Annotated in this window: 48 protein-coding genes, 1 tRNA gene and 1 riboswitch (1 of these 50 running past the window's edge); of the genes, 25 read left to right on the top strand and 24 right to left on the bottom strand. The window is 72.5% G+C overall.

Annotated features, from left to right (window positions below):
* Positions 1-1,574 precede the first annotated feature (1,574 nt).
* Entirely contained in the window at positions 1,575-2,411 is an 837-nt protein-coding gene (locus ACIBQZ_RS16645) for a winged helix-turn-helix transcriptional regulator (protein WP_396089505.1), read from the bottom strand.
* Between the two features lie 55 nt (positions 2,412-2,466).
* Here ACIBQZ_RS16645 and ACIBQZ_RS16650 point away from each other — a divergent pair, with 55 nt between their 5' ends.
* A complete protein-coding gene (locus tag ACIBQZ_RS16650; protein WP_396089506.1) occupies positions 2,467-3,699 on the top strand; it encodes an MFS transporter in 1,233 nt (410 codons plus the stop codon).
* An 11-nt stretch (positions 3,700-3,710) separates the two neighbouring features.
* Positions 3,711-4,709, top strand: a complete 999-nt coding sequence (locus tag ACIBQZ_RS16655) for a GNAT family N-acetyltransferase (RefSeq protein ID WP_396089507.1) — start codon at positions 3,711-3,713, stop codon at positions 4,707-4,709.
* A gap of 63 nt (positions 4,710-4,772) precedes the next feature.
* On the opposite strand, the gene groL is transcribed toward ACIBQZ_RS16655, so the two are convergent.
* A complete protein-coding gene (gene groL, locus ACIBQZ_RS16660; RefSeq protein ID WP_396089508.1) occupies positions 4,773-6,398 on the bottom strand; it encodes a chaperonin GroEL in 1,626 nt (541 codons plus the stop codon).
* 339 nt (positions 6,399-6,737) lie between these two features.
* Between groL and ACIBQZ_RS16665 the strand changes: the two genes are divergently transcribed.
* Positions 6,738-7,256: a GNAT family N-acetyltransferase gene (locus ACIBQZ_RS16665; RefSeq protein WP_396089509.1), complete on the top strand. Its 519-nt coding sequence runs from the start codon at positions 6,738-6,740 to the stop codon at positions 7,254-7,256.
* A gap of 19 nt (positions 7,257-7,275) precedes the next feature.
* Positions 7,276-7,749: a hypothetical protein gene (locus ACIBQZ_RS16670; protein WP_396089510.1), complete on the top strand. Its 474-nt coding sequence runs from the start codon at positions 7,276-7,278 to the stop codon at positions 7,747-7,749.
* On the opposite strand, the gene ACIBQZ_RS16675 is transcribed toward ACIBQZ_RS16670, so the two are convergent.
* Together ACIBQZ_RS16675 and thrC are read right to left on the bottom strand one after the other, a co-directional pair.
* Positions 7,688-8,626, bottom strand: coding sequence for a GNAT family N-acetyltransferase (locus ACIBQZ_RS16675; protein ID WP_396089511.1), 939 nt, complete (start codon positions 8,624-8,626; stop codon positions 7,688-7,690). The two genes, ACIBQZ_RS16670 and ACIBQZ_RS16675, sit on opposite strands and share 62 nt — an antisense overlap.
* Before the next feature lie 238 nt (positions 8,627-8,864).
* Complete coding sequence (thrC, locus tag ACIBQZ_RS16680; RefSeq protein WP_396089512.1) at positions 8,865-10,145, bottom strand: threonine synthase; 1,281 nt, start codon at positions 10,143-10,145, stop codon at positions 8,865-8,867.
* 11 nt (positions 10,146-10,156) lie between these two features.
* Positions 10,157-10,296: riboswitch (SAM riboswitch) on the bottom strand.
* Positions 10,297-10,525: 229 nt separating this feature from the next.
* On the opposite strand from thrC, the gene ACIBQZ_RS16685 reads away from it, so the two are divergent.
* The 3 genes from ACIBQZ_RS16685 to ACIBQZ_RS16695 are packed head-to-tail and all read left to right on the top strand — an operon-like array spanning position 10,526 to position 12,939.
* Entirely contained in the window at positions 10,526-11,521 is a 996-nt protein-coding gene (locus ACIBQZ_RS16685; RefSeq protein ID WP_396089513.1) for an ATP-binding cassette domain-containing protein, read from the top strand.
* Positions 11,518-12,528 (top strand): ABC transporter permease subunit, encoded by a 1,011-nt coding sequence (locus tag ACIBQZ_RS16690; RefSeq protein ID WP_396089514.1) that lies wholly within the window; start codon positions 11,518-11,520, stop codon positions 12,526-12,528. Before ACIBQZ_RS16685 ends, ACIBQZ_RS16690 begins: the two co-directional genes overlap by 4 nt.
* Before the next feature lie 39 nt (positions 12,529-12,567).
* Positions 12,568-12,939 (top strand): DUF3263 domain-containing protein, encoded by a 372-nt coding sequence (locus ACIBQZ_RS16695; RefSeq protein ID WP_396089807.1) that lies wholly within the window; start codon positions 12,568-12,570, stop codon positions 12,937-12,939.
* Here the strand turns inward: ACIBQZ_RS16695 and ACIBQZ_RS16700 are convergent.
* Positions 12,936-15,194, bottom strand: coding sequence for an AAA family ATPase (locus ACIBQZ_RS16700; protein WP_396089515.1), 2,259 nt, complete (start codon positions 15,192-15,194; stop codon positions 12,936-12,938). The two genes, ACIBQZ_RS16695 and ACIBQZ_RS16700, sit on opposite strands and share 4 nt — an antisense overlap.
* A gap of 78 nt (positions 15,195-15,272) precedes the next feature.
* Here ACIBQZ_RS16700 and ACIBQZ_RS16705 point away from each other — a divergent pair, with 78 nt between their 5' ends.
* The 3 genes from ACIBQZ_RS16705 to ACIBQZ_RS16715 are packed head-to-tail and all read left to right on the top strand — an operon-like array spanning position 15,273 to position 19,203.
* Entirely contained in the window at positions 15,273-15,539 is a 267-nt protein-coding gene (locus ACIBQZ_RS16705; RefSeq protein WP_396089517.1) for a hypothetical protein, read from the top strand.
* Between the two features lie 47 nt (positions 15,540-15,586).
* On the top strand, positions 15,587-18,349 hold the full coding sequence (locus tag ACIBQZ_RS16710) for an alpha/beta fold hydrolase (RefSeq protein WP_396089518.1): 2,763 nt from the start codon (positions 15,587-15,589) through the stop codon (positions 18,347-18,349).
* A complete protein-coding gene (locus tag ACIBQZ_RS16715) occupies positions 18,346-19,203 on the top strand; it encodes an ABC transporter permease (RefSeq protein WP_396089519.1) in 858 nt (285 codons plus the stop codon). The genes ACIBQZ_RS16710 and ACIBQZ_RS16715 overlap by 4 nt, the downstream gene beginning before the upstream one ends.
* A gap of 974 nt (positions 19,204-20,177) precedes the next feature.
* Here the strand turns inward: ACIBQZ_RS16715 and ACIBQZ_RS16720 are convergent.
* The 4 genes from ACIBQZ_RS16720 to ACIBQZ_RS16735 form a co-directional block, all read right to left on the bottom strand.
* Positions 20,178-20,720 (bottom strand): DUF305 domain-containing protein, encoded by a 543-nt coding sequence (locus ACIBQZ_RS16720; protein ID WP_396089808.1) that lies wholly within the window; start codon positions 20,718-20,720, stop codon positions 20,178-20,180.
* Between the two features lie 41 nt (positions 20,721-20,761).
* The gene (locus tag ACIBQZ_RS16725) at positions 20,762-21,535 is read right to left on the bottom strand and encodes a lytic polysaccharide monooxygenase (RefSeq protein WP_396089520.1); all 774 of its coding nucleotides are present in this window, start codon (positions 21,533-21,535) and stop codon (positions 20,762-20,764) included.
* A 91-nt stretch (positions 21,536-21,626) separates the two neighbouring features.
* The gene (locus ACIBQZ_RS16730) at positions 21,627-22,958 is read right to left on the bottom strand and encodes a sensor histidine kinase (protein ID WP_396089522.1); all 1,332 of its coding nucleotides are present in this window, start codon (positions 22,956-22,958) and stop codon (positions 21,627-21,629) included.
* Positions 22,955-23,641 (bottom strand): response regulator transcription factor, encoded by a 687-nt coding sequence (locus ACIBQZ_RS16735; RefSeq protein ID WP_396089523.1) that lies wholly within the window; start codon positions 23,639-23,641, stop codon positions 22,955-22,957. The genes ACIBQZ_RS16730 and ACIBQZ_RS16735 overlap by 4 nt, the downstream gene beginning before the upstream one ends.
* 35 nt (positions 23,642-23,676) lie before the next feature.
* Here ACIBQZ_RS16735 and ACIBQZ_RS16740 point away from each other — a divergent pair, with 35 nt between their 5' ends.
* The 3 genes from ACIBQZ_RS16740 to ACIBQZ_RS16750 all read left to right on the top strand — a co-directional run bounded on the left by ACIBQZ_RS16740 (position 23,677) and on the right by ACIBQZ_RS16750 (position 26,437).
* Positions 23,677-24,285, top strand: a complete 609-nt coding sequence (locus ACIBQZ_RS16740) for a DNA mismatch repair protein MutL (RefSeq protein WP_396089524.1) — start codon at positions 23,677-23,679, stop codon at positions 24,283-24,285.
* 75 nt (positions 24,286-24,360) lie between these two features.
* On the top strand, positions 24,361-25,305 hold the full coding sequence (locus tag ACIBQZ_RS16745; RefSeq protein WP_396089525.1) for a glycosyltransferase family 2 protein: 945 nt from the start codon (positions 24,361-24,363) through the stop codon (positions 25,303-25,305).
* The gene (locus tag ACIBQZ_RS16750; RefSeq protein ID WP_396089526.1) at positions 25,298-26,437 is read left to right on the top strand and encodes a glycosyltransferase; all 1,140 of its coding nucleotides are present in this window, start codon (positions 25,298-25,300) and stop codon (positions 26,435-26,437) included. Before ACIBQZ_RS16745 ends, ACIBQZ_RS16750 begins: the two co-directional genes overlap by 8 nt.
* Here ACIBQZ_RS16750 and ACIBQZ_RS16755 read toward each other — a convergent pair.
* The 3 genes from ACIBQZ_RS16755 to ACIBQZ_RS16765 are packed head-to-tail and all read right to left on the bottom strand — an operon-like array spanning position 26,385 to position 29,399.
* Positions 26,385-27,740 carry a hypothetical protein gene (locus ACIBQZ_RS16755; protein ID WP_396089527.1) on the bottom strand — a complete coding sequence of 452 codons (1,356 nt, stop codon included), beginning with the start codon at positions 27,738-27,740 and terminating at the stop codon, positions 26,385-26,387. The genes ACIBQZ_RS16750 and ACIBQZ_RS16755 overlap by 53 nt on opposite strands.
* On the bottom strand, positions 27,737-28,555 hold the full coding sequence (locus tag ACIBQZ_RS16760) for a hypothetical protein (RefSeq protein ID WP_396089529.1): 819 nt from the start codon (positions 28,553-28,555) through the stop codon (positions 27,737-27,739). The genes ACIBQZ_RS16755 and ACIBQZ_RS16760 overlap by 4 nt, the downstream gene beginning before the upstream one ends.
* 58 nt (positions 28,556-28,613) lie before the next feature.
* On the bottom strand, positions 28,614-29,399 hold the full coding sequence (locus tag ACIBQZ_RS16765; RefSeq protein WP_396089530.1) for a DeoR/GlpR family DNA-binding transcription regulator: 786 nt from the start codon (positions 29,397-29,399) through the stop codon (positions 28,614-28,616).
* 188 nt (positions 29,400-29,587) lie between these two features.
* Here ACIBQZ_RS16765 and ACIBQZ_RS16770 point away from each other — a divergent pair, with 188 nt between their 5' ends.
* The 8 genes from ACIBQZ_RS16770 to ACIBQZ_RS16805 are packed head-to-tail and all read left to right on the top strand — an operon-like array spanning position 29,588 to position 35,104.
* Positions 29,588-30,511, top strand: a complete 924-nt coding sequence (locus ACIBQZ_RS16770) for an SIS domain-containing protein (RefSeq protein WP_396089532.1) — start codon at positions 29,588-29,590, stop codon at positions 30,509-30,511.
* Between the two features lie 31 nt (positions 30,512-30,542).
* Positions 30,543-31,469, top strand: coding sequence for an ROK family protein (locus ACIBQZ_RS16775; RefSeq protein WP_396089533.1), 927 nt, complete (start codon positions 30,543-30,545; stop codon positions 31,467-31,469).
* Positions 31,466-32,560: an N-acetylglucosamine-6-phosphate deacetylase gene (gene nagA / locus ACIBQZ_RS16780; RefSeq protein ID WP_396089534.1), complete on the top strand. Its 1,095-nt coding sequence runs from the start codon at positions 31,466-31,468 to the stop codon at positions 32,558-32,560. Before ACIBQZ_RS16775 ends, nagA begins: the two co-directional genes overlap by 4 nt.
* A 40-nt stretch (positions 32,561-32,600) precedes the next feature.
* Complete coding sequence (locus ACIBQZ_RS16785) at positions 32,601-32,954, top strand: hypothetical protein (protein WP_396089535.1); 354 nt, start codon at positions 32,601-32,603, stop codon at positions 32,952-32,954.
* Between the two features lie 39 nt (positions 32,955-32,993).
* Complete coding sequence (locus ACIBQZ_RS16790; protein WP_396089536.1) at positions 32,994-33,233, top strand: hypothetical protein; 240 nt, start codon at positions 32,994-32,996, stop codon at positions 33,231-33,233.
* A 32-nt stretch (positions 33,234-33,265) separates the two neighbouring features.
* The gene (locus ACIBQZ_RS16795) at positions 33,266-33,610 is read left to right on the top strand and encodes a helix-turn-helix domain-containing protein (protein ID WP_396089537.1); all 345 of its coding nucleotides are present in this window, start codon (positions 33,266-33,268) and stop codon (positions 33,608-33,610) included.
* 16 nt (positions 33,611-33,626) lie between these two features.
* Positions 33,627-34,484, top strand: a complete 858-nt coding sequence (locus tag ACIBQZ_RS16800) for an ImmA/IrrE family metallo-endopeptidase (RefSeq protein WP_396089538.1) — start codon at positions 33,627-33,629, stop codon at positions 34,482-34,484.
* A complete protein-coding gene (locus tag ACIBQZ_RS16805; protein WP_396089539.1) occupies positions 34,481-35,104 on the top strand; it encodes a hypothetical protein in 624 nt (207 codons plus the stop codon). Before ACIBQZ_RS16800 ends, ACIBQZ_RS16805 begins: the two co-directional genes overlap by 4 nt.
* Before the next feature lie 139 nt (positions 35,105-35,243).
* On the opposite strand, the gene ACIBQZ_RS16810 is transcribed toward ACIBQZ_RS16805, so the two are convergent.
* Positions 35,244-36,011 carry a phosphatase PAP2 family protein gene (locus ACIBQZ_RS16810; protein ID WP_396089540.1) on the bottom strand — a complete coding sequence of 256 codons (768 nt, stop codon included), beginning with the start codon at positions 36,009-36,011 and terminating at the stop codon, positions 35,244-35,246.
* A 15-nt stretch (positions 36,012-36,026) separates the two neighbouring features.
* Positions 36,027-37,433 (bottom strand): trypsin-like serine peptidase, encoded by a 1,407-nt coding sequence (locus ACIBQZ_RS16815; protein WP_396089541.1) that lies wholly within the window; start codon positions 37,431-37,433, stop codon positions 36,027-36,029.
* A 112-nt stretch (positions 37,434-37,545) separates the two neighbouring features.
* On the opposite strand from ACIBQZ_RS16815, the gene ACIBQZ_RS16820 reads away from it, so the two are divergent.
* Positions 37,546-38,751, top strand: a complete 1,206-nt coding sequence (locus ACIBQZ_RS16820) for a DUF4032 domain-containing protein (RefSeq protein WP_396089542.1) — start codon at positions 37,546-37,548, stop codon at positions 38,749-38,751.
* On the opposite strand, the gene ACIBQZ_RS16825 is transcribed toward ACIBQZ_RS16820, so the two are convergent.
* Complete coding sequence (locus tag ACIBQZ_RS16825; protein WP_396089543.1) at positions 38,748-40,529, bottom strand: potassium channel family protein; 1,782 nt, start codon at positions 40,527-40,529, stop codon at positions 38,748-38,750. The two genes, ACIBQZ_RS16820 and ACIBQZ_RS16825, sit on opposite strands and share 4 nt — an antisense overlap.
* A gap of 118 nt (positions 40,530-40,647) precedes the next feature.
* On the opposite strand from ACIBQZ_RS16825, the gene ACIBQZ_RS16830 reads away from it, so the two are divergent.
* Positions 40,648-41,631 (top strand): hypothetical protein, encoded by a 984-nt coding sequence (locus ACIBQZ_RS16830; protein WP_396089544.1) that lies wholly within the window; start codon positions 40,648-40,650, stop codon positions 41,629-41,631.
* Positions 41,632-41,722: 91 nt separating this feature from the next.
* On the opposite strand, the gene ACIBQZ_RS16835 is transcribed toward ACIBQZ_RS16830, so the two are convergent.
* From ACIBQZ_RS16835 to ACIBQZ_RS16845, 3 genes are all read right to left on the bottom strand, one after another.
* On the bottom strand, positions 41,723-42,919 hold the full coding sequence (locus ACIBQZ_RS16835; protein WP_396089545.1) for a low temperature requirement protein A: 1,197 nt from the start codon (positions 42,917-42,919) through the stop codon (positions 41,723-41,725).
* On the bottom strand, positions 42,916-43,344 hold the full coding sequence (locus tag ACIBQZ_RS16840) for a GNAT family N-acetyltransferase (RefSeq protein ID WP_396089546.1): 429 nt from the start codon (positions 43,342-43,344) through the stop codon (positions 42,916-42,918). The genes ACIBQZ_RS16835 and ACIBQZ_RS16840 overlap by 4 nt, the downstream gene beginning before the upstream one ends.
* Before the next feature lie 27 nt (positions 43,345-43,371).
* Positions 43,372-43,448: transfer RNA gene (locus tag ACIBQZ_RS16845), tRNA-Thr, on the bottom strand.
* A 174-nt stretch (positions 43,449-43,622) separates the two neighbouring features.
* On the opposite strand from ACIBQZ_RS16845, the gene ACIBQZ_RS16850 reads away from it, so the two are divergent.
* Positions 43,623-44,705 carry an ABC transporter ATP-binding protein gene (locus ACIBQZ_RS16850; RefSeq protein WP_396089547.1) on the top strand — a complete coding sequence of 361 codons (1,083 nt, stop codon included), beginning with the start codon at positions 43,623-43,625 and terminating at the stop codon, positions 44,703-44,705.
* Between the two features lie 60 nt (positions 44,706-44,765).
* Here the strand turns inward: ACIBQZ_RS16850 and ACIBQZ_RS16855 are convergent, their stop codons facing one another.
* From ACIBQZ_RS16855 to ACIBQZ_RS16875, 5 genes are all read right to left on the bottom strand, one after another.
* Positions 44,766-48,092: an Hsp70 family protein gene (locus ACIBQZ_RS16855; protein ID WP_396089548.1), complete on the bottom strand. Its 3,327-nt coding sequence runs from the start codon at positions 48,090-48,092 to the stop codon at positions 44,766-44,768.
* Between the two features lie 146 nt (positions 48,093-48,238).
* On the bottom strand, positions 48,239-49,366 hold the full coding sequence (rlmB, locus tag ACIBQZ_RS16860) for a 23S rRNA (guanosine(2251)-2'-O)-methyltransferase RlmB (RefSeq protein WP_396089549.1): 1,128 nt from the start codon (positions 49,364-49,366) through the stop codon (positions 48,239-48,241).
* Entirely contained in the window at positions 49,366-50,781 is a 1,416-nt protein-coding gene (gene cysS, locus ACIBQZ_RS16865) for a cysteine--tRNA ligase (RefSeq protein WP_396089550.1), read from the bottom strand. The genes rlmB and cysS overlap by 1 nt, the downstream gene beginning before the upstream one ends.
* Positions 50,782-50,873: 92 nt before the next feature.
* A complete protein-coding gene (locus tag ACIBQZ_RS16870) occupies positions 50,874-52,514 on the bottom strand; it encodes a S8 family serine peptidase (RefSeq protein WP_396089551.1) in 1,641 nt (546 codons plus the stop codon).
* A gap of 63 nt (positions 52,515-52,577) precedes the next feature.
* Entirely contained in the window at positions 52,578-53,978 is a 1,401-nt protein-coding gene (locus ACIBQZ_RS16875) for a class II fumarate hydratase (RefSeq protein WP_396089552.1), read from the bottom strand.
* 147 nt (positions 53,979-54,125) lie between these two features.
* Here ACIBQZ_RS16875 and ACIBQZ_RS16880 point away from each other — a divergent pair, with 147 nt between their 5' ends.
* Positions 54,126-54,647 carry a hypothetical protein gene (locus tag ACIBQZ_RS16880; RefSeq protein WP_396089553.1) on the top strand — a complete coding sequence of 174 codons (522 nt, stop codon included), beginning with the start codon at positions 54,126-54,128 and terminating at the stop codon, positions 54,645-54,647.
* Between the two features lie 1,449 nt (positions 54,648-56,096).
* Here ACIBQZ_RS16880 and ACIBQZ_RS16885 read toward each other — a convergent pair.
* Positions 56,097-57,050, bottom strand: the 3' portion of a protein-coding gene (locus ACIBQZ_RS16885; protein WP_396089554.1) for a fumarate hydratase. 705 nt of this gene lie beyond the right edge of the window; only the last 954 of its 1,659 coding nucleotides appear in the window; its start codon lies beyond the right edge, outside the window; it ends in the stop codon at positions 56,097-56,099.

The raw sequence follows: 57,050 nt of genomic DNA on the forward strand, positions 1-57,050 counted from the left end.
CCACTCCGGGCGGTCAGGCTTGGTCCCTGCGTGGGTCATCCCCGCCCCCAAGCCCGTTGTGGTCACCCTTTTCCCCTTCCCCGCCTGCCCGGCTGCGGGCTCCTCGCGCGATCTTGTAGCGCTGCGGTGCGGAGCTGACCATTAGTCCACAACATCCACGGATTCGCCGTCCCCAGTCCGCCCACCAGCACAAACCGCCACCACCCGGTCACCGCCCGCCACTCCGCACACCACATCGCCCGCGCCGCACCACCACCTCGCCCCGCACCACCGCCTCGCACCGCACCACCGCCCGCACGCGCCGCCACCCTGCACCGCCACCCCGCGCCACCCCGCGCCGCACCGCCCTGCACCGCGCCGCCCAGCACCGCGCCGCGCCGCGCCGCGCTGGACCGCACCGCCCTGCACCGCACCGCACCGCGCCACCCCGCACCGCGCCGCACCGCCCTGCACCGCGCCGCACCGCCCTGCACCGCCCTGCACCGCCCTGCCCTGCACCGCCCTGCCCTGCACCGCCCGCGCGCCACCCCGCACCGCCTCGAACCGCCTGGCACGCCCGGCACCGCCTCGAACCGCCTGGCACGCCCGGCACCGCCTCGAACCGCCTGGCACGCCCGGCGCCGCCCGCACCCACCCCGAGCCCCCCGAACCGCCTCGATCACCTTGTGTCGACCGCCTGACCCTCCACCGCCCCGCACCGCCCACCGAGCCCTGCCGAACCGCACCGCCTCACCCGACACCGCATCGCCAGGCACCGCACAGCCTCGCCCAGCTCCCTGCCGAACCGCACCGCCTCACCCGGCACCGCACAGCCTCGCCCAGCCGTCTGCCGAACCGCACCAGCGGGCCCGGCACGGCGCCGCGACGACTCGCGGCAGCGCGCTGCCGCAAGATCCACTCAGAGCGACCGTCTCCGGATCGCCGACTGCGTGCGGGCGTCAGCGCCCCGCCAGGATGTTGTGGAGTGGGGGCGCCGAGCGAACCACGGCTCTACAAGGTCCACCGGACCACCCACCAGCGCACCCCGGTCACCCGCCCAGCCCAGCCATTGCCTCCCGCGCCACCACGCCACCCGCACCACATGCGCCACCGTGCCGCCTGCGCCACCCGCACCACATGCGCCACCGTGCCGCCTGCGCCACCCACACCACCGTGCCACCCGCACAACCGCGCCACCGCCCGCGCCACCACGCCACCGCGCCACTCGCACCACCGCGCCGCCTGCGCCACCGCGCCACTCGCACCACCTGCGCCACCTGCGCCACCTGCGCCACCTGCGCCACCGTGCCGCCCGCACAACCGCGCCGCCGAGCAGGTCCGCCGCCCGCCGGTACGGCGCCACCCGCGTCACCACGCCGCCGCCCGCGCCATCACGCCACCCGCGCACCACGCCATCACGCCACCCGTGCCGACCGCGCCGCCGCGCACGCCTATCGGGGCAAACGCCCGTCGCGGGCGAGGCCTCGCTCGGGTCTTTGTGGCGTCGGGCGGTGGAGAGCCGCTGCGCCGCCTGCTGGGCCCGGGCAGCCCGTCGGGGGTGGGCACCTCGCCACGGAGGCAGGGAGGCGCCCTGGTCAGGGGCGGGCCTGGAGCTCTGTGAGCAGTTCCATGACCGAGGCGGCTGGGTCGGTTATGGGGAATTGGACTGTTCTGATTGTGGCGGTTTGGTCGGTCAGGAGAGTTAGGCGCTTGAAGCGGTCCGCGCCCGCCGTTCGGAAGGTTGGCAGGCGCAGGGCTGCCGCCAGCTTGCCGTCCTGGTCCGAGAGCAGGGGGAACGGCAGCTTTGCGTATGCCGCGAAAGCCTCCAGCTGGTCCGGGCGCTGCGTGCTCACGCCCCGGATCTCCACGCCCGCCGCCGCGAATTCGGCTGCTCTGGCCGCGTACGTCATGGACTCGAGGGTGCAGCCGGCCGCGCCCGGGATCTCGCCCCAGCCCGGTGGGAGGCCGGCCGCGTCCGGCGCGAAGGCGCCCGGGAAGAAGTAGAGGACCGTCCAGGTCTCCACGCGCAGGCCCGGGATGCGGCGGCCCACCAGGTCGTGGACGCGGTGCGCCTCGGCCGAGGTGGGCGCCGCCGTCGCGGTCAGGGAGCCGTCGCCGAGGACGTGCCGGTCGCCCCACTCCTGGAGCGCGATCAGGACCGGCAGCAGGCCTTCGCCCTTCGGCGTGAGCAGGTAGTCGTGGCGGGGCGGGTGCTCCGAATAGCGGGCCCGGCGCAGGACGCCGTGCTCCACCAGGGCGGCCAGGCGTTCGGCCAGCGCGCGGCGGCTCACCCCGAGGGAGTGTTGCAGCGCCTCGAACCGGGTCACGCCGCCCGCGACGTCCCGGATCACCAGGAACGTCCACCAGTCGGTGAGCACGCCCAGCGCCTGCTCGATGCCGCAGTCGGCATCAATGAGTTCGACCCTGCGCACGTCCTCGATTATAGTCCGTTTCAGATTGGAACTTACTCGAACGGGGGCGGGGACCGTGAGCGTGTTCTGGCGCTGGTGGGCGGCCGGTACCAGCAGTGATCTGGGTTCGGCCGTCGGCGGGGTGGCCCTGCCGCTGACCGCGCTCGCGGTCCTCGACGCGACCCCGTTCGAGATGGGCATGATCGCCGCGGCCGGTTATGTCGCCTGGCTCGTCATCGGCCTGCCCGCCGGGGTCATCGTGCAGCGGCTCCCGTTGCGCGGCACTCAGGTCGGCGCGGACGTGGTGCGGGCGCTGGCCGTCGCGTCGATCCCGGTGGCCTGGTGGTTCGGCCTGCTCAGCGTCGCGCAGCTGGTCGTCGTCGCGCTGGTCGTCAGCTTCGCGCATGTGCTCTTCTTCGTCGCGAACACCACGTTTCTGCCCGAGATCGTCAGCCGGGACCAGCTGCAGTCGCGCAACAGCCTCACCTCCGGCACCCACGCGACCACCCAGCTCGCCGGGCCCTCGCTCGGCGGCCTCGCCGTCCAGTTCCTCGGCGCCGTGCCGACCCTGCTCATCGACGCGGTCAGTTACCTCGTCTCGGCGGCCCTACTGCGCAGCCTGCCGGCCCGGCGGGGCCACCGGCCCGACCGGCCCACCCCGATGGGCGCGATGATCCGGGAAGGCTGGGCGTACGTGACCAGGCACCCGATGATGGGCCCGGCCATGTGGTCCGCCACCGCGTCGAACTTCGTCAACGGCGCCTACCACGCGCTCTTCCCGCTCTACCTGGTACGCGAACTGCACGCGCCCGCCGGTGCCGTCGGTCTGCTGCTGGCCGTCGACGGTGTCGGCACGCTGATCGGGGCGGCGCTGACCAGCCGGGCCACCAGCGCGCTCGGCACCGCCCGCGGGCTGATCATTCTCGGGTTCGTGGAGGCCGCCGCCGCGTTTGTCATTCCGCTCGGGGCCGGCTGGACCGCCTACCTGGCCTTCAGCGTGGGCGTGCTGATCTTCGCCGGCACCGGGGTGATCTTCAGCGTGACCACCCGGACGTACCGGCAGATCGCCAGCCCGCCGGAGCTGCTGTCCCGGGTGATGGCGACGGTCCGGTTCGTGTCCTGGGGGGCCATCCCGGTCGGCGGGCTGGTGGCGGGCGCCCTCGCCGGGCCGCTCGGCGCCCGGACCACCCTGCTGGTCGTCGCGGCGGCCGCCGTGCTCGCGCCGCTGGCGCTGCTCTTCTCCCCGGTACGCGGCCGGCGCGACCTGCTCGAGCCCACCACGCCGGAGCGGGCGGCGGTCGTTGGGTAGGTTCGGCGGTTGTGGACAGCGAGTTCTGGATCTCCGAACTGACCGACGACGACGTGCCCGCCGTGGTGAGCCTCTGCCGGGCCGCCCTGGACCTGCCCGAGGACGCCGCCGAGGCCGCCGAGATCGTGCTGCGGCTGCGCGAGACGACCGGCACCGACGGCTGGTCGGCCGCTCCGCGCAGGGTCACGGGGTTCATCGCGCTGCGCTCCGCGGGTGGCGCCGCCGCTGCCGGTGCCGCGCTCTCCGGGGTGCCGGTGTCGGTGACCGGCGGGCAGGTGATCGGCGTGGTGCTGGGCTCGGTGTCGCACCGGGACCGGTCGATCGGGCACGTCGACCTGGTCGCCGTCGACCCGCGGGAGCGGCGCCGGGGCGTGGCGCGGGCGCTTGTGGCCCGGATCGAGGGCGCCCTGGCCGGGCTCGGCGCGGGCGACGTCGTCATCGCCGGCAACGCGCCGTACTACGGCTGGCCCGGCATCGACGTGCGATACACCCCGGCGATCTGCGCGGCCATGGCGTTCGGCTTCGAGCAGGACCAGCCGGCCTGGAACATGACCGTGGACGTGACCCGGGAGCTGCCCGGCGGCACGGCCGAGGACGAGGAGCGGCTGGCCGGGGAGGGCGTCACGGTGCGCCGGGCGCACGCCGAGGACGTGCCGGCGCTGGTCCGGTTCTCGCTGGCGAACTTCGGTGAGGGCTGGGGCGGGGAGATCACCCACTCGGTGGGCCGGGACCAGGCGGGCTGTCACCTGGCGCTGGCCAAGGACGGCGCGCTGCTGGGCTTCGCCGCGTACGGGTCCTCCCGCCCGTCCTGGTTCGGCCCGATGGGCACCGCGCCGGCCGCCCGCGGGCTGGGCATCGGCGCCCTGCTGCTCCGCCGCTGCCTGGCCGACCAGCATGCCGCCGGTCACGACCGGGTGCAGATCGGCTGGGTCGGACCGCTGCCGTTCTACGCCAGGGCCGTCAACGCCCGGGTCGAACGGGTCTTCCTGCTGTATCGCAAGCAGCTCTGAGGACGCACAGCAAAAGGCGGGCCGCCCGGAGGCGACCCGCCTTTCTGCGATCAGGAGCTGGACTTAGAAGTCCATGTCTCCGCCACCACCCGGGCCACCGGCCGGGGCCGGGTTCTTCTCGGGCTTGTCCGCCACGACCGCCTCGGTCGTGAGGAACAGGGCGGCGATCGACGCGGCGTTCTGCAGCGCCGAACGGGTGACCTTGGCCGGGTCGATGATGCCCGCGGCCAGCAGGTCCACGTACTCGCCGTTGGCGGCGTTGAGGCCCCAACCGGACTCGAGGTTGCGCACCTTCTCCACCACGACGCCGCCCTCGAGGCCGGCGTTGACGGCGATCTGGCGCAGCGGGGCGTCCAGCGCGACCTTCACGATGTTCGCACCGGTCGCCTCGTCGCCGACCAGGTCGAGCTTGTCGAACGCGCTCTTGCCGGCCTGCACCAGCGCCACGCCACCACCGGGGACGATGCCCTCTTCGACGGCCGCCTTCGCGTTGCGAACGGCGTCCTCGATGCGGTGCTTGCGCTCCTTGAGCTCGACCTCGGTGGCCGCGCCGACCTTGATGACCGCAACGCCGCCGGCCAGCTTGGCCAGGCGCTCCTGCAGCTTCTCGCGGTCGTAGTCGGAGTCCGACTTCTCGATCTCGGCGCGGATCTGGTTGACCCGGCCCTGGATCTGCTCGGCGTTGCCGGCACCGTCGACGATGGTCGTCTCGTCCTTGGTGATGACGATCTTGCGGGCCGAGCCGAGCAGGCTCAGGTCGGCGGCGTCGAGCTTGAGGCCGACCTCTTCGCTGATGACCGTGCCACCGGTGAGGATGGCGATGTCGTCCAGCATGGCCTTGCGGCGGTCACCGAAGCCCGGCGCCTTGACGGCGACGGACTTGAAGGTGCCACGGACCTTGTTGACGACCAGGGTGGCCAGGGCCTCGCCCTCGACGTCCTCGGCGATGATGACGAGCGGCTTGCCGCCCTGCATGACCTTCTCGAGGACGGGGAGCAGGTCCTTCACCGCGGAGATCTTGCTGTTCGCGATGAGGATGTAGGGGTCGTCGAAGACGGCCTCCATGCGCTCGGCGTCGGTCATGAAGTACGCCGAGATGTAGCCCTTGTCGAAGCGCATGCCCTCGGTGAGCTCCAGCTCGAGCCCGAAGGTGTTGCTCTCCTCGACGGTGATGACGCCTTCCTTGCCGACCTTGTCCATCGCCTCGGCGATGATCTCGCCGACCGTGGAGTCACCGGCGGAGATGGAGGCGGTGGAGGCGATCTGCTCCTTGGTCTCCACGTCCTTGGCGAGCTTGCTCAGCTCGTCGGAGACAGCCGCGACGGCAGCCTCGATGCCCCGCTTGAGGGCCATCGGGTTGGCGCCGGCCGCGACGTTGCGCAGGCCCTCGCGGACCAGGGCCTGGGCCAGGACGGTCGCCGTCGTCGTGCCGTCGCCGGCTACGTCGTCGGTCTTCTTGGCGACCTCCTTGACCAGCTCGGCGCCGATCTTCTCGAAGGTGCCCTCGAGCTCGATCTCCTTGGCGATCGACACACCATCGTTGGTGATGGTGGGAGCGCCCCACTTCTTCTCGAGCACGACGTTGCGGCCCTTGGGGCCGAGCGTCACCTTGACGGCGTCGGCGAGCTGGTTCATACCACTCTCGAGGCCGCGACGAGCTTCCTCGTCAAATGCGATGATCTTGGCCATACGGCTTTGTCCTCCTGGACATTCGCGGCGCCGGGCCGGTCCGGCCCGCTTTCCGCACGTTGAGAACCATGCGGACGTCACCACCTGGCGAAGTGACGTCCTCAGGCCGAGCCGGATAGCCCGCGACGACCGGTCCCGTGCCCCGGCACCGATGGCGGTGCCGCAGCCGTGACCCCACCGTCCCGACCTGCTGGCACTCACGTGGCGCGAGTGCCAATCACTTGTTTAGCACTCTGCTGGGGCGAGTGCAAGCAGAACGGACCGCCGCGGAACCGCCCGCCGGGTCGCATTTCCGCGTCGCGCTTGCTCCCACCTGGGCGACCGGGTAGGCAGGGCAGCATGACGACCACCGTCGCGCCGCCCCTGACCGTGCACCGGGTCACTCCTGCGGACGCCGGCCGGATGCGGGCGCTGCGGCTGGAGATGCTGGCCGACAGCCCGCTCGCGTTCCTGGAGACGCTGGCCCAGGCGGCGGCGCGGCCGCACGCGGACTACCGGCGGCGGATCGTGCAGGCGTCGACAGGCGGCCAGCTGGCCCAGTTCGTGGCCGATCCCGGCGGGCGGCTGATCGGCCACGCGGGCGGCACGGTGCTGCCCGAGGAGCGGGGCGCGACGGTCGTCTTCGCGGTGTACATCACACCGGCCCACCGCGGCAGCGGCGTGCTCCACGGGCTCGTCGAGGCGGTGGCCGAGTGGTCGGTGGCGATGGGCCGCGGCGAGCTGATGCTGGAGGTCGTGGTCGGCAACGACCGCGCGGTCCGGGCGTACGAGCGGCTGGGCTTCGAGGACACCGGGGTGCGCGTGCCCCACCCGGTCGTCCCCGGCCTGCTCGAGCTCCAGATGCGCCGGCGGGCCTGAGATGGGCACCGCGTGGCCCGTGGCCCGCACGCTGCTGACCGCCGTCAACGGCACCACCCTGGTCGGCCTCGGCATCGCCGTGCTGACCGGCGCCAAGATCCGGCGCGGGCCGGGCGGCATCCTGGTCGCCGAGGGCTACCGCCGCAAGGTGCCGCCCGCGACCTGCTTCACCATCGGGTCGGTGATCATCACCCGGCGCACCGCGGAGTGGCTGCTGGACGAGCGCCGGTCCGGCCTGCTGGCCCACGAGAGCCGGCACGCCGGGCAGTATGCGGTGCTGGGCCCGCTGTTCTGGCCGACGTACTGGGTGTTCTGCGGCTACTCGTGGGCGGCGACCGGCACGTACGGCGCCCGCAACGCCTTCGAGCGGCACGCGGGGCTGGAGCGCGGCGGTTACCGGGCGGCACCGCTGCGCCCGGGGCTGCAACGGCTCAGACGGTCAGCTGCCACTGAGTCACCTCGTCCACCTTCCGGAAGCCCATCAGCCGATTGATCCGCAGCATGTGGGCGTTGGCCGCGGCGTTGTGGGTGTCGATCGCGCGCAGGGCGGGACGGTTGCTCACGGCGTACCGGAGGTTCTGGCTTTTGATCGTCAGGCCCAGGCCGCGGCCGCGGTGACCGGGGTCGACGATGGTGATGCCCTGCCACCCGTGCCGGCCGACGTCGTCCCGGCCCGTGATGACGGTCCAGGCGACGACCCGCCCGCTCGCCTCGTGCACGGCCCCGGAGTGGAACGTGGTGCGCTGCCGGAGCCGCAGCATCTCCTCGGTCGCGCGGATCCGGGCGGCGTCGACCTGCTCGGCCTCCCAGGCCAGGTCGCCGACGGGCGCGTCCAGGTTGAGCCGGCCGTCCAGATAGGCCAGGTCATCCAGGAACTCGGCCGGGGCCAGACCCGTCCACTGGACGAGCCGGTAACCGTCTGCAATGGCCGGATCCGCGAGCGCACCGACGTCCAGCCGGCTGCGGTGCTCCACCAGGCCGGCGACCGCGCCCACGGCCGCCGCGAAACCCGCGCCGTCGATGGCCGGGCTGATCAGGTGCCGGCGGCCGAGTGCCCGGGTGCGGTCGATCGCGTACGCGAGCAGCGCCCGTCCCGTCCCCTGCCGCCGCCGAGCCGGGGACACAAAGAGCTCAACGTTGACGTTGGCCAGGTTGTCGAGCTGCGGCAGGCCCAGCTCCAGGTAGCCGGCGGGGACGCCGTCGCGGACCGCCAGATACTGCTCCAGCCGATTGCCGGGCCACGGGAGCCGCAGCCGGGCCCGGTATGCCGCGAAGGAGCCGAACGGAATATCCGGGGTGTCCGCCTCAGCGGCGGCCCGGGCGATGTCGAAGGCAGCCCGGGCATCAACGAGGGGAACGATTCGCAGCATCCCGACAGCCTGACCAACCGGCCGCGCAACCGCGAGGGAGATTTGGTCGGGAGGACGCGCGCACAGCGCCTCCGGCACTGGGTCGTTGGGCCCCTAGGAGATTGTCGCCAAGCTCGAAGGTGGGGCCACGTACGGCGTCGCGTCCTCCCGCGTAGAGCATCCTGCCGAGCCTGAGATCCCGGCGCAAGTCCTCGCGCGAAGGAATCTCAACGTTAGGCAGAGTGTCGACTACTGTGCGTCACCCGAGAAGGCCGGCGTCGCGGGCCCCGCGCAGCGACGGCTTGATCCGGTGGGTGGGCCCGACCTGCCCGGCGACGGCGTCGAGGGTCTTGAGCCCCTCACCGGTGTTGAAGACCACCGTCTCCTTGTCCGGGTCGAGCTTGCCGCTCGCCACGAGCTTCTTGAGCACGGCCACGGTGACGCCGCCGGCGGTCTCGGCGAAGACCCCGGTGGTGCGGGCGAGCAACTGGATGGCGTCGCGGATCTCGTCGTCGTCGGCGTAGTCCATCCAGCCTCCGGTGCGGGTCACGGCCTCGATGGCGTACGACCCGGCGGCCGGGTCACCGATGTTCAGCGACTTGGCGATGCCGGTCGGCTTGACCGGAATGATCTGGTCGGTGCCGTTGTGCAGCGCGGTGGCGATGGGGTTGCACCCGGCGGACTGCGCGCCGAACACGGTCCAGCCGCCCTCGGGCGCCTCGACCAGGCCGATCTCCACCAGCTCGGTGAACGCCTTGTCAATCTTGGTGAGCAGCTCGCCGCTGGCCATCGGCACGACCACCTGAGCCGGGATGCGCCAGCCGAGCTGCTCGGCCACCTCGTAACCCAGAGTCTTCGAACCCTCGGCGTAGAACGGCCGCACGTTCACGTTGACAAACGCGGTGTCCTCGAACTCGTCGGTCTCGACCAGCTCGCCACAGAGCCGGTTCACGTCGTCGTAGGAGCCGTCGATGGCGACCAGCTCACCGCCGTACACCGCGGTGGTGATGACCTTGCCCTGCTCGAGGTCGCCCGGGATGAACACGATCGACGGCACCCCGGCCCGGGCGGCATGCGCGGCAACCGAGTTGGCCAGGTTGCCGGTCGAGGCGCAGGCGAACCGCGTGAAGCCCAGCTCCCGGGCGGCGGTGAGCGCGACGGAGACGACCCGGTCCTTGAACGAGTGCGTGGGGTTGGCGGAGTCGTCCTTGACCCACAGCGGCGCCCGCAGCCCGACCTCGGTGGCCAGGGCGGCGGCGCTGACCAGCGGGGTCAGGCCGGGGTCGAGGGTGACCCGGGTGGCCGGATCCTGCCCGGTGGGCAGCAACGCCGCGTACCGCCAGATGTTCTGCGGCCCGGCCTCGATCTGCTCCCGGGTGACGGCAGCAAGCGCGGCGGCGTCATAGGCGACCTCAAGGGGGCCAAAACACTCATAACAGGCATGCTGCGCGGCCAGCGGGAACTCGGCGCCACAACCACGGCAGACAAGGGCCCGGGCGGGGCTGGTGGACTGACGGGGGGCGTCGACGGTGGACGTCACAATGAGGCTCCTTCTCATCTTTCCCCGGGCGTCGCAGGACGCACGTGGGGACGGAATTAGCACCTGCCGCGCGCTGAGCCTCGTCATCGAAGCCGGTGCGGTGGTTGCCGGGGCGTCATCGGGCCGTTCCCTCAGCCCCTCTGGATGAGGTATTCAGTTATGTTTCCAACACCTTACGGGGTCAGGGTCAAAAGCGCCGCCAAGCTTCCCGAGGTGTGAGCTTCAGCTCTCGCGCGGCTTCTCCAGCACACACCCCCGCCGAGCAGCCGTCACCCCGCCCCCGAGCTCCCGGGCGGAGTCACGGCCCGGTGACCCCGGGCGAGTGGCGACCTGTGCATAGGGTGACCCAGGTCATTCCCACCAGGCTCGGGAGGTTCGGCGTGAGTGCCGTCCTGGAGATACAGGGGCTGCAGAAGACCTACCGCAGCCGCAAGGGGGTCCGGCGGGCCCTCGACGGCTTCGACATGGTCGTCGAGGCCGGTCAGGTGCACGGCTTCCTCGGACCCAACGGATCCGGCAAGACCACCACGCTGCGTACGCTGCTCGGGCTGATCCGGCCCAACGGCGGCCGGATGGCGCTGCTCGGCCGCGAGGTGCCGGCGCACCTGCCCGAGGTGGCCGGCTCGGTCGGCGCCATCGTGGAGAGCCCGCAGTTCTTCGGCAACTTCACCGCCCGGGACACCCTCGCGCTGCTGGCCGACGCGGGCGGCGTGGACCCGGCCCGGGTGCACGAGGTGCTGGAACTCGTCGGCCTGCGCGACCGGGCCGGTGACCGGGTCAAGACCTACTCGCTGGGCATGAAGCAGCGGCTTGCGGTCGCCTCCGCCCTGCTCAAGAACCCGCGGCTGCTGATCCTGGACGAGCCGGCGAACGGCCTGGACCCGGGCGGCATCCGGGAGATGCGCACGCTGATGCGCAACCTGGCCGAGTCGGGGATGACCGTGGTGCTGTCCAGCCACATCCTCGGCGAGATCCAGCTCATCTGCGACTCCGTCACGATCATCTCGGCCGGCCGCCGGGTGGCCGCGGGTGGCGTCGCCGACGTGCTGGCCCAGCACGCGAGCTCCGCGGTCCGGGTCCGGATCGAAGCGGTCACCGACCTGACCAGCGCGGCGGCCACGCTGCGCGACCTCGGCGCCCGGGTCGTCGTCGAGCCGGACCACCTCATGGTCAGCGGCATCGCGCAGCCCGGCGCGATCACCCGGGCGCTGGCCGCCCGCGGCGTCTACGTCACCGAGCTGGCGCCGGTCACGGTCGATCTGGAGAGCGTCTTCCTCGAGCTCACCGGCACCACGCCGGTGGACGGCGCGCACCGGCAGGTGGACGAGTCCGCGACGGCCGGGGCCGCGCCGGCCCCCGGAGGATGGGGACAGTGAGCCTCTACACGGCGGAGACGCGGCGGCTCACCAAGCGCCGGTTCACCCGGTTCTTCGCGCTCGGCACCCTGCTGGTGCTGGCCGCCATCGTGGCCGGCATGTTCCTGAGCAACCACAAGGCCTCCCCGGAACGGCTGGCCGCCGCCCAGGCCGAGGCCGCCCAGGAGTACGAGCTCGCCGTGCGGCAGACGGCGAAGGAGAAGGCGGACTGCCAGGCGGCCCAGGGCACCGCGGCGGCGCAGAACTTCCCGCCCAGCTGCGACGATCTCTATCAGCCGACCCGGGAGGACTTCCAGGCGTCGTGGTACATGCCGCCGACGTTCACCTTCCGGGAGCAGTTCGGCTATCTGGTGATCGCACTCGCGGCCCTGCTGGCGGTGATGGCGTTCGTGATCGGCGCGACCTATGTGGGCGCCGAGTGGAGCAGCGGCGGCATGATGAACCTGCTGCTGTGGCGCCCGCAGCGGCTGAAGGTGCTGGGCACCAAGCTCGGCGCCCTGCTGGTGAGCCTGACGGCGTTCACCGTGCTGGTCTCCGCGGTCTGGACCGGGGTGTTCGCGCTGACCGCCCACCTGCGCGGCACGCTTGCCGGGATGACCTCCGGCGCCTGGCAGTCCATGCTGCTCATGGAGCTGCGCGGGCTGGTGCTGGTGCTGGTGGCGGGCGCGCTCGGCTTCGGCCTGGCGTCGCTGGGCCGGCACACCGCGACGGCGCTGGGCGCGGCGATCGGGGCGATCATCGTCTTCCAGTTCGGCCTGGGCACCGTGCTCTCGATGGCGAAGGTGCCCTACGTGGAGGCGTACCTGGTGCCGGTCTGGGTGGAGGCCTGGATGGGCAAGTCGTCCGTGGCCACCGACTGGAACTCGTGCGACTTCTCCAGCACCTCGGGGTGTGAGCCGGCCACGCTGACCATCACCTGGCCGATGGCCGGAGGGCTGTTCGCCGCGGTTGTTGTCCTCGTTGTGGGGGCAGCCATGTGGACTATCCGTAGTCGAGACATCACTTGAGGTAGTTTCGGCTGCACCAGGCACGGACGTACGGCGGGGATCGTCAGCTGCCACTATGCTGACGGTCCCCTTCGTACATCTGTGCGTGCTCTCCCACCGCCCAGGAGCGCCATGCAGCCCGACACCTCTCCCGACCAGCAACACGTCCCGGCACCCCGCGAGGCCGAAGCGGCCGAACCCGCCGAGCTCTCCGAGCGTGAGCAGCAGATCCTCGCGTTCGAGAGCAAGTGGTGGAAGCACGCGGGCGCCAAGGAGCAGGCCATCCGCGACGCCTTCGGCCTGTCCTCGACCCGCTACTACCAGCTGCTCAACGGTCTGCTGGACAACCCGGCGGCGCTGGCGCACGACCCGGTGCTGATCGGCCGGCTGCGCCGGTTGCGCTCGACCCGGGCCCGCACCCGCCGGCGCTAACCCGGGGCGTGCGTGCTGGCGTAGGCCTCCAGCCACGCCACCTGCACCGGATCGAGCGACGGCCGGATCCGCTTGCGCGCGGTGGCCATGTGCTCGGCGGTCACCGTGGAGGCGTCCAGCGACTCGCGCATCGCCGACAGCGCCGCCTCCCGGATCAGCGCGGCACAGTCGGCGGCGGAGAAACCCGCCAGCTCGGCGCCCAGCTCGTCCAGGTCGACCGCGCCGTCCAGCGGCACCGACTTGGCCGACGCTCGCAGGATCGCCGCCCGCGCCTCGGCGTCCGGCGGCGGCACGAAGACCAGCCGTTCCAGCCGGCCGGGCCGCAGCAGCGCCGGGTCGATCAGGTCCGGCCGGTTCGTCGCGCCGATCACCACCACGTTACGCAGCGACTCCACCCCGTCCAGCTCGGTCAGCAGGGCCGCGACCACCCGGTCGGTGGTGCCGCCGTCGGTGGACTGCCCGCGGGTCGGCGCCAGCGCGTCCACCTCGTCCAGGAAGACCAGGGTCGGCGCCGCCTCCCGGGCCCGCCGGAACAGCTCGCGGACCGCCCGCTCGCTCTCGCCCACCCACTTGTTCAGCAGCTCGGCGCCCTTGACCGAGAGCACGTTGGCCTTGCCGGTGCCGGCGATGGCCTTGACCAGGTACGTCTTGCCGCAACCGGGCGGGCCGTAGAGCAGCACCCCGCGCGGCGGCTGCACGCCGAGCCGGGCGAACGTGTCCGGATAGGTCAGTGGCCACAGCACCGACTCGGTCAGGGTCTGCTTCACCTCGACCATGTCGCCGACGTCGTCCAGCGTCACGTGTGCGACCTCGAGGGTCGACTCGGCCATCGAGGTCGGCCGGATCACGTCCAGCGCGGCCTCGAAGTCGGCCATGGTCACGGTCGGCGACTCGACTTCCTTCTGGCGCAGCGCGGCGCGTACCCCGGCCTCGCGGGCCAGCGCGCCGAGATCGGCGGCGACAAACCCGGGGGTACGCCCGGCGACGTCGTCCAACCGCACGTCCTCGGCCAGCGGCATCCCCCGGGTCAGCACCCGCAGCTGCTCCCGCCGCATCGCCGCGTCCGGCAACGGCACGGCCAGCTGCACCGCGAGCAGATCCGGCGCGCGCAGCCCCGGGTCGACCGCCTCGGGCCGGCTCGTGGTGCACACCACCGCGCCCCCGGCCCGCAGCAGCTCGGCCAGCACCTGCCGGAACACGGTCGCCAGCGGGCCGGGCTCGTCGCGGGGCGCGAGCGCCTCCACGTCGGCGATCAGCAGCACGGCCGGGCCGCCCGCCCGGACGTCCCGGGCCAGCCCGCGCAGCCGGGTCGCGGCGGCGTCGTTGGTCAGCGCCGCCAGCTCCGGACCCCAGACCGCCAGCACGGTCGCGCCGACGTTCGCCGCGACGGCCCGGACCAGCGCCGACTTGCCCGAGCCGGCCGGGCCGGTGACCAGCACGCCGAGCGAGACCGTGGTGCCCAGCCGGCCCAGCACCTCGCCGTGGTGGAAGCCCAGGTCGAGCAGCTCGGTCAGCTCCTGTGCCTGGGCCTTGAGCCCGGGCAGGTCGTCGAGGCTGGGCGGGGGCATCTCCGGGTCGGTGGAGGCGGGCCGCTGCGCCGCCGCGGCGGTCGGGGCCGGCTGGTCCCGTACGGTCGAGAATTGCCCATCCGACCGCCCCGCCACCGCCCCTGACCAGCCTGAAGACTGCCCATCCTGCCAGCCCACCACCGTGTCCATCGTGACCAGCGCGGCGTCAGCGTCCTCGACCGCGACGACCGTGAGCAGCGTGCTGGTCCAGGCGTAGCCGACCCGGTTGGCCAGGCTGCGCCGCGCCGCCTCGACCAGCGACCGGTTGCCCGCGTCCAGCAGCACGTCCTGCGGCAGCAGGGAGACGTTGTCGCCGGCGGTGACCACCTTGCCGAGCAGCGCCAGGCGCAGCATCTCCGGCGAGACCACCGCGACGATCTCGGCCGGGCCGGACAGCACCACCCGCCGGGCCGCGACAACCGGCACGGGCGTCACGGTGACCTGGCCGCCGTCCCGCAGCCCCAGGTTGCCGATCATCAGATCGTCGGCGTAGAGCAGCGCCCGGCTCGCCGTGGGCTCGGCCCGCGCGGCGAGGCCGGCGGTGGTGCGCCGGCCGGCCAGCCGCAGCGGATCGCCCGGATTGATGGCCAGCGCGGCCATCACCTCGGGATGCAGGCGGACGATGCCACGGCGCGCATCGAGGGCCGCTGTCCGCTGGGTCACGGTCAGCGTGAGGTCGTCTGGCACCGGGGAGGCCTCCGTTTTGACGAGGGGACTAGGTTGACACGCTAGCCGTCGTTCGCCGCTCGGGGAGGCACCACCGTTATGAGGCTCCGTCACGCCACTTTGGCCGTCGCCATGCTGACCGTGTTCAGCGTCACGGGCTGCGGGGACGACCCGGACGACCCGGCCCCGGCCGCGCCGGCGCCGAGCGTCTCCGCCGTGCCGTCGGTCGGCGGCGGGCTGGGTGACCCGGGCGCCTCCGCGGATCCGGGTACGCCGCCCACCGAGGGCACGTCGACCGCCAAACCGCCCAAGAAGGGCGACGGGGCGGCCCAGGGGCCGGCCGGCAAGCCCGCCACCACACCCTGAACGGCGTTCACAGCTCCCGCTCAGCGGCCCACGGCTAGCGTGGGCGCATGTCTGCCCTCACGACCCGGCTCCGCCGTGCCCTGCCCCGGATGACGCGGCGGCGGGTGGTGGCCGGTTCGGCGGTCGTCGTCCTGCTCGCCGCCCTGATCGTCTGGGCCGCGCTGCCCGAGCGCCACTCCTGGACCGCGGTGGACCAGCGGCTGACCGTGCTCTCCGGCCCGTCCGGCACCGAGCCGGTCGACCTGGACACCCGGCTCTACCTGCCGTCCGGCGACGGCAAGGCACCCGCGGTGCTGCTCGGGCACGGCTTCGGCGGCACCAAGAACTCGGTCCGCGACGACGCGGAGTCCCTGGCCGACCGCGGGTACGCGGTGCTGACCTGGACCGCCCGCGGCTTCGGCGCCAGCGCCGGCGAGATCCACCTGAACTCGCCGGACTACGAGGTCAAGGACGCCCAGCGGCTGCTGGACTGGCTGGCCGGCCAGCCCCGGGTGCAGACCGACGCGGCCGGCGACCCCCGGGTCGGCGTGGTCGGCGGCTCGTACGGCGGCGCCCTGGCGCTGCTGCTCGCCGCCCAGGACCCGCGGGTCGACGCGATCGTCCCGCTGATCACCTGGAACGACCTCGGCAAGGCGTTCTTCCCGCAGTCGGCGTCCGGGGTGAGCGCACCGGGCGTATTCAAGAAAAGCTGGGCCGGCCTGTTCTTCGGCAACGGCTCCGGCCCCCTGCTCGGCGGCGGCGGTGAGCAGGCTCCGGCGCCGCGGAACCCGGCGTGCGGCCGCTTCGCCGCCGATGTCTGCGCCGCGTACCTGAAGATGGCGACCACCGGCACGCCGGACGCCGCCACCACCGCGCTGCTCCAGCGCTCCAGCCCGGCGCCGGTGCTCAGCAAGATCAAGGCGCCGACGCTGCTCATCCAGGGCGCGGTGGACACGCTGTTCCCGCTCTCGGAGGCGGACGCCAACGCCAAGGGCATCGCGGCGACCGGCACGCCGGTCCGGGTCGCCTGGTTCACCGGCGGCCACGACGGCGGCGCCGGCCCGCAGACCGACCAGGACCGCACCAAGTTCCTCACCGCGCAGTGGCTCGACCACTACGTGAAGAAGGACGGCGCCGCCCCGGAGACCAGCTTCACCTACTCGCGGGTGGCCGGCTTCAGCGCGCTGGACCGCGGGCTGGTCACCAACGGCTACTCCGACCCGACGTACCCCGGCCTGACCGGGACCGGCCGCGCCGAGGTCACCGTCGGCGGCGCCGCCCAGCAGATCGCCAACCCGCCGAACGGCAACCCGGGCGGGCTCTCCTCGCTGCCCGGCGTGGGCGGGCAGCTCAGCTCGCTGCTCGGCGGCGTGGCCGGCGACCTGGCCGGCCAGCACGCCGAGTTCGACTCGGCGCCGGTCACCGACGCGATCGAGGTGGTCGGCGCGCCCACCGTACGGCTCCGCGCGGCCTCACCGACCGGCACGGCGACGCTGTTCGTCAAGCTCTACGACGTCGACCCGAACGGCACCGCCACGCTCAGCGGCGGCCTGCTCGCCCCGCTGCGGCTCACCGGGCTGCCCACCGACGTCGCGGCCGCCCAGCCGGTCACCGTGACCCTGCCCGGCATCGTCCGCCGGATCGACGCCGGGCACACCGTCCGGATCACCGTGGCCACCTCCGACCAGGCCTTCCTGACCCCGCCGGACCCGGTCACCTACACCGTGGCGGTCGAGCCGGCGGTCAGCCTGCCGACGGTGGTGGGCACGCCGATCGCCAACCCCCAGGTGGTCTGGCGGTACGTGCTGCTGGCCGTGCTCGCGGTCATCGCGGTCGGCGTCGCGGTGGTGCTGACCGTGCGCCGCCGCCGGCTGCGCCGTCAGGAGGCCCCGACGATCGACGAGTACGCCGAGACGCCGCTGATCGTGCGCGGGCTGCGGAAGGCGTACGGAGACGGCTTCGTCGCGGTGGAACGGGTCGACTTCACGGTCGAACGCGGCCAGGTGGTCGGCCTGCTCGGCCCCAACGGCGCGGGCAAGACCACCACGCTGCGGGTGCTGATGGGCCTGACCATGCCGACCGAGGGCGACGCGCTGGTGTTCGGGCACCGGCTCGAACCCGGCTCGCCGGTGCTGTCCCGGGTCGGCGCGCTGGTCGAAGGGCCGGGCTTCCTGCCGCACCTGACCGGGTTGCAGAACCTGCACGCGTACTGGCAGGCGACCGGCCGGCCGGCGGCGGACGCCCGGTTCGACGAGGCGCTGGAGATCGCCGGGCTCGGCGACTCGGTGCACCGCCGCACCAAGAACTACAGCCACGGCATGCGCCAGCGGCTGGCCATCGCCCAGGCCATGCTCGGCCTGCCCGAGCTGCTGGTGCTCGACGAGCCGACGGACGGCCTGGACCCGCCGCAGATCGCCGAGATGCGCCGGGTGCTCAAGCGCTACGCCACCGACGGCCGGGCGGTGCTGGTCTCCAGCCACCTGCTGGCCGAGGTCGAGCAGACGTGTACCCACGCGGTGGTGGTCAACAAGGGCCGGATCGTCGCGGCGGGACCGGTCGACGACATCGTCGGCGAGTCCCCGTCGGTGCAGCTGGAGGTCTCCGACGTGGCCGCCGCCGAGCTGGTGCTGGCCGGCCTGGACGTCCGCTCGGTCACCCCGGACGGCACGTCGGGGCTGATCGTGGACATGAACGGCACGCCCCGCGCCGAGGTGGTCGCCTCGCTGGTGCGCGCGGGTGTCGGGGTGGACCGGGTGGTGCCCCGGCGCCGCCTGGAGGACGCGTTCCTGGCCCTGGTGGGCGACAACTCGCGAGGAAGTGGAGACCGATGAGCGCCGCTGCGACGGGCTACCGGGCAACGGCCACCATGCCGCTGCTGGCCGAGGTACGCCGGCAGGCCTCCCGCCGCCGGACCCAGCTGGCCCTGGGCTTCATGGCGGTGCTGCCGCTGATCATCCTGCTGGCCTTCGAGTTCGGCGGGGACGGCGGCGACGACGACAACGGCGGCGGGGCGTTCTCCAGCCTGGTCGACCTGGCCACCTCGGGCGGGCTGAACTTCGCCCTGTTCAGCCTGCTGGTGTCGTCGGGCTTCCTGCTGATCGTGGTGGTCGCGCTGTTCTGCGGCGACACGGTGGCGAGCGAGGCGAGCTGGGGCAGCCTGCGCTACCTGCTGGCGATCCCGGTGCCCCGGGCCCGGCTGCTCGGCGTGAAGCTGGCCGTGGCGCTGGGCTACTCGCTGCTGGCCCTGGTCACCCTGGTCGGCACGGCCCTGCTGATCGGCACCCTGCGATACGGCTGGCACCCGCTCGGCAGCACGGTGGCGGCGGAGATCCCGGCCGGCGAGGGCGTGCTGCGCCTGGTGGGCATCGTCGCGTACCTGGCGGTGATCCTGCTGGTGGTGGCCGGCCTGGCGTTCCTGCTGTCGGTGCTGACGGACGCGGCCCTGGGCGCGGTCGGCGGCGCGGTGCTGCTCTGGATCCTGTCCGGCATCCTGGACCAGATCACCGCGCTGGGCTCGATCCGCGACTTCCTGCCGACCCACTTCAGCGACGCCTGGCTGGGGCTGCTGTCCACCCCGATGCAGACGGACGACATGGTGAAGGGCGCGATCTCGGCGATCTGCTACGCGACGGTCTTCTGGGGGCTGGCGTTCTACCGCTTCACCCGCAAGGACATCACTTCGTAGCGGTTCGCGGTGTGGTGTCGAGGGCTGTCTCCAGCGGTCATTTCGGGCTCAGCGCCGGTCTTTGACAGTTGTCCAGCAGGGATTGCGTCGCTTCAAGATCTGCCGCCGGCGCGCTCTGCCACTCAGGGCTGAACGCCGTGGTCGGGCCACCTCCCCAGGGGCGGATCTTGGAGCGCTGGATCGAGTCAGCCCGACCCCCACTCCACAAGATCCACGACACCGCGCCGCGGTCAGCAGACCTTGGAACGCTGAAGCGACCACGGCGCTCCAAGATCCGCCGGCCGCGCACCTTCCGCCCGCAGCCGCCCCGTCCCGCTCTGCCGCAGGACGCCGGCAAAGGTCGAGCCGCCCGCAGCCGCCCCGTCCCGCCCTGCCACAGGACGCCGACAAAGGTCAAGCCGCCCGCAGCCCCGACATCGCCGCCCACCAGCGGATCTTGGAGAGCTAACCCGATCCAGCAGAACCGCTCGACTTTCGCCATTTCTGGATCACGGTCCCCGGTGATCCAGCCACGTTGCCGGGTTCATCCGGTATGCGGGATTGGCAGTAGTAGAGGTTGAGGGGTTCATCTCAGGAGGAAAGGGACGCGAGTGGTGGACCTTGTAGCGGTGTGGTTCGGCTGGAACGTTTTAGCTCACCAAGATCCGGGGGAAGGCTGCCGCTGAGGCTGCGACGGCACTGAATGGCGAAAGTCGACAGAACCGAAATGCTCCAAGATCTGTCACTCGCGCACTCTGCCACTCGGAGCCGGCCACGTCACCCACGCCGCCGCGTCACCCACGCCGCCACACCGCCGCGTCACCCACACCGCCACACCGCCACGCCGCCGCCGCGTTACCCACGCCCCCGCCGGCAGATCTTGGAAGCTGATTCTGGAGAACGATCCTTGACCCGCACGCACCAGGCACCCCGACAAAGGCTGAGCGGCGGCCCACCCCGCCAGGTGGACCGCCGCTGGTCTGTGGCCGTTCGGGTCAGCTGTTCAGCAGCTGGAGCATCTGCTGGATCTGGTCGGCCCGCGACGCCCGGACCCGCTCCGCGAAGGCCTTCGCCTCGGCGTTGCTGCCCTGCTTGGTCTCCAGGTGCGCCATCTCCACCGCATTGTGCTGGTGGGCGACGAACAGGTTCAGGAACGTCCGCTCGAACTCCGCACCCTTCGCCTTCTTCAGCGCCGCGATCTCCTCCGGGCCGGTTGCCGGGAGGCCGCCGTGGTCGGCGTGGGCGTTCGGGGCGTGGTCCACAGTGGTCGGCGCGTTCCACTGCTTCAGCCAGCCGGTCATCATCGTGACCTCGTCCGACTGGGTGGCGTCGACGGCCTGGGCCAGGGTGCGGAGCTCGGCGCGCTTGGCGTTCTTCTCCGCCAGCCGGACCATTTCCAGGCCCTGCTCGTGGTGCGCCACCATCATCTGCAGGTACATCACGTCGGTCTCGTTGTGGGCGCCTTCGGCCTGCACCGCCGCCTTGGCCTCGGTGACCTGGTTGGCCGGCGTGGCCGGGGCGGTGCCGCAGGCGCCCAGCAGCAGCGCCGCCGAGATCAGGACTGTCGCGTAGCGGAGCTTCACAGCGGCAGCCAGAGGGCAAGGGTGTAGATGGACGGCTCCCAGCTGCGGATCGACGAGTGGCCCTGGCGGCACTCGTACGTCTTGCCCTCGTAGGTCACCTTGTCACCGGTCTTGTAGGTGACCCCGGCCGCCCAGGCGCCGCCGCCGGAAGAGACAGGGGCCGTCGTGGTCGGCTTTGAAGTCGGCGGGGTGGTCGGTGCCTTCGTCGGCGCGGTCGTCGTCGGCGCGGTCGTCGGGGTCGTGCCGCCGGAGCCGCCGCTGCCGCCCACGTTCAGGTCGATGCAGCTGTAGAACGCCATCGGGGTGTCGCCGATGTTCCAGACCGCGAGCACCTTCTGCCTGCCCGGGAACGCGCTCAGGTCCACGTTGTGCGTGACCACCGCGTCGGGCTGGGCGTTGCCGCCGTCGACCGTCGCGACCTTCTTGTCGCCGATGAAGTATTCCCAGTTGCTGGTGCGGTGCCGGGCCGTCATCACCCAGGTGAAGGCGACCTTGCTGGCGACCGCCTTGGCGGGCCAGTTGCGGCTCTCGTCGGCCAGCACCGAGAAGCCGGCCACCCCGCCGTTGCACGACTTCTGGCCCTTGGGCGCCTCGACGCTCTGCGGCTCGAACTGGATCGGGCCGCAGTCGGGGACCGCGCGGGACGCGCACAGGGCCTGCCGGCTGGGCGGTGCGGAGACGTAACCGTGCGCCAGTGCGGGTGAGGCGACGACGAGCGTCGAGCCGAGTGCTCCGAGTGCCACCAGCGGATAAGCGATGGACCTGCGCATCGTCTTGGGTCTCCCAACGTGTCGTCCGGTTCTGACGGCGGGAAACGTAACGAGGCGTTCCATAAGGCAGCCTTAACGGCACCGGAAACAATCATGAAGCCGTGCCCCGGCGGCGCCGGCCGGCCGGGCGCGGGGCCACCACGGCCCGGTCACCATCCGGTACGGGCAGCAGCATCGCGATCCGCGCCCCGCCCAGCGGCCCCCGGTCGATCACCAGCCGCCCACCGGCCGCCTCGGCGACCCGGCGCACGATGTCCAGGCCCAGCCCCGACGAGCCGGCCCCGCTGACCCCACGCTGCACGGCGGCGCCCGGGTTGCTGATCCCCGGACCGGCGTCGTCGACCAGCAGGCCGGCCTCGGAGACGGTGACCCGGAAGGCCACGCCCTCGGGCGTGTGCGCGAAGACGTTGCCGAGCAGGGCGTCCACGGCCAGGATCAGCTCGCTGCGCGGCAGCGGCACCGGTACGGGGTGATCACCGCCGACCACCTTCCAGGGCCGCGCCTGGTCCTCGGCCAGCGCCGACCAGAAGGCCAGCCGCTCGGCCAGCACCTCGACCAGGTCCGAGCGCTGGGCGCCGCGGGCCTCGACGCCGAGCCGCGCCCCCGCGATGATCGCCTCGAGTTCCTCGTCGAGCATGTCGCAGGCCTGCCGCATCCGGTCCGCGATCAGCCCCGGAGGCATGGTCTCGGCGTCCAGCCGCAGCGCGGTGAGCGGGGTGCGCAGCCGGTGCGACAGGTCGGCGGCGAGTTCCCGTTCGGCGTCCAGCAGCCGGCGCAGGTCACCGGCCATGGTGTTGAAGGCCATCGCGGCGTCGCGCAGCTCGGGCGGCCCGGACGGGGTCACCCGGGCGGTGAGCTCGCCCGCGCCCAGCCGCCGGCTGGAACCGGCGAGGTCCTGGGTGGCGCGGACCAGCCGGCTGCCGAGCCGGTCGGCGACCAGCACCGAGCCCGCCACCAGCACGATGGCCAGCCCGCCGAGGGCGAACCAGGCCGCCCACACCCCGCGGCGCATCTCCGCCTCCGGGACGTAGACCTCGATCACCACGGCCCGGCCGTCGCTGAGCACGCTGGGCTGCAGGTAGGCGACACCACCGGCGGCGGTGGCGGTCACCGGGCGGCGGTACGCGGTGGCCGACGCGACATCCGTGCTGGTGACGTGGGTGGCGCCGACCGGCGCGATGCCGGGCAGGTGCACCGCCAGCCGGCCTGCGCTGCCCGCCACGGTGCTGGCGACGGCGCTGGTCAGCAGCTTGGGATCGGCGTCGACGGCGAGCGCGGCAACCATCGCCGCGGCCTGCTGGCGGGCGTCGCCGATGGCCCGGTCGTGGGCGATCTGCCGGGTCGCGAACGTCAGCGGCACCAGGAACGCCAGGGCCACCATCGAGGTGATGGCCAGCGCGAGCCGGTTCAGCTCCCATCTCATGACGGGTCGACCATCATCACGCCGACCCCGCGCACGGTGTGCAGGAACCGCGGCGCGGCGGCGGTCTCGCCGAGCTTGCGGCGCAGCCAGGAGATGTGCACGTCGATGGTCTGCTCCTCACCGATCCGCGACTGGTTCCACACCTCGGTCAGCAGCTCGCGCCGGCTGATCACCTGGCCGACCCGTTCGGCCAGGTAGGTGAGCACGTCGAACTCGCGCCGGGTGAGCTGCAGCGGCTTGCCGTGCAGCGACGCCTTGCGCTGCCGCGGGCTGATCACCAGCTCACCCACGGTGATGGTGTTCGGGCTGGTGTCGGCCGCGACCCGGGCCCGCCGGAGCACCGCCTCGATCCGCGCCAGGATGTGCCCGCCGGAGAACGGCTTGGTCACGTAGTCGTCGGCGCCCGCGCTGAGCAGCGTGATGATGTCGGCCTCGGCGCGCCGGGCGGTGGCCACGATGACCGGCACGTCGGAGACGGACCGCATCATCCGCAGCGCGTCGGTGCCGTCGATGTCCGGCAGGCCGAGATCGAGGATCACCAGGTCCGGCCGCTCCTCGGTGAGGATCTTCAGCGCCTCGCCGGCCTGGCCGACCGGCCGCACCACGTGACCGGCGTCGGACAGGGCCCGGGTCAGGGCGGCCGTGATGTTCCGGTCGTCCTCGACCAGCAGGATCAGCGCCATGCGACAACCCTAGGCCCAAGTGGGATCATGGCTTCGTGCGATCTTCCCGTCTGGTTCCGGTGCTCGGCTGGTGCGCCGCCACGCTGACCAGCGTGGCGCTGGCCTCGGTGGCGATGCTGCCGGTCCTGCGGACCGCCACGCCGGACGGGAGCGCCCTGGTCTCGGTGGATCAGCTGCGTGATGCCGGCGCGGCCGAGCCGACGCCGCAGCCGTCGGCGAGCGTCGCCGCGGCCGACCCGGAGCCGGAGCCGAGCGCCCCGGCGACACCGTCACGCAGCCGCGACACCAAGCCCGGCGGCACGCCGTCCCGGTCCTCGGCCACGCCCACCCCGGCGCGGACGACCGCGCCGGCGGAGAGCACCACGACCACCGAGGACGGCTGGACGGTGACCACGGACGGTGACGGCACCAAGTCGTACGTGCGGTCGTTCCGGGTCGACGGGGGGTCGGCGGTGATCCGGATGACCGAGGACAAGGTCGAGGTGGTCACGGCCACGCCGAGCGACGGCTACTCGGTGGCGACCGTGCAGAACAGCCCGGACAACCTCGCGGTCTACTTCAACGAGGTCAACCACAGCTTCATCATCCACGCCGTGTGGAATGTGGACAAACCATTCGTTGAGGTCAGCGAGATCGGCAAGTAGGCCGTCCGGCAGCCGTCGCCGCGATGACGGCCGTGATTCACGTGGATGCCTTGCGGCGTCACTAGCGTCCGCCCGATGACATCCGCGCCAGATGTGAGCGTCGTCATCCCCACCCGCTTCCGGCCCGGCCTGGTCCGGCGCGCCGTGCTCGGCGTGCTCGCGCAGACCATGCCGGACCTCGAGGTCATCGTCGTCGTCGACGGGCCCGACGACGAGACCTGCCACGCCCTCGCGGCGATCGCCGACCCGCGCCTGCGGGTGCTGGTGCAGCCGGCCAAGGGCGGCGCGCCGAACGCCCGCAACCTGGGCGCCCGGGCCGCCCGCGGCCGCTGGACCGCGATGCTCGACGACGATGACGAGTGGCTGCCGCAGAAGCTCGAGGTGCAGCTCAAGCTGGCCCACTCGGCCCGGGCGGCGACACCGATCGTGGCCAGCCGCCTGATCAACCGCACCCCCCGGGCCGAGTCGGTGATGCCGCGCCGGCTGCCCGAGCCGGACGAGCCGATCAGTGAGTACCTGACCGTACGGCGGGGGCTGTTCTACGGCGACGGGTTCATCCAGACCTCGACCATCCTGGCGCCGACCGAGCTGTTCCACCGGGTGCCGTTCACCGTCGGGCTGCGCCGCCAGCAGGAGCTCGACTGGACGCTGCGGGCCGTACGGCACGGGGACGTGGAGCTGCTCGTGGCGCCGGAGCCGCTCGTGGTCTGGCATCAGGACGAGGACCGTGACCGGATCAGCCTGCACATGCCGTGGCGCCAGCAGCTGGAGTGGTTGCGGCGCAGCCGGGAGCTGTTCACCCCGCGGGCGTACGCGGCGTTCACGATGAGCGTGCTCAGCTCGATGGCTGCCACCACCCGCAGCCCCTCGGTGTTCCGGGAGCTGCTCCGCGAGGCGCGGACGCACGGCCGGCCGGGCGCCATCGACTACCTCACCTTCCTGCAGATCTGGGGCGTCCCGCCGCAGGTCCGCCGGGCGCTGCGGGACAAGGTGCTGGGCCGGGACCGGGCCGATGCCTAGGGTCGTCATCTGGCGCAGCGCGATGCTCTCCGGCTCGGAGACGTTCGTCCGTAACCACGGCGCCGCGCTGAGCCGCTGGCAGCCGGCGTATCTCGGCGCGACCCGGGTGCCGTCGGTGCTGGCCGAGCGGACCGACGTCATCGCGTTCCCGGAGACCACCGCGGGCCGGCGCGCGTTCCTGCGGTTGCGGCTGACCGGCTCCTCGCCGCGGCTGACCGGGCTGCTGGCCGGGCTGCGCCCGGACCTGGTGCACGCGCACTTCGGCGGGGACGGCTGGCTGGTCAGCCGGGCCGCCGCCGATCTCCGGGTGCCGCTGGTGGTGACGGTGCACGGCCACGACGTGACCCGGCAACCGGAGACCGCCGGGGCCCGGGGCGCCCGCTACCGGCGCAACCTGCGGACGGTGTTCGACCGGGCCACGGTCGTCCTGGCCGTCTCGGCACACATCCGGGACCGGGCTGTCGCCCTCGGCGCCGACCCGGACAAGGTGCTCGTCCACCACACCGGCGTGCCGATGACGCCGCTGCTCGACCGGCCGAAGAAGTGGGACGTGATCTTCGTCGGCCGGTTCGTCGAGAAGAAGGGCGTCGACGATCTGATCGACGCCCTGGCCGCCCTGCCCGCGCCGGGCCCACGGGCGCTGTTCATCGGCACCGGGCCGCTGGAGGCGGCGATGCGCGCCCGCGCGGCCGGGCACGGCCTGGCCGCCACGTTCCTCGGCGCGCAGGCCCCGGACCAGGTCACCCGGCATCTGGCCGAGTCACGCCTGCTGGCCGCGCCGGCCCGGACGGCGGCGGACGGCGACTCCGAGGGGTTGCCGACCACGATCCTGGAGGCCGCGGCCCAGGGCCTGCCCACGGTCTCCACCCGGCACAGCGGGATCCCGGAGGCGGTGCTCCACGGCGAGACCGGGCTGCTGGGCGCCGAGGGCGACAGCACGGCGACCGCCCACCACATCCAGAAGCTGCTGGGCAACCCGAGCCTGCGCGACCGGCTCGGCCGCCAGGCCCGCGCGCACGTCGAGGCGCACTTCGACCTGCACCGCCAGTCCCGCCTGCTGGAGGACCTCTACGACGCGGTCAGCGCCGGCGCACCCGCCGGACGGCCCGGCGCACAGCCTTGGCGCCGCTGAGCAGGGCCCGCCCCGGCGCCGCCGCGCCGAGCACCAGGTTGATCCGCCGGACCCGGGTCAGCTCGGCCTCGCGGTCGGTGAGCATCCGCTCGTACCAGTGGTGTCTGGCCCGGGCCTGGGCCAGCTCGGTCGTGAGCCGCTCCCGGGCCAGCAGCAACTCCCGGTAGCCGAGCGGCGGTTCGTCGGCCGGTTCCGGGACCTCCAGCTCACGGCCGGTCATCGCGGCCAGCGTGCCGGCCAGGTCGGCGGCGCCCGCCGGGGCCGGCCAGGGATGCGGATACCCGCCGTCGATCAGGAACGCGGCAAGACGCCGCAGCGCCTCGCCCGGGTCCCCCGCCGCGGCGGCCGCCTGCTCGGCCGGCAGCAGCGCGGTCAGCGTCGCGTCGGGGCCGACCACCACCTGATCGGCCGGGACGCCGGCCGCCGGGCCGTCCAGCCACGAGCCGAGCAGCTCGCGCACCGCCGGCAGGTCCCGCGCCAGGGCCGCCCGCAGCAGCAGGTCCTGCAGGGTCGGCCCGGCCGGCAGCGCCGGCTCAGGCACCGGACCCGAGGTGCAGATCCAGGCCGGGGCCAGCGCTGCCGCGGCCCCGTGCCGGGCCGCGCCGACCGCCACCGGCCGCGGGTCCAGCAGCACCGGCCCGGCCGCCGCGCACGCCTGGGTGAGCAGGGCCGCCACCGCCCCGGCCACCCGGTCGTCGGCCAGCACGCCGGCGCCCAGCAGCAGCGTCGGCGCCAGCGGGTCCGGATAGCCGACCAGGCCCCGGACCGGGCCGCCGAGCCGCTCCCGCAGCTGGTCCAGCCCGCGGGGCCGGGTCGGGTCGTGCCCGGCCGCGGCGGTCCACTCGTCGTCGCGCGGACCGCCCGGCAGCCGGACCAGCCGGTGCAGGCCGAAGTGGTTCTCCACCGCGAGCACCAGCGTGCCGCCGGGCCGGAGCAGCGCCAGCAGCTGGTCCAGCGTCTGCCCCCACGGCTGCTCGACGCCCTCGGCCGAGATCAGCCGCTCCAGCCCGGCCAGCGCGATCACCGTGTCGAACGGCGTGTCGGCGGTGAACTTGGCCAGCCCGCCGCAGCAGACCGTCGCCGCCGGGAAGCGGCCGGCCAGCGCCTCGGCGTCGTCGACGCCGCGGACCAGCAGCGTGAGGCCGTCCGCGGGGACCTGGGCGATCAGGTCCGGGTGGTGCGGTCCGGCGACGAGGGTACGGCCACCCGGGGCCGCCGCCACCAGCGAACCGAACGCGGCACCGCGCGCCACGGCGGGCTCGGACCAGCGCAGCATCTCGTCGCCGAGCAGAACCGGGTTCATGAGGCAACCTTCCAGCCGAGGATCCGGCGCAGTTCGGTGGCTGGCAGCAGCCGGTCGGCGCCCAGCTCGGCGACGGCGACCGCGTACGCCGCATCCCGGTCGACGCTGGCGCCGTGCAGCTCGGGCCACTGCCGGCGGATCCGCTCGTTGCCGCCGAAGGCCGGGTTCTCCCGGTGGAGCAGCATGGGATCGCCGTACACCGCCGGTTCGCAGCCGGCCAGGGTGCCGTAGAGGACCGCGCTGCAGAGCCGGTTCGAGGCCACCCGCCGGTGTCCGCGCAGCTCCGCGAGCTGGCGGTCGAGGAACAACGGGTCCAGGTCCGTCCAGCGGCCGCCGCGGTAGCCGTGGCAGATGACCCGGAAACCGGCCCGTTCGTAGCGCCGGCGGACGCTCGCCGTGCGGTACTCCTGCCAGTACAGGCAGACGGTGACCGGGCCGGGCTCGGTGGCCCGGATCTCGGCGATCAGGCGGGCGTGGTCGCCAAGGACGTGCTGACCCTCCCAGCCGTGGAACGGGTACCAGATCGTGCCGTCCCGCCGTACCGGATCATCGGTCGGCCGGCGCAGCAGGTACGCCCAGGGTGAGCCGACGACGTAGGTCTCCCGGCGGCCCAGCGACCAGGCCCGGCGCCGGGTCCGCTCGGACCAGAGCAGCACCGGTACGCCCGGCACGAACTCGTGGTCGGCGGCGAGGCCGTCGCCGATGTTCCAGCCGTGCTGGAGGTAGCCGTGCACCCGGGGTGGGTCGGCCGCGTCCAGCCCGCAGTAGCGGGCGAGCACGTGCGTGTGCCCGTAGTAGTGGTTGGCGTGGTGCACGCCCCATCCGATCCCACCCAGGCGACCGGGATGTGACGCCCGGGTGTCCGGCGCGGGATCAGGCGCAGACGACCTGGACGCCCGCGTCGCGGAAGGCGGCCAGCAGCTCCTCGGGCGCGCCGGAGTCGGTCACCAGCGTCTCCACCTTGCTGATCGGGCAGATCCGGGCGAACGCGTGCCCGCCCAGCTTGGACGAGTCGGCGATCACCACGACCCGCTTGGCCCGGGCCACCATCAGGCTGTTCATCGCGGCCTCGCCCTCGTGGTGTGCGGCGGCGCCCAGCTCGACGTCGAGCGCGTCCACCCCGAGCAGCACGATGTCCAGGGTGACCTCCTTGAGCAGCGCCCCGCCCAGCGGCCCGACCAGCTCGAAGGACTGCGGGCGGACCACGCCGCCGGCCACCACGATCTTCATCCGGGAGCGGACCAGCAGCTCGTTGGCGATGTTCAGCGCGTTGGTCACCACGGTGAGCTGGGCGCCGTCGCCGCTGGTGTTGAGGTCGGGGCGGACCGCCAGGGCCCGGGCCACCTCGGTCATCGTGGTGCCGCCGTTGAGCCCGACCACGGTGCCCGGCAGCACCAGGTTGGCCGCCGCCTCGCCGATGCGCTGCTTCTCGGCCGAGTGCTTGGCGCTCTTGTACCGCAGCGGCAGATCGTAGGAGACCCCGCTGGCGACCGCGCCGCCCCGGGTCCGGGTGATCATCTGCTGCTGGGCGAGCTGGTCGAAGTCGCGGCGGATCGTCGCCTGCGAGACGTCGAGCCGGCCGGCCGCGTCCTCGACGGTGACCCGCCCGCTCTCGGCCAGTAACTCGAGCAGGGCATTCCACCGCGCGTACCGGTCCACCCGAGCTCCCTGCTGCACGTTTCGTGATAAGAGTGTGCACATTAGTGCGCGAAACCTCACGAAGCAAAGAGTGTGCCTGCTCGAACACGCTCCGGTGGTTGCGGATGCGCAGACCTTCCACGCAGAATGACGCTCGAAATACCGGTGAACCGAGCGCATCTGCGCAGGCGATTGTAGGGAAAACTGCCATGAGTCACGTCAAGGTGGAGATCGCCAGCCAGCCCGACTGCTGGCTGCAGGCCGCAAAGCTCGCCGACTCGCCGGGCCTGCCCGGCCGCGGCGAGCGGGTGGCGGTCGTCGGGTGCGGCACCTCCTGGCACATGGCCAAGGCGTACGCGGCCCTGCGCGAACAGTCCGCGCTGGGCGAGACCGACGCCTTCCAGGCCTCCGAGTACCCGCTGGGCCGCAGCTACGACCGGGTGGTCGCGATCACCCGCTCCGGCACGACCACCGAGGTCATCGACCTGCTCGACGCCCTGGACGGCCGGACGCCGACCACCGTGGTCACCGCCGACGGTGCCGAGCCGGCCGCCGCGCTGGCCCGCGACGCCGTGGTCCTCGACTTCGCCGACGAGCTGTCGGTCGTGCAGACCCGCTTCGCCACCAGCGCGCTCGCCCTGCTCCGTGCCCACCTCGGCGTGGACATCGAGCCGATCGCCGCCGACGCCGAGGTGGCCGTACGGCTGCCGCTGCCGGTGCACCCCGCGCTGGCCCAGCAGATCACCTTCCTGGGCCGCGGCTGGACCGTCGGGCTCGCCGAGGAGGCCGCCCTCAAGTGCCGCGAGGCCGCGTCCTGGTGGGCCGAGGCGTACCCGGCGATGGACTACCGGCACGGGCCCATCTCGATCGCCGGGCCCGGCCGGGTGGTCTGGGCGTTCGGCGAGATCCCGCCCGGCCTGGCCGACGACGTGGAGGCCACCGGCGCCGCCTTCGTGCACAGCCGCTACAACGGCGGCTACGCCGCGCTGGGCAGCTGGTGCAGCGGCCGGGCCCCGCTCGACCCGATGGCGGACCTCGTGGTGGCCCAGCGGGTCGCCGTGCTGCTCGCCACCAGCCAGGGGCTCGACCCGGACCACCCGCGTAACCTCACCCGCTCGGTCGTCCTCAGATGACCGGCCTGCCCGCCGAGCCGCTGGTCGCGCCTTGAGCACCGACGTCGTGGTGGCGCTCGACGTCGGCGGCACCGGCATGAAGTGCGCCCTGGTCCGGCCGGACGGCACGGTCCACCACGCCGAGCGGCATCCGACCCTGGCGGCCCGCGGGCCGGAGGCGGTCACCGCGAACATCCTCGACGTCGCCGCCGGCCTGGCCGACCGGGCCCGCGCCGACGGGCTGAACCCGGTCGCGGCCGGGGTGGCGGTGCCCGGGGTGGTCGACGAGGAGACCGGCACCGCCGTCTGGTCCAGCAACGTGGGCTTCCGCGACGTACCGCTGCGGGCGCTGGTCGCCGAGCGCCTGGGCGTGCCCGCCGCGCTCGGTCACGACGTCCGGGTCGGCGGCATGGCCGAGGCCCGCCTGGGCGCGGGCCGCGACCAGCGGCACGTGCTCTTCATCGCGATCGGCACCGGCATCGCGGCCGCCCACGTGATCGACGGCAAGGCGCTGGCCGGGGCGCACGGCGCGGCCGGCGAGGTCGGCCACGTCATCGTGCGGCCCGGCGGCCCGCCGTGCGGCTGCGGCGCCCGCGGCTGCCTGGAATCGGTGGCCTCGGCCTCGGCGGTCGGCCGCCGGTACGTGGAACTGTCCGGCGTCACCGGGGTCACCGCCTCCGACGTGGTGGCCCGCGCGGCGGCCGGCGAGGAGCTGGCCAGAACCGTCTGGACCGAGGCGGTCGAGGCGTTCGCGGACGGCCTGCTCACCGCCCAGGCGCTGTACGACGCCGGGATCGTGGTGCTCGGCGGCGGGCTCGCCGAGTCCGGGGAGGCGCTGCTGGCCCCGCTGCGGATCGCGCTCGACGCCCGGATCACGTTCCACCGGATGCCGCGGATCGTCCGCGCGGCGCTCGGCGACACGGCGGGCTGCCTCGGCGCGGCGCTGCTGGCCCTCGACAGCCTGGAGGCACCCTCTTGACGGAGAAGATCAGCGGCCGCGTCGTCCGGCCCGGCGCGGTGGTGCCCGGGTACGTCGAGGTGGACGGGCCGACGATTCTGGACGTCACGGAGCAGGGCCGCGCGGGCGAGGACATCATCGTGCCGGGTTTTGTGGACCTGCACTGCCACGGCGGGGGCGGGCACACGTTCACCCAGGGCGTGGCCGCGCAGGCCCGGGCGGCGGCGGCGTTCCATCTGCGCCACGGGACCACGACGATGCTGGCGAGCCTGGTCAGCTCCCCGTACGAGCTGATGCGTTCGGCGACGGCCGCGTACCTGCCGCTGGTGGCCGACGGGACGATCGCCGGGGTGCATTTCGAGGGGCCGTACCTGTCGCACGCGCGCTGCGGGGCGCAGAACCCGGCGCACCTGCGGGAGCCGTCGCAGGCGGAGCTGACCACACTGGTCGGGCTGGGCGGGGTCCGGATGGTCACCATCGCACCCGAGCTGCCCGGCGCCCTGGACGCGGTGCGCTTCCTCGCTGATCGTGGGGTGATCGCTGCGCTCGGGCACACCGATGCGACGTACGAGCAGACCCTGGCCGGGATCGCGGCGGGCGCGACCGTGGGCACCCACCTGTGCAACGGCATGCGCCCGGCCCACCACCGCGAGCCGGGCCCGATCGTGGCCCTGCTGGACTCCCCCACGATCGTCTGCGAACTGGTCGCCGACGGCGTCCACCTGCACGACGGCATGCTGCGCTTCGCCGCACACACCGCGGGCCCGGACCGGACGGCGCTGGTCACGGACGCGATGGACGCGGCGGGCATGCCGGACGGCCGGTACGAGCTGGGCGGCCAGGAGGTGACGGTCGCCGACCGGGTGGCCCGGCTGGCCCGGGACGGCTCGATCGCGGGCAGCACGCTGACCATGGACGCGGCGTTCCGCCAGGCGGTCGGCGCGGGCCTGGACCTGCCGACGGTGGCGGCGATGGCGGCGACCACGCCGGCCCGCACGCTGGGGCTGGCGCACGAGCTGGGTGCGCTGGAGGCCGGGCTGCGGGCCGACCTGGTGGTGCTGAGCCCGGACCTGACGGTCAAGCGCGTGATGCGGGCCGGCGCCTGGGTGTGAGGCCCTTCAGATCATGAAGGGCCGGTGCGAGCATGGCGGCATGCGGGAAGTGCTCGACCTGATCGACAACGTGCTCCGCGATGTCGCGCTGAGCGAGGACGCCATGCGCTGGGCCCCGGAAAGCGTCCCCGACCTACGGATCCGGGTGCACCGGGAATGGCCGGCCCGCCGGCAGGCGACCTGGCGCTGGTGGTGCGAGACCTGCCGGCAGCCGCTGCCCCAGCCGCACTGGTGGGTGAACGGCGTGCCCGCCGGCGGGGTGGTGCTGAGCAGCGGCATGCGGGCGTTCCACCAGACGACCGACCCGCGCAACCCCCGGCACGCACTCGTCGAGCGCGTCTTCTCGCCGGACCCGGTGCCCGGCATCGGGCTTTCTTCCGGACCGAGTGCCTAGCGTCGGCCTTCTGCCGGACCCGATGCCTAGCGTCGGCGCATGGAGATCCGGGATCGAGTACCGGTGCGGGTGAACTGCGTGGTGCCGAGTTGGATCGGCCTGGACCGCGCCAAGGCCGAGCTGGCCGCGATGACCCCGGCACTACGCGCCGAGCTGCCCCCGCTGATCCCACCGGCCGAGCCGGCGGCGGCGGTGTCCGGCTTCATCCGCGACGACGCCCTGACCGGCCGGGTCGCGGTGCTGGAGGGCGGCCGGCCCCGCCACCTCCTGGTAGACTGAATCACTGCACGGGAAAGTGATTCAAGGAGGTGATGGTGGTGACCACGACGCAGGTCGGCACGCTCATCGACCGCGCCCGGATGGCCGCCGGCCTCAGCCAACGCTCCCTCGCCGACGCGGCTCGGATATCGCAGCCGACCCTGTCGCGGATCATCTCCGGCGACCGGACGGCGAAGCTCCCGGAGATCGTCGCGATCGCGTGGGCCACCGGACACACCGTTGCCCAGCTCACCGGCACCAGCACCGTGGCCGACCGCGTCCAGTGCGCGGCCCGGGCCACCAACGACTCCGGCATGGAGGCCATGCGGCAGGCGCTGCTGCACTTCCTCGAAGTCGACGACTATCTGGATGAGCAGGCCATCCCGGCCACGATCTGACGGTGGTGGCGCAATCATGAACCCCGAGGTCGACGGAAGCATCGCCGCGGCACGGTTCCGTCAGGATCACCGGCTGGGCGGACAGCCCCTGGGTGATCTGGTCGCGCTCATCGAACAGACCACCGGCATCGATGTGGCGGTCCTCGACGTGGGGCCCGACGAGCATGGCCTGACCATGCGTGATCCGAAGCGCGACACCGTGTTCATCGGTGTCGCACGGAGCCGGAAACCGATGCGTCAACGCAGCACGCTCGCTCACGAGCTCGGCCATGTGCAGTTCGGGGACTGGGCCCCGGACGCCGGCAACTGGAGCGACCGTTCGCCGGCAGAGATCCGGGCGGACGCCTTCGCCCGGCATCTGCTGCTGCCGGCCGACGGTCTGCTGGAGTTACTCGGCGACAGACGACGGGCGAGCGAGTCCACGCTCTCCGCGGTCGTTCAGCGTTTCCTCGTGTCCCCTGCCATCGCCGCGATCGCGATGCACCAGGCCGGATACATCAACCCCACCACCAAACAGGAGTGGATGGCGCTGTCCACGCCCCAGCTGGCCGTCCGCTTCGGCTGGAGCGATCAGTACCACGCCCTGCAGGCCGACGCGAACCAGCGAAGGGCGCCGCAGCGGTTGTTGGCGCGGTCGGTCAGGGGCTATCGGGAAGGGGTGCTGTCCGCGCAGGCCATCGGAACCTTGCGCGGCATTGCCCCGGAAGCGGTCGAAGCGGAACTGCGAGCAGCCGGCATCGTGCCGGCAGAGCACCCGATTGCCTGGGCCGAGGCCGCCCAACTGCCGGACGCCCAGGTCGACCTCACAGCCCTCGACGAGGATCTCCAGTCACCGGAGGACCGCCTGGAGACGGCGGAGTCGGAGGTGAGATGAGCCATCCGCCGATCATCGATGCCGGCCCCGGCTTGAACTTTCTCTCGATCAACAAAGAGCGCCTCCTCATCGGCGTGCTTGGGCCGCTCAGCGCACCGGAAGCCGTAGCGAACGAGGTCATCCGCAAGTCGCGGCAAGATCCCCGCTTCCGCGCCGCCGCGCCGGCCTGGCGGAAGCTGACGCCGAAGTGGATACGAGTGCTCTCCGACGACCAGACACCCGAGCTTGCCGCAGTTGTTCATCGCATCACCCGGCAGCCGATGTGTGAGCGACTCCGCCACTCCAAGGATCTTGGCGAGGTCATGGTCATCGCGCATGCCGTTGTCGCGGCTGAGACGGGAGGTTCCGTCGTCGTGCTCATCGACGACGGACCGGGGGCAAGGATCGCCACGACCGAGATACGCCGGCTGGACCGGCTTCGTTCCGCCGGCCGCGCGAGCGGGTCGGTCAGCTTGATCAGCACGCTGACGGTGCTGGAGCGTGCGGCAGACAGCGAGCACATCCCGGCGAGGGATGCCATGCGCAACCTCTACGAACGGCTTCGCGGTCTCGATGACGGCCTGCCGCCGATCGACGCGACCGCGCTCCTGACCACTCCTCGCTGGGATACCGGTCGCTGACTGCGCACAGCCGGGCCGGTGCTGGAGGGCGGCTGGCCCAAGCTGAGCGTGAACGCGTCTCCGGAACCGGTAGTCAAGGGCCGCTCTGAAGTAACCCGGCCGCGTCGTCAGGTGCTCGCCCGGGACGGGGACCTGCTGCTCAGCCGCCCGTCCGGGTGATCCGGGGCGCGTCCAGGCCGGCCGGGCGGTCGAGGCCGCGGGGCAGGGCCGGCAGCGGGATCGTGTCCCACGGGACGCGGGCCAGCAGCCGGGTCAGGATCAGGCCCAGCAGCAGCCCGGCCACCGAGTCGGTGATCCAGTGGAAGGCGAGCCAGGTGGTCGTGACGAAGACGATCGCCGGCGGCAGCACCCGCAGGGCCAGGTACGCCCGCCGCGACAGCACCGGCCGGTCCAGCGACCGCAGCAGCGCGTTCAGCAGCACCGCGATGACGCCGTACCAGGCCAGCGCGTTCGCCACGTGGCCGGACGGGTAGCTCATCGCCTCGATGCCGGAGGCGTACGGGTTGAAGAGCACCAGCCGGTCCGGGCCGGTGAAGGCCGGCGCCGCCCGGTCCAGCCAGACCTTGAGCGGGCCGATCGTCAGGTAGGTCAGCACGAACACGGCCGCGAAGACCAGCAGCGGGCGGATCGACCGGCGGCGCCACGCCACCAGCGCGGCCAGCACGATCGCGATCGGCATCAGCACCTGGCCGCCCTGGCCGAGGTAGTTCAGCACCCGCAGCACCACGTAGAGCGGCGTGGGCCGGTGGTCGACGAACCATCCGGCCACCCGCTCGTCGAGGGTGAGCAGGTTGCCCTGGGCCAGGGCGACGGTCAGCGCCGCGAATGCCGCGAGCAACGCCAGGTCGATCCCCCACGGCAGCCACCCGTGTTTCGTCTTCGTCGCCACCGCCACCCCTGCCCGCATGGCGCATACGGTACGTCAGAGATACGACCTGATCTTGGCGTTGAGCAGGTCGGCGCGGACCCCGGAGTTCGGGCAGCCGCCGAAGTGGTGCAGCGCCACCACCTTGTTGGTCTTGCGGGACAGCACCGGGCTGCCGCTGGAGCCGCCCTCGGTGTCGCAGTAGTACGAGACGTCGGAGTCCCGGGCGTACCCGTCGAAGGCCGGATCCGCCACTGCGCAGGTGCCGGCCCGCTCGCCGCGCCGACCGGCGATCCGGGTCGGCTCGCCCGCCGGGTGCTGCGGCACGTAGAGCACCTGGCCGCGGCCCGGGCGCACGGTGTCCAGGGTCAGGTAGCCGAACTTCTGCACCTGGCGGAAGTTCGACACGGTGAACAGCGTGTAGTCCAGGATGCGCTCGGTGGCCAGCACCCTGGCGCCCCAGACCTTGGTCGGCCTGAACACCTCGAAGCCGCCACAGGTGGCGCACTGATAGTTGAACCAGACCTCGGTCTCGTACGCGTTCGCCGAGGTGTTGAAGCAGTGGTTGTTGGTCAGCATCCGGTTCTTGGCGCCGACCCGCCAGCCGGTGCACAGCTCGGTGCCGTTGATCAGCAACCGGGCGATCGCCTTGGACCGGGTGTACGCGACCGGGTCGGACGAGCGGTAGCAGACCGCGTCCGAGCTCTCGTCCGAGCCGCAGACGGACTCCTCGCGGCCGGTCCGCCCGGGCGCCAGCAGCTGGTTCTCGGGCACCCGCGCCTGCTCCTGGCGGGAGTAGCCGCGGGCCACCCGGTCCACGTTGACGCCGAGCCGGCCGAGCAGCGAGCCGACCAGGCTGCCGCCGCCGCGGTGCATCTCGACCACGGCGGTGTCTCCCGTGATCGACATGGCCCAGCGGTCGGTGGCGACGCCGTCGAGCAGCCGCGGCGCGGCGTACCGGTACGACTCCTTGCCCTTGGCGTCGGAGACCGTGACGTAGTCGCCGGGCAGCATCGTCATGCGGCTGAAGTGCACCTTGACATAGGACGCCTGCGGGTAGTGAAAGACCTCACGTTCCGGCTTGCCGTACCCCAGCAGCTTGTTGATCGCCAGCAGCTCGCCGACCCGCTGCCGGCCGTCGCCGAGCTTCACCGTGGCGGACTCGGCCGTCAACCGGCCGCTCTCGGTGGGCGCGGAGGTCGCCGACGCGGACGCCTGCGGCTCCGCGGTCGCGGCGCCGGCGCTGGCGGCCGGGCTGCTGCTCACCTGCCCGGACGTGCCGGTTGCGGCCGCGGGCTGCTGCGCCGCGACGGGGGTACGGGGTGAGCCCACCCCCTCCTGCCAGGAGCCGACCGGGCGACCCTCGCTCGCCGAGTACTTCCAGGCCGCCGCACCAGCCGTGCCGGCCAGTGCCAGGGCAGCGCTCGCCCCGACGACGATGCTCACCGCGCGTCGCAAATTCACTCCCGCCCCTCGCTTCACATCACCGACATAAGAAACAATCCGGTGATCTCGCTTCTGTGTAACGAGCCACGTGCGGCAGCGACGCGCGCCCCGGAACGTGCACACTGGGCTCGTGCGCATCACGTCCGCCCTAGTCGACCCGGCGTTGCTGGACCTGCCGTGGAACGTTCCGCTCGAGGAGTGGCCCGCGTCCCACCTGGTCGCGCTGCCGCAGGGCATCTCGCGGCACATCGTCCGCTTCGTCAAGCTCAACGAGACCGTCTACGCCCTCAAGGAGACCCGGGAACGGATCGCCGAACGGGAGTACGACCTGCTCCGCGCCCTCGAACGGATCGACTTCCCGGCCGTCGAGGCGATCGCCGTGGTCCACGACCGGCTCGACGACGCGGGCGAGCCGCTGGAGTCGGTGCTGATCACCCGGCACCTGCAGTTCTCGCTGCCGTACCGGGCGCTGTTCTCGCACACGTTGCGGCCCGAGACGATGAACAGGCTGCTCGACGCGCTCGCCGCGCTGATCGTCCGGATGCATCTGATCGGCTTCTCCTGGGGTGACTGCTCGCTGTCCAACACGCTGTTCCGGCGGGACGCGGGCGCCTTCGCGGCGTACCTGGTCGACGCGGAGACCGGCAACCTCTACCCGAAGCTCTCCGAGGGCCAGCGCAGCGAGGACATCGAGATCCTCCGGCTGAACATCTTCGGCGAGTGCCTGGACCTGGAGGCCGCCGAGCTGCTGCACGAGGCGATCGACCCGGAGGCCGTGGTCGACGACATCGTGGCCCGCTACGAACGGCTCTGGCACGAGGTCACCTACGAGCAGCAGGTGTCCCGCGACGCCCGGCACGACATCGAGGGCCGGATCCGCCGGCTCAACGAGCTGGGCTTCGACGTGGCCGAGGTGGACATGTCCACGGTGGACGGCGGCTACCGGGTCCGGCCGAAGGTGGTGGACGCGGGCTACCACACCCGCCGGCTGCTGCGGCTGACCGGTCTGGACGCCGAGGAGAACCAGGCCCGGCAGCTGCTGAACGACCTGGACGCGTACCGGGCGGAGTCAGACCTGATCGACGAGCAGCAGGCCGCGCACCGCTGGCTGACCGAGGTCTTCGAGCCGGTGGTCCGGGCGGTGCCCGCCAACCTGCGCCGCAAGCTGGAGCCCCAGGAGATCTTCTCGCAGATCATCCAGCACAAGTGGCTGCTGTCCGAGCGGGCCGGCCGCGACGTGGGCATGGCGCCGGCCGTGCAGTCGTATCTGACCGACGTGCTCGCCCACAAGCCGGACGAGCAGGCCGTGCTGGGCGTCGAGGTGAGCGCGCTCTAACCGGGCTCGTCCGCCAGGGCCGGCTCCTGCGGCGGGGTCGCCTGCTCCACCAGCGCGCGCAGCCCGGCCCGGCGCGCCACCACCATGACCCGGTCGCCGGCCGCGAGCACCCGGCGCGGGTCCGGCGCCCAGTCCACCCACTCGGAGCCGGCCGCGGCCAGCCCGATCACCCGGACGCTCAGCGGCCGGTCGGCCTGGCTGAGCACCGCGCCGTCCAGCGGGGCACCGGGATAGACCTGTACGCCGGCCACCAGCAGCGCGTGCCGGTCGACGGGAATGGTGGCGAGCACGTCGCGGTCCAGCATCGCCGCCGCGAACGCGGGCGCGGCCAGCCGGGACACGCTGCGTGAACTGGTGATACTGAACGCGGTCTGCACCCGCTGGGCGAAGTCGTCGTCGAAGAGCCGCAGCACCACCCGCAGGTCCGGGCGGACGGCCCGGGCGTTCAGGGCCGCCTGCAGGTTGGTGACGTCGTCGGTGGAGACCACCACCAGCGCCTTGCTGGTGGCGATGGAAGCGGCCCGCAGGGTCTCCTCCCGCGCCGCGTCACCCACGATGAACGGCACCCCCAGCTGCTCGGCGGCCTTCGCGCCGCGGGCGTCGGCCTTACGGTCGATCGCGACCACCTGCAGGCCCAGGTCGACGAGCTGGCGCAGCACCCGGGTGCCGACGTTGCCCAGCCCGACCACCACGATGTGGTCCTCGTGCCGGGCCGCGGCCTTGCCGCTGGAGAGCGCCAGCCGGGCGTTGACCATGCCCTCGACCACCGCCGCCGTGATCAGCGGCAGCAGGGCCAGGCCGGCGATCGTCAGCACCAGCTGCGCGGCCTGCGCGACCCCGTTGCGATCCATCTCCACATCGGACGAACCGACCACGGTCAGCAGCGTCATGTAGATGGACTTCCAGAAGCCGTTGACCTTGTCGGCGTGCACCAGCACCGCGCCCGACAGCACGGTGATGACCAGGGTCGCCAGCACGGCGATGCCGAGCTTGCGGCTCAGCGCCGCCCGCAGGGCCCGGCCCATCACCCGCATCGGCCGGCGGCGCCGGCGGGCCCGGACCAGGCGCTGCGCGGCGACGGCCTGCCCGGCCGGGCGCCCGGTGGCCTCGGCCAGCACCAGGTCGGTGGGGCGCCGCGCGTCCGGCGGTGGCTCCGCGGGCAGGACCTCCACCCGGCCGGCGCCGTCCGCGGCGGTCAGCGCGCAGACCACGTGCTCCGCCAGGACGTCCTCGCGGCGAGCGACGAACAGGGTGCGGCCGGCGAGGCGGACGTGGGTCGGCGCAACCTCACCCAGCGAGGCGGCCACGAACGCGGGCGCGGCCATCGCGGCGTCGGAGAGCACCGCGCAGTCGGCGAACAGGCGGCGGACGCCGTACCCCAGACCGGTGTTGAACATCCGGATCACCAGCCGCAGGTCCGGCTCCACGGCCTGGGCGCAGAGCGCCGCGTGCAGGTTGACCACGTCGTCCGGCATCACCAGGGCCAGCGCCGCGGCGCCGGCGAGCCCGGCCGAGCGGAACGTGCGTTCGTCGAGGCGGTCGGCGCGGATCACCCGGACGCCGCGCAGCGCGGCCAGGTCCGGCACGTCGGCTCGCAGCTTCGCCGGGACGATCACCGTGAGCCGGATCCGGTGGCCGGCGTTGGAGAGCTCCTCGGCGACCGTGTAGACGAGGGCGTCGGCGCCGCAGACCACAAAGTGGGGGCGGGCGTCGACGTTGCGCCGCAGCCGGGAGACCAGCGATCGGCCGGGTGGTTCACGGACGGGTTCGACGGCCATGGCCGCATCGTAGCCAGCGGATCACCGCTGCCTGACCCGGCAACTCCCCGAACCCTCCAGGCAGGCCACTCGTTGGCCTTTGCATCCTTTAGTCCTGATTTGATAGTGGAGGACATCAATGCGCAAGTGGTTCTACGCCGGGGCGGTGGTCGGCGGTTTCCTCCTGCTCGGCGCGGCACCCGCGCAGGCCGACGTGGTCCCGGCGCCGGCCGGCGGGCTGCTGTCCCCGCTGGGCGGTGGCAGCGGCAACCCCGGGCTCGGCCTCGACCCGGCCGGCGGCCTGAACCTGCAGAACCCGCTCGGCGGCGCGCCCATGATGGACGTGCAGCCGGGCCGGAACTCCGCCGACCTCAGCGGGCCGGCCACGGACGCGCTGTCGGAGCCCGCGGGCCGGCGGCCGGCTGCCGGATCGGCCCCGGCGGAGCTGCCCCTGCTCGGCGGCCTGACCGGCGGCGACTCCTCCGGCGGCGGCGCTTCCGGCGCCAACCTGGGCGGCGCGTTCTACGGCGGCGGCGCTTCCGGTGCCGGCCTGGGCGGCGCGTTCTCCGGCGGCGGCGCTTCCGGTGCCGGCCTGGGCGGCGCGTTCTCCGGCGGCGGCGCTTCCGGTGCCGGCCTGGGCGGCGCGGGACAGCCGGGCGGCGGCCTGGGCACGCTGGTCCCGGCCGACCTGCTCGGCGGCGGCCTGCTCGGCAACGGCCTGCTCGGCGGCGGCCTCACTCCGGACGGACGGCCGGCCGCGGCCTGGGCGCCGCGCGAGTCGGCCCTGTTCGAGGGCGGCGTGCCGCTGCTCGGCGGCCTCGGCGGGCTGCTGCCGGCGAACGAGACCCCGCGCACGCTCCCGGCGACCGGCGACGACACGCCGGCCGGCATGCCGGCCGGCGGCACTCCGGTCGATCCGGCACTGATCGACCCGGCACTGATCGACCCGGCACCGGCCGACCCGGCACTGATCGACCCAGCACCCGCCGGCACCAAGGCCGATGAGCCGGTGGACGACCCGCGGCTGCACGAGGAACCGATCGACGACGAGGACGGCGGCAAGCGGCGCTCGTTCTCCGACAGTGGCCGGCCGGTCGCCGGCGAGGACCAGGACTTCCGCTAGTCACCGACCCGACCGAGCCCGCCCCGGCACACCTGGGGCCGGGCTCGGGTCGAGCCCTCGGACCGGCCCGCCGGCCGCGTAACCGCACCGGTTACCCGGGCCGGTGCCCCACGTCGATCCGGTCCGGCACCCGCCGGCCCAGCCCCACCGTGATCGCCACCAGCACCACCAGCAGGCCCGCGATCACGTGCACCGGCGCCGGCCCGAACGGCGCCACCAGCGTCAGCACCGCCACCGCCGGATAGGCGACGACCAGCGGCCCCCGCTGATGCGGGCGGATGTGCAGCAGCCAGACGAAGAACAGATAAACCGCCACCGGTACGGCCATCGCATAGCCGGCCGTGACCCCGGAGATGTCCGCGTGGTGGGTGTCGTAGTCGACCGCCACCGCGACGCCCGCGCCGGCCGCCGCGGCCGAGGCGAAGATGAAGTAGTGGCCGTAGCCCCACAGCATCCCGGCCCGCACCGAGGTCAGCAGACCCTGCGCGGAACGGTCGAAATACAGCCACCACAGCGCGAACACGATGATCAGCCCGGCAATTGCCACGGACACCAGGTCGGAGACGTGTTCGCCGGTGTCCAGCCCGCTCCGGATGGCGATCGTGGCCGCCGACACCGCCTCGCCCAGCATGATGATCGTGAAGAGGCCGTACCGCTCGGCGATGTGGTGCGGGTGCCAGGTGGTGGGGCCGCCGGGCGCCCGCTCGGCGAGGATCGGCACCAGCAGCTCGCCGACCACCAGCAGCAGGAACGTCGGCGTCGACCACTCCTCCGGCAGCGCCAGCCGGGCCAGCCAGAGCAGCTGCACGACGGTGATGCCGGCGGCGTACCGCAGCGCGGTGGTCCGGCGCTGCGGGTCGGCGCGGGCCGCGCGCAGCCACTGCGCCACCATGGCCAGCCGCATGACCACGTAGCCCAGCGTGATGCCCAGGTAGTTGCCGTCGTCGAAGGCCGATGAGACGCCCGCGGCCAGCACCAGCGCCCCGGCGATCTGGACGAACGAGGTGATCCGGTAGACGTCGTCGTCGGTGTCGTACGCCGACGCGAACCAGGTGAAGTTCATCCACGCCCACCAGATGGCGAAGAAGACCATCAGGTAGCTGGTGACCCCGTGCCAGACGTGGTTCTCCGAGATGTCGTGGTGCAGCGGCACGGCGGCCTGCGCGACGGCGACCACAAAACACAGGTCGAAGAAGAGCTCGAGCGGGGTGGCGACGCGGTGGTTCTCGTCGGCGGACCGGGCCCGCATCGGGGTCAGCCAGCCACGCCGGGGCTCGGTGAACGTCATGACGGCTGATCCCCCGCGGTCAGATCCCAGTTGAGCAGCACGAACGGCGTTTCCTCGGTGGCGCCGGCCCGCCGGTACGTGGCCTGCGCGGCCTCGTTGTCGACCTCGGTGCTGACCCACATGCCGTAACAGCCACGCTCCCGGGCAACGTCGGCCAGCGCCCGCACGAGGGCGGTGCCGACGCCTTGCAGCCGGGCCACGGGCGCGACGCCGAGTTCGTAGACGAACATCTCCGTACCCTTGTCCGGATGGGTCATCTCCACGCCGGAGATCATGCCGACCGCGCGGTCGGCGAGAAAGGCGAAAAGCAGATGGTGGTCCGGCCGGGCGAGGAACTTCTCGGTCGCGTCCGCCAGCGGCGGACCGTCGAAGAGGTCGGCGGCCAGATGCACGGCCGCGGCGTCCACGATCCGCTCGATACGCATGGCGTGAAAATACTTTCCAGCTTTGGGTGGAGCCCCCGGTCGGAATCGAACCGACGACATCCTGTTTACAAGACAGGTGCTCTGGCCAACTGAGCTACAGGGGCGCGCGCAACAGCATACCGGTTGCCCGCTTGACGGGCCGAAACGCCCTTTCGCGGGCGTCGACCTTGGCAGTACGTGAAAAAAAGTTTACGGTGACGGCGTGTGGTCTCACCACACTGTTCCTCCACTCGGATCGTCCGGCACGTTCCTGCCGGTGGAAAGGAAGTCGGTTCACCATGGCTACGGTCACGTACGACAAAGCGTCCCGGATCTATCCCGGACAGGAGCGCCCCGCGGTCAACGAGCTGGAGCTCGAGATCGGCGACGGCGAGTTCCTGGTGCTGGTCGGCCCCTCCGGTTGCGGCAAGTCCACCAGCCTGCGCATGCTCGCCGGCCTCGAGGACGTCGACCGCGGTCGCATCCTCATCCAGGGCAAGGACGTCACCAACCTGCCCCCGAAGTCCCGCGACATCGCGATGGTCTTCCAGAACTACGCGCTGTACCCGCACATGTCGGTGTACGAGAACATGGCGTTCGCGCTGAAGCTGCGCAAGACCCCGAAGTCGGAGATCGACCGCCGGGTCAAGGAAGCCGCCGCGCTGCTCCAGCTCGACGAGTACCTGAGCCGTAAGCCGAAGGCGCTCTCCGGCGGTCAGCGCCAGCGGGTCGCCATGGGCCGCGCGATCGTGCGTGAGCCGCAGGTCTTCCTCATGGACGAGCCGCTGTCGAACCTCGACGCCAAGCTCCGGGTCCAGACCCGCTCGCAGATCGCGACCCTGCAGGCCAAGCTCGGCATCACCACCGTCTACGTGACCCACGACCAGGTAGAGGCCATGACCATGGGCCACCGGGTGGCGGTCATGCTCGACGGCGTGCTGCAGCAGTGCGACACCCCGCGGGAGCTCTACGACAAGCCCGGCAACGTCTTCGTCGCCGGCTTCATCGGCTCCCCGGCCATGAACATCAAGACCGTCGGGCTCACCGAGACCGGGGCGAGCTTCGCCGAGCTGTCCGTGCCGCTGACCCGCGAGCAGCTCGCCGCGGCGAAGGCCGACAACAAGATCACCATCGGCTTCCGCCCCGAGGCGACCGACCTGGTCTCCCCCACCGAGGGTGGCCTGCCGATCGTCGTCGACCTGGTCGAGGACCTCGGCTCGGACGCCAACGTGTACGGCCACGCCGCCCTCGAGGGCAGCTCGGAGCGCTTCGTGGTCCGCACCGACCGGCGCAACATGCCGACCATGGGTGAGACCGTCTTCATCAAGCCGCAGGCCGAGCAGGTGCACGTCTTCAGCGCCACCTCCGGCCAGCGCGTCTGAGCCAGGTAGCAAAACACAACGGGCGGCTCCCCTCGGGGGCCGCCCGTTCTGCTGTGCTAGCTAGCCGGCGAAGCGCTGGATGACGAAGTCCTCGGCGGCGACGCAGGCCAGATGCGTGGTGTCCCAGGAACAGGTCGACGAGCGGACACCGTCGAGCGGCCCGAGCGGCACGGCGTTGTCGCCGAGGTGCTCACCGGCCAGCGCCGGGTCGTCCGCGGAGGCCGACAGCGCCTTGGAGAACTGCAGCGTGTTACCGGCGTCGAGCCGGCCCACGACACCGCCGCGGGTCCAGGAGACCCGGCCCTTGGCGTCGAGCAGGCTGACCTGCACCGGTGACGTGTCGGCGGTGGCCAGCACGGCCTCGCCGACCGGGACGATCCGGTCGACGCCCGCCACGGTCCGGCGCCACACGACCCCGCCCTTGGCCGCGTCGATCGCCACCACCTGGGCGGTGTCGGTGGCGTACCCGGTGGTCTCGACCAGGCAGATCCGGTCGGTGCCGCACGGCGTCAGGTGGTCGAGCCGGGCGTTCGCGCTCGGCGGGGTGTAGAGCACCTTCGGGTCGAGCTTGGCCAGGTCGTAGGCGAAGAGCCGATGGGCGTCGGTGGACTCGGCCACGATCAGCCGGCCGTCGTGCGCGATGAGCTGGTCGTCGGTCTTGGCCACGCTCTGCCGGGGCCCCACGAGCACGTCGCCGGAGTCCGCGTCGAGCACCCGGGCCGAGTCGTCGGCGCCGATCTGCACGATCCGCTGATCGTCGTCGAACGCCTCGGCGAACGGCGCGCCCCCGGCCGAGGCCGGCCCGGTGAAGTCGGCGCCGGTCGTGACGGTGACCACCTTGGTGCCGGTCAGGCCGTACTGGCTCTTGGGATTCTTCTTCTCCCACCTGCCGTTGCCCCGCTTGCGGATCTCGAGCCCGACCAGCCGGCCCTCCCTGCGGTCGATCAGCACCGCCTTGTCACCGGCGAAGAGCACGTCGTCACCGGTGTCGATGGTGCGCTCCCAGAGCTTCTTGCCGTCGCCGGGATTCAGCAGCACCATCCGGCGGGTGCTGGTGGTGGAATCGGAGTCGGTGATCGCGACCACCGCGTCCGGCACCGCGAAGAAGAACTCCCACCGGCTCGCCGTGCCGGCCTCCACACTGGTCCAGACGGCCTTACCGGTGTCGGTCGCGGCCGCGACCACCCCGAGCGTCCCGTTGTCGTCGACGCTGGCGAAGTAGGCCCGCCCGTCCCGCAGCGCGGTCGCGTTGAACGCCGTGGTGACCGGGACGGCCGGCTTGATCCGGTGCAGCTCGGCGAGCGGCTGATAGTCCAGCGCCGGATACCCCGGCCAGAACAGGGCGGTCACGGTCGCGGCGGCCCCCAGCACGACAACCGTCGCGGCCGCGACAATCCAAAGACCCTTCCTCCGGTACGCCGGGAGCTTGGCCTTCGCCTCAGCCGACCCGCCGGGGTCGGGATGCGTCGACGCCAGCCAGGACTCCGGCGGGGCCGAGGCCGGGCTGGCGGAGATCGGCGCGCCGGAGACGGGATGCAGGATCGGGCCGCCGGTCGCGTTCCCGAAGGCCGCGGCCTCACCGGTGGCCCAGGGGTCGACAGGCTCGGCATACTGCGGCTCCGCACCCGGAGGCGGCGGGGCGGCAGGGGGCGGCGCCGGGGCGGCCGGCGGAGCCGCGTGCGCGGGGCTCGCCTGCCCGGCACCCGCCTGCGCGGCACTCGCCGGGCTGCCGGCCGCGTGGGCAAGGCTCGCCTGCGCGGCACCCGCCGGGCTGCCGGCCGCATGAGCCGGACCCGCCTGCGCGACACCCGCCGCGTGAGCGGCGCCCGCCTGCGCGGCACCCGCCGAGCCCCCGGCCGCATGAGCCGGACCCGCCTGCGCAACACCCGCCGCGTGAGCGGCGCCCGCCTGCGCAACACCCGCCGAGCCCTCGGCCGCATGAGCCGGACCCGCCTGCGCGGCGCCGGCTGAGTGGGCGGCGGCCGGAGTCGGGGCGTGGGCGCGCCCGGCCAAGTCCGGGTCCGTCGCGGCGGCTGTCGGCTCCATGGCCTCGGTTGCCAGGAGTGGCTTCGACGCATCCTGCCGAGCCTCGTCGGGGCTGTCGTGACCAGCCGCATCAGCGTCGGTCTGCCCTGCCCGCGACGTGTCGTCGGCAGCCCGGGCCGCCGGCGCGGTGACGGCATGGGCCATCGTGTCGACCGGCGGCGGCACCGCCGCCGGGCGCATCGGCTCGGCCGGGGTCTCCGCGTGGTCCGCACCCGCCGCAGTGTCCGGGCCTGCCTCCGCGGCCGGGCCGCCCGGCGCGACCACGATGGTCGCGCCCTCCGCCACCGGCAGCTCCGGCTGCTCCAGCACCGTCGGGGCGATGCCCAGCTCGCCGTGCAGCAGGCGCGCCACCAGCGGCACCCGCGACGAGCCACCGACCAGGAACAATCCCGCCAGCTCGGTCGGCGCCACCCCGGCCGCGCGGATCACCGACTCCGCCTCGGCCACCCCGCGGCGCAGCAGGGGGCCCGCCGCGGCCTCGAACTCGTCCCGGGTCAGGTGCACCGCGTGCTCCACGCCGGGCACCGGCACCGGCGCCAGCGCCGTGCGGGACAGCATCTCCTTGGCGCCGCGGACGTCGTCCCAGAACTGCCGCCGGGCCCGCCACTGGGCCAGCGTGACCGGCTCGGTCAGCGCCGTCCACGCGGCCGGCTCGCCCTTCCGCAGGTCGTCGCCGAGGTGCTCAACCAGCGCGGCGTCCAGGTCCAGCCCGCCGAGGTCGTCGATGCCGCCGGAGGCCGCCACCGCGAACCGGGGCAGGCCCTGCGGGGTGACCCCCTCGTTGCGGACCACGGCGATGTCCAGCGTGCCGCCGCCGAAGTCGAAGACCGCCAGCGCCGAGCCGACCGGCACCGGGCGGCGCAGCACGTCGGCAAAGTAGCGGGCCGCCGCGACCGGCTCGGGCAGCAGCTGCGTCGCCGGCGGCCAGCCGGCCCGGGCCAGGGCGGTCGTCAGCACCGCCCGGCGCCGGGTGCCCCAGGCCGCCGGGTAGGTCAGCACGGCCGGCGGCAGGAAACCGGCGGCCGCGACGGCCTCCCGGGAGACCGCCCCCAGCAGCGCCGCTAGCAGGTCGGCAGTGGGCACCTCGGCGCCGCCGAGCAGCACCGTCTCGGCGTCGACGTGGCGCTTCGGGTTCGGCTCCAGCCGGCCCGGCTCGGCCTGGCCGAGCCGGACCGCGTCCCGGCCGACGTGCAGCCGGCCGGTGGTGTCCAGGTAGACCGCGGAGGGCAGCAGCGGCTGACCGTCGAAGAGCAGCGGCCGGGTGCGGCCGTCCGGCCGGCGCAGCATCGCCACCGTGTGTGAGGTGCCGAGGTCCACGCCGAGCACCCAGCCGTCGCTCATGCTGTGCTCGCCTCCGGCATGCTCTTCTGGCCCTCACCGGCTCGGCCACCGGCCCGTTCCGCCGGGTGAGGTTCGGTGCAGTCGATCATGCCCTGCTCCTCCACGCCACGGTCCACCCGGCCCGTCACGTTACAGGCAGGGTGTGACTACCCGTAGATCCGGCGGCGGGACACCTCGGCCAGCGTGACCGCGGCGGCGACGCTGGCGTTCAGCGACTCCACCTCGGACATCATCGGGATGCTGACCCGCAGGTCGCAGGTCTCGCCGACCAGGCGGGACAGGCCCCGGCCCTCGGAGCCGACGACCACCAGCAGCGGGCCGACGGCGACCTCGAGGTTGTAGAGGTCGGTCTCGCCGTCCGCGTCGAGGCCGATCGCGGTGAAGCCGGCCTGCTGGGCCGCCTTGATCGAGCGGGTCAGGTTGACCACCTGGGACACCGGCACCCGGGCGGCCGCGCCGGCGCTGGTGCGCCACGCGGTCGCCGTGATGCCGGCCGCCCGGCGCTCGGTCATGAAGACGCCGTGCGCGCCGAACGCGGCCACCGAGCGGATCACCGCACCCAGGTTGCGCGGGTCGGTCACCCCGTCGAGGGCCACCAGCAGCGGCGCGGTCTGCTCCATCGCCGCGGCCACGAGGTCGTCGAAGTTCTCGTACGCGAACGGCGGCACCTGCAAGCCGACGCCCTGATGCAGCACGCCGCCGGTCATCCGGTCGAGTTCGAGCCGGCTGATCTCCAGGATCGGGATGCCGCGGTCGCCGGCGGTCCGGACGATCTCGGTGATCCGGTCGTCGATGTCGATGCCCTGGGCCACGTACAGGGCCGTCGCCGGGATCGACGCGCGCAGCGCCTCGGTCACCGGGTTGCGGCCGAGCAGCAGCTCGGGACCCTCCCTGGTCGGGTTGCTCTTGCGTCCGGGGGCGACCCGAGGGCCGGTGCGGCCCTGTGCCCGGGCGCCACGCTGCTGAGCCGGCCGGCCGGCGGTGCCCCGGCCGCCGCCACGGCCCCAGGTGGTGTCCTTGGTGCCGGGCACGCCGACCTTGGGCGCACGGCCCTCGGCGGCGGCGGCGCGGCGCTCCTTGTCCTGCTTGCGCGCCGTCTTCTCGGGCAGCTTCTCGGTGCCGGAGTAGCCCTTGTGCCAGGGCCGCTCGTCGGCGGGCAGCGTCTTGCCCCGGCCCTTGAGGCCCGAGCTCGAACGGTTCTTGCCGCCGGTGCCGGCGGACGCGCCCTTCTTGGACGTGACGCGCTTGCTCACATTGAACGAATTTCCCGGCATCAGTGCTGCTCTCCTACCGTCCAGCGCGGCCCGGCCGGAGTGTCCTCCACCTGAACTCCCGCATTCTTCAGCTGGTCGCGGACCGAGTCGGCCGCCGCCCAGTCCTTGCGTGCGCGCGCCTGCGCGCGCTGCTCGAGCGCGAGCGCCACCAGCGAGTCGACGATCGGCTTGAGATCGCCGCCGCCGTCGCCGGTCCGCCACGCGTCGTCGAGCGGGTCCAGCCCGAGCACCCCGAGCATCGCCCGGACCTCGGTCAGCGCGGCGCGGACGCCGGTCTCGTCGCTCGCGGCCAGCGCGGTGTTGCCCTCACGGATGGTGTCGTGCACGACGGCCAGCGCCGCCGAGGTGTTCAGGTCGTCGTTCATCGCCGCGGCGAAGGCCGGCGGCACGTCCTTCGGCCGACCGGAACCGACGACCTCGACCGCCCGCTGCACAAAACCCTCGATCCGGCGGTACGCCGTCGCGGCCTCCCGCAGCGCCTCGTCGGAGTAGTCGATACGCGAGCGGTAGTGCGGCACGCCCAGGTAGTAGCGCAGCTCCACCGGACGGATGCCCATGGCGAGCACCGCCTCGACGTCGATGACGTTGCCCAGCGACTTGCTCATCTTGGCCTCGCCGAGGTTGAGCAGCGCGTGGTGCACCCAGAAGCGGGCGAACGGCAGCCCGGCCGAGCGGGACTGGGCGATCTCGTTCTCGTGGTGCGGGAAGGTCAGGTCGAGCCCGCCGCCGTGGATGTCGAACTCGGCGCCCAGGTAGCGATTGGCCATCGCGGAGCACTCGATGTGCCAGCCTGGCCGGCCCCGGCCCCAGGGTGAGGCCCAGGACGCGTCGCCCGGCTCGTCGGCCTTGACGCCCTTCCAGAGCGCGAAGTCGGCGGGGTGCCGCTTGCCGCGTTCGGGGGCCTCGCCGGCGGAGAGCATGTCGTCGGTGCGCTGCCCGGACAGGGCGCCGTAGTCGCCGAAGCTGGGCACGTCGAAGTAAACGTCGCCGGTGCCCTCGGCCGAGACGTACGCGTGGCCGCGCTCGATCAGCTCGGCGATCAGCTCGTGCATCTCGGTGACGTGGCCGGTGGCGAGCGGCTCGTAGGTGGGCGCCAGCACGTTCAGGGACCGGTAGTCGGCGTCCAGGACGAGCTTGTTCGCGTACGCGATGGCCCAGAACGGGCGGCCCGTCTCCTGCGACTTGACCAGGATCTTGTCGTCCACGTCGGTGATGTTGCGGACGAAGGTGACCTCGTAGCCGATGTGCAGCAGCCAGCGACGCAGCACGTCGTAGTTGACCGCTGACCGCAGGTGACCGATATGCGGCACCGACTGGACGGTGAGGCCGCACAGGTAGATACCGACCTGACCGGGCGTCATCGGGACGAAGTCCCGGACGGATCGGGTCGCGGTGTCATGCAGGCGGAGCGTCACCGTACAAGGGTACCGACTGCCGCCAGCCGATGACCTCCCGGCCGAGTGACCCCGGCCGGGAGGTTATCCACAGGCTCATCCACAACTAGCGGTCAGCGGCCACCGACGGCGGCGTACGCGTCCACGATCCCGTGCCCGTAGAAGCTGTTGAACTTCTTCGGCCCGGCGCAGTACGCGTCGAACGACGCCGGAAAACCCTCCTGGGTGTAGCTGCGCAGCCGCGGCTCCGGACACGCGGTCTCGGTCGCGGTGCGGTACAGCCGCTGCTCGACCAGGTACGGGCTCATCGTCACACCGCCACGCCACCAGTCGCGGTGGCCGTACTTGCTGACGATCAGCGCCGCGACGCCGGCCGCGTGCGGCGACGCCATCGAGGTGCCCGCCAGGTACGTGTAGTAGCCGCAGGTGCCGCTGGAGCAGTCCTTGAGGACCGTGGCCCGGGTCGGCTCGCCGTTCGCGTCGACCGCGCCGCTCTCCTGGAGCACCTTGAGCGGGTACGTGGACAGGATGTTGTTGGTCGCCGAGTTGTACTGCGGGGTGCCGAAGAAGTCCCGGGTGAAGCCGCCCGGCGCCGCCACCGAGATCTGCTCCAGCCCGTAGTTGGAGTAGTGCGACTTGGACGTGGACGGGCCGACCGCCGAGACGCCGATGACGTGCGGCCCCTCGGCCGGCAGCGTGAGACAGTCGTCGTTGTCGATGTCCCGGGTGTACGGCGCGCTGCCGTAGTCCGGGCTGGTCGCGTCGTCGAGCGGGTCACCGAGGTTGTCGTGCTGGTTGCCCAGCGCGCCGACCAGCGTGACGCCGCGGGCGTGGGCGTAGTTCAGGGCCCGCTTCATGGCGGCGATGATGGCCCGCTGCTCGGCTTGCGCCTCCGGGCCGTCGGCCGCGTTCGACCGGCAGTTGTAGAGCCACGGGTCGACGTAGAAGGACATGTTGACCACGTCCAGGCCGGCGTCGCCCGCGTACGTGAGCGCGTTGACCACCGGGTCGAGGAAGAAGTAGCCCGAGTCCTGGCCGCCCTTGAGCTCGACCAGCGTCACCTTCGGCGCCACGCCGGTGACGCCGGAACCGTTGGCCGCCGCGGCGATGGTGCCGGCGACGTGGGTGCCGTGGCCGCCGTCGTCGGTGCCGACCGGGTCCACGCAGCCGGCGACCTCGCAGGGCCCGTCGACGTCGACCAGGTCCGGGGCGAAGTTGCGGGACAGCCGCTGGCTGAAGTTCGGCGCGAGGTCGGGGTTGCTCGCGTCCAGACCGGTGTCGAGCACGCCGACGGTGACACCGCGGTCGCCGGCCTCGATGGTGTGGGCCTTGTCGGCCTTGACCATCTTGAGGCCCCAGAGCCTGTCGTCGAGCGGGTCGGCGGACACACCCTTCGGCGGCGTGCCGCGGGCCGCGGTCGTGACCGGCAGTTCGAGCGCCGGCGCGACCTGGGGCGCGCGTCCGATGGGCTTGCTGGCCGAGGCGCCGATCAGCACGGCGGACCGGGCGACGTTGGCCTTGAAGTCGGCGGCCGCGGACGAGACACGGTAGGTGCCCGCCGCGGCGTTGCTGCCGACGACGGTGCCGCCGGACGCGGTGATGGCGGTGATGGCGTCGGCGGCGGACACACCGTCATCCGCCACGACGGTGTAGTCGATCGTTTCGGCTGCGGCGGCGGGCGAGGTGGGCAGGCCGACGAGCAGGGCCAGGCCCGTCGCGGTGGCGACGGCCCCGGCCGTCAAGCGTCTTCTCATTACCGCATTCGATCGAACATCCCGATCATTCACAAGAGTTGATCAGACAACTCCGGGCAGCCGTCAGGGCCGGGCCATCCGCAGCACGTCGAGGGTCTCGTCGAGCTGCTGCTCGGTGAGCGTCCCGTTGGCCACGTGACCGCGTTCGATGACCACGGCCCGGATGGTCTTGTCCTCCTTGAGCGCCTGCTTGGCGATCGCGGCGGCCTCGTCGTAGCCGAGGAAGCGGTTGAGCGGCGTGACGATGGACGGCGAACCCTCCGCGTACGAGCGGACCACGTCCACGTTGACCTCGAGGCCGTCGACGCAGCGGTCGGCGAGCATCCGCGCGGCCGCGGCCACCAGCTTGATCGACTCCAGCAGGTTGCGGGCCATCACCGGCAGCATGACGTTGAGCTCGAAGTCGCCCTGGGTGCCGGCGAAGGCGACCGCCGCGTCGTTGCCGATCACCTGGGCGACGACCTGGCGCACCGACTCGGGCACCACCGGGTTCACCTTTCCCGGCATGATCGACGAGCCCGGCTGGAGGTCGGGCAGGCGCAGCTCGCGCAGGCCGGCCCGCGGGCCCGAGCCCATCCAGCGGATGTCGTTCACGATCTTGTAGAGGCTGACCGCGACCACCCGGAGCTGGCCGGACGCCTCGACCAGGGCGTCCCGGGCGCCCTGGGCCTCGAAGTGGTTGCGCGCCTCGCTCAGCGGCAGCCCGGTCATGTCCTTCAGCAGCGAGATCACCGCGGGGGCGAAGCCGGGCGGCGTGTTCACCCCGGTGCCCACGGCGGTGCCGCCGAGCGGCAACTCGGCGAGCCGCGGGAGCGTGTCGGTGAGCCGGTCGATGCCGTTCTGGATCTGCGCCGCGTACCCGGAGAACTCCTGACCCAGGGTGACCGGCGTCGCGTCCATGAGGTGCGTACGGCCCGCCTTGACCACCTCCGACCAGTCGTGCGCCTTCGCGCTCAGCGCGACCACCAGGTGGTCCAGGGCCGGGATGAGACTGCTGGTGACCGCCTCGGTGGCGGCCAGGTGGATCGACGACGGGAACACGTCGTTGCTGGACTGCGAGGCGTTGACGTGGTCGTTCGGGTGCACCGGCCGGCCCAGCGCGCGGGTGGCCAGCTCGGCGATGACCTCGTTGGTGTTCATGTTGGACGAGGTGCCCGAGCCGGTCTGGAAGACGTCGATCGGGAACTGGTCGTCGTAACCGCCGTCGGCGACGTGCGCGGCCGCGGTCACGATGGCCTTGGCGAGGTCGTCGTCGAGCACCCCCAGGGTGGCGTTGACCTGCGCCGCCGCGCCCTTGATCCGGGCCAGGGCGCGGATGTGCGCGGGCTCCAGCCCACGCCCGGAGATCGGGAAATTCTCCACCGCCCGCTGGGTCTGCGCCCGCCACAGGGCGGCGGCCGGCACCCGCACCTCGCCCATGGTGTCGCGTTCGATCCGGAAACCACTCTCGTCAGTCGTCGTCACGCCTCCATCCTCCCCCCGCCGGCCGGGGTCCGCAGTTGATCCGTGCCACTGTCGAGCGCGGCCGGCCGGGCGCCGGTTGGACGTCACCGGGGTCGGAACGTATCGTCGCGAAGGGTTTGGACTTCCCCGACGAACAGGATCTTTGTCATGCGAACCGCCCTCCTCGCCGTCTCCCTCGGCGGACTGCTCCTCACCGGGGCCGCCTGCAGCAGCGGCGACAACGGCTCCGAGACGCGCGCCGAGGCACCTGTGGCGGAGACGCCCGCGACGACGACGACCACCGTGCCGGCGCCGGACTACTACGCCAACACCCGCAAGGTCTGCGCCGCCCTCGACAAGATCTTCGACGCGGACGTGGCCCAGTTCGGCACCGCGATGGGCAAGATGATCGCCTACAAGGAGGCCAAGCAGGCCGACGAGGCCGAGCAGGCCCGCAAGGCGGCCAGCAAGGAGCTCAAGGAGGTCGGCGCCAAGGTCCGCAAGGAGACCGCGGCCGCCGAGGACCCCGACCTGAAGCAGGCCGGTGCGGTCTCGGCCACCAAGTTCTCCAAGAGCGCCGCGGACAAGGCCCTCTTCGACAAGGTCAAGACCACCAAGGACCTGGACAAGACCCTGGCGGCCAAGATGCCGGACTGGATGGACCCGGTCGCCGGCCTCTGCGCGACCTGAGCAGCAGCAATCGGCTGACCCACAGCTCACCAAGAGCGATCTTGGAACGCAGCGGCGAGGAGCTCACCCCTGCCCCGCCTGCTTGAGCCCGGCCGAACGCAACAGGATCCCTTCCCGCGGTTCAGATCTCACCCGTCGGCGCGGCGGCGCGCTCGCCTCGCACCGATCTTGAAGAGCTGAAACGAGTTAGCCCGACCCCGCAGCAGGTGAGGGACATGGACGTCGCGGCGGATGTTGTGCAGCGGTGGTCAGGTCCGCGCCTCAGCGCTACAAGATCGAGGCGAGGCGAGCGCGCGACCCCGGACATGCGCTCAGCAGTGATTCGGCCGGGGACGCGCCGGTGCACGTTGCACCGCGGCGGGTAGCTCGATCGCGGCGGTACTGCGGGCTGCTCGGGGAATCTTGCGCAGCACCGGGAAGGCGGGGGCGTCCATCTCACCCACTCCGGTTCAGGTTTCACCCACCGACGCGGCCACGCCCGCCCACATGGGGCATATCGGTAGCCTGACACCGATCTTGAAGAGCTGAAACGGGTTAGGGTCTTTTGCGTGGTTGGGTGTATCGGGCGATGGCAATAGCCCGCCGGAGTGACGTGGGCCGCGCGCCGACCGCCACCGACGCGCAAGATTTCGTTCTTGTTGATGTGGGGTGAGCTCCGAACCTTAAGTCCACAAGATCGACAATTTGCTGCTCGCTTCGTGACTTTTACGCCCTTTGTTCCCTTAGGATTCCTGCGATGTGAGAATCCTGCTCAATATGTGGGCCAGTGCTGCGGGTTCGGCGGTGGGCAGGCCTCCGGCAATGCTTGGCGCGGCCGTTTCGGCGCGGCAGAAGCGTGTCGCCCGTCCGGGGGATGGTGATCGATCATCACAACAGCCATGCAAAAGACTCGTTAGCTCGACCCCGCCGCCACAAGATCACGGCGAGGCGAGCGGAAGACGAGGGCGTGCGCTCGCCGGCGACCCGGACGAGACGGTGCGCGGTTCGGCATCTCCGCCGAGACCGTGGACACCCGCATCTGAGCGGCGGATGTTGTGGCGCGGCTGTCAGCTCTCCGTGGCCCCGGCGCTACAAGATTCAGTGTCGGGGCGGGGCGAGCGGGCGGCCCGGACATGCGCTCGTCAGCGACCCGGACGTCGGCGCTGCGACGGATGTTGTGGAGCGGTGGTCAACACGACCGGAAAGCCGCAAGATCGGCTGCCGCAAGGCGGATCTTGGAACGCCGCGGTCAGGAACCCCGCGGCGTGGTGCCTGCGAATGTCGGCGCGGGGCGACCGCGACCAGCCAAACAGCCCGCGCCATGCCGACGCGAGCAACCGCGACCAGGCAAACAGCCCGCGCCATGCCGACGCGAGCGACCGCGACCAGGCAATCAGCCCGCGTTCGGCGGGAGCGACGGTCGGCGCCATGCAACCAGGCACGACCGCAATTTGGTCTTGATTTCGGCCTCTACCGACGGCCGATGCTCAGGACCGGCTTCGTGACCTCGGCGAAGAAGTCGTTGCCCTTGTCGTCGACCACGATGAAGGCCGGGAAGTCCTCGACCTCGATCTTCCAGACGGCTTCCATGCCGAGTTCGGGATACTCCAGGACCTCGACGTGCCGGATGCAGTCCTGGGCCAGCCGGGCCGCCGGGCCGCCGATCGAGCCCAGGTAGAAGCCGCCGTGGCTCTGGCAGGCGCTGGTCACCTGGTCGGAGCGGTTGCCCTTCGCCAGCATCACCAGGGAGCCGCCCGCGGCCTGGAACTTCTCCACGTACGCGTCCATCCGGCCGGCCGTGGTCGGCCCGAACGAGCCGGACGCGTAGCCCTCGGGGGTCTTGGCCGGGCCCGCGTAGTAGACCGCGTGGTCGCGCAGGTACTGCGGCATCGGCTCGCCCGCGTCCAGGCGTTCGGCGATCTTGGCGTGGGCGATGTCGCGGGCGACGACCAGCGGGCCGGTCAGCGAGAGCCGGGTCTTGACCGGGTACTTGCTCAGCTCGGCGCGGATCTCGGCCATCGGGCGGTTCAGGTCGACCTTGACCACCTCGCCCTCGTCCAGCTCGACGTCGGGCAGGTAGCGGGCCGGGTCGGGCTCGAGGCGTTCCAGCCAGACGCCCGACGGAGTGATCTTCGCGAGCGCCTGGCGGTCGGCCGAGCAGGAGACCGCGATCGCGACCGGGCAGGAGGCGCCGTGCCGGGGCAGGCGGATCACCCGTACGTCGTGGCAGAAGTAGCGGCCGCCGAACTGCGCGCCGATGCCGAAGTCGCGGGTCAGCTCGAGGACCGCCGCCTCCAGCTCGACGTCGCGGAAGCCGTGCGCGGTCATCGAGCCGGTGCGCGGCAGGTTGTCCAGGTACTTCGCGCTGGCCAGCTTCGCGGTCTTGAGGGCGTACTCGGCGCTGGTGCCGCCGATCACGACCGC

The sequence above is a fragment of the Actinoplanes sp. NPDC049599 genome (genome assembly GCF_044465625.1).
Taxonomy (GTDB): Bacteria; Actinomycetota; Actinomycetes; order Mycobacteriales; family Micromonosporaceae; genus Actinoplanes.

Bases quoted from the DNA above. Each gene is read 5' to 3' on its own strand.
- groL (WP_396089508.1), bottom strand. From the start codon at position 6,398: ATGGCCAAGATCATCGCATTTGACGAGGAAGCTCGTCGCGGCCTCGAG.
- ACIBQZ_RS16665 (WP_396089509.1), top strand. From the start codon at position 6,738: ATGACGACCACCGTCGCGCCGCCCCTGACCGTGCACCGGGTCACTCCT.
- ACIBQZ_RS16675 (WP_396089511.1), bottom strand. From the start codon at position 8,626: ATGCTGCGAATCGTTCCCCTCGTTGATGCCCGGGCTGCCTTCGACATC.
- ACIBQZ_RS16705 (WP_396089517.1), top strand. From the start codon at position 15,273: ATGAGGCTCCGTCACGCCACTTTGGCCGTCGCCATGCTGACCGTGTTC.
- ACIBQZ_RS16710 (WP_396089518.1), top strand. From the start codon at position 15,587: ATGTCTGCCCTCACGACCCGGCTCCGCCGTGCCCTGCCCCGGATGACG.
- ACIBQZ_RS16715 (WP_396089519.1), top strand. From the start codon at position 18,346: ATGAGCGCCGCTGCGACGGGCTACCGGGCAACGGCCACCATGCCGCTG.
- ACIBQZ_RS16725 (WP_396089520.1), bottom strand. From the start codon at position 21,535: ATGCGCAGGTCCATCGCTTATCCGCTGGTGGCACTCGGAGCACTCGGC.
- ACIBQZ_RS16730 (WP_396089522.1), bottom strand. From the start codon at position 22,958: ATGAGATGGGAGCTGAACCGGCTCGCGCTGGCCATCACCTCGATGGTG.
- ACIBQZ_RS16735 (WP_396089523.1), bottom strand. From the start codon at position 23,641: ATGGCGCTGATCCTGCTGGTCGAGGACGACCGGAACATCACGGCCGCC.
- ACIBQZ_RS16745 (WP_396089525.1), top strand. From the start codon at position 24,361: ATGACATCCGCGCCAGATGTGAGCGTCGTCATCCCCACCCGCTTCCGG.
- ACIBQZ_RS16750 (WP_396089526.1), top strand. From the start codon at position 25,298: ATGCCTAGGGTCGTCATCTGGCGCAGCGCGATGCTCTCCGGCTCGGAG.
- ACIBQZ_RS16755 (WP_396089527.1), bottom strand. From the start codon at position 27,740: ATGAACCCGGTTCTGCTCGGCGACGAGATGCTGCGCTGGTCCGAGCCC.
- ACIBQZ_RS16770 (WP_396089532.1), top strand. From the start codon at position 29,588: ATGAGTCACGTCAAGGTGGAGATCGCCAGCCAGCCCGACTGCTGGCTG.
- ACIBQZ_RS16785 (WP_396089535.1), top strand. From the start codon at position 32,601: ATGCGGGAAGTGCTCGACCTGATCGACAACGTGCTCCGCGATGTCGCG.
- ACIBQZ_RS16790 (WP_396089536.1), top strand. From the start codon at position 32,994: ATGGAGATCCGGGATCGAGTACCGGTGCGGGTGAACTGCGTGGTGCCG.
- ACIBQZ_RS16795 (WP_396089537.1), top strand. From the start codon at position 33,266: ATGGTGGTGACCACGACGCAGGTCGGCACGCTCATCGACCGCGCCCGG.
- ACIBQZ_RS16800 (WP_396089538.1), top strand. From the start codon at position 33,627: ATGAACCCCGAGGTCGACGGAAGCATCGCCGCGGCACGGTTCCGTCAG.
- ACIBQZ_RS16805 (WP_396089539.1), top strand. From the start codon at position 34,481: ATGAGCCATCCGCCGATCATCGATGCCGGCCCCGGCTTGAACTTTCTC.
- ACIBQZ_RS16810 (WP_396089540.1), bottom strand. From the start codon at position 36,011: ATGCGGGCAGGGGTGGCGGTGGCGACGAAGACGAAACACGGGTGGCTG.
- ACIBQZ_RS16825 (WP_396089543.1), bottom strand. From the start codon at position 40,529: ATGGCCGTCGAACCCGTCCGTGAACCACCCGGCCGATCGCTGGTCTCC.
- ACIBQZ_RS16830 (WP_396089544.1), top strand. From the start codon at position 40,648: ATGCGCAAGTGGTTCTACGCCGGGGCGGTGGTCGGCGGTTTCCTCCTG.
- ACIBQZ_RS16835 (WP_396089545.1), bottom strand. From the start codon at position 42,919: ATGACGTTCACCGAGCCCCGGCGTGGCTGGCTGACCCCGATGCGGGCC.
- ACIBQZ_RS16840 (WP_396089546.1), bottom strand. From the start codon at position 43,344: ATGCGTATCGAGCGGATCGTGGACGCCGCGGCCGTGCATCTGGCCGCC.
- ACIBQZ_RS16850 (WP_396089547.1), top strand. From the start codon at position 43,623: ATGGCTACGGTCACGTACGACAAAGCGTCCCGGATCTATCCCGGACAG.
- ACIBQZ_RS16855 (WP_396089548.1), bottom strand. From the start codon at position 48,092: ATGAGCGACGGCTGGGTGCTCGGCGTGGACCTCGGCACCTCACACACG.
- rlmB (WP_396089549.1), bottom strand. From the start codon at position 49,366: ATGCCGGGAAATTCGTTCAATGTGAGCAAGCGCGTCACGTCCAAGAAG.
- ACIBQZ_RS16870 (WP_396089551.1), bottom strand. From the start codon at position 52,514: ATGAGAAGACGCTTGACGGCCGGGGCCGTCGCCACCGCGACGGGCCTG.
- ACIBQZ_RS16880 (WP_396089553.1), top strand. From the start codon at position 54,126: ATGCGAACCGCCCTCCTCGCCGTCTCCCTCGGCGGACTGCTCCTCACC.